We start from the raw sequence: 56,145 nt of genomic DNA on the forward strand, positions 1-56,145 counted from the left end.
TCATGCACCGGCGACGCACCGATCGGCTTCTAAACCCGCCACCAGACAAACCCAGAAACCAAAACCAGATGGCCTTCCAATGGCCGCAAATTTAAACCGGACAGTAGTGGGCTTGTCCCGAGGATCTGCGACCTTCAGACTTGATGAGACGTGGTTAGATCCTCGGGACGAGCCCGAGATGACGTTGTGCATTAGGGAAATTATGCAATATATTGAAAAATATTGCTAATGTCGATTTTCACCATGTCTTTCGCAAAGTTACGGAAAACGCCCGGCCGGGATTGTAAAAGTCAGCGCCGAACCCGCCATAAGAGACGTGTTTTTCGTTGAAGATGTTGGAAACGTTGACGTCCAGCGAGGCGGTTTCCTGAATCTTGTAGCTGAACGCTGCATCCACGGTCACGCTGCTTCCGGTTTCGACCTTGTTGGCATTGTCGAAATAATAAGCGCCGGTATAGCGGCCGCCGAGACCGAAGGTCATGTCGCCGAAATGGTCATTGCCCGCAAGCGTGTAGTTGACCCACAGCGAGGCCTGATGCTCGGGCACGAATTGCGGCCGGTTGCCAACATTGCCGCCGGTGCCGTTTTCAGTGATTTCCGCGTCGAGATAGGAATAGGCGGCCGTCAGGCTGAGATTGTCGGTGACTTCCGCCTTGGCTTCGAGATCGAGACCGCGCACACGCACCTCGCCGATGGTCGTCGGCAGGCTGGTGATCGGGCTGGTGACGGTGATGTTGTTCTTCTTCAGATCGTAGATCGACGCGGTGAACAGGGCCGGGAAAGCGTCCGGACGATATTTCACGCCGAGTTCGATCTGTTCGCCGCGTTCGGGCTCTACCGTCAGACCAGATGCCGGCACCACCGACTCGGCGTAACTGATATAAGGCGCGATCTCATTGGTGACCTTGTAGGATACGCCGATACGCTTGGTCAGTTCGCTGATGTCGCCGCTCGCCGTCGTGCCGTTCAGCCGGTTGGTCTGGTCGGTGTCGATCCAGTCGTTGCGCAGGCCGGCGCTGACGATCAGCCTGTCGAAGAAGGTCAGGTCCTGTTGCAGGTAGATCGCTCTAGTCTTCTGGTCGGTCAGCGAGTTGGAGAAGAGCGGCACCGTGGAGGGGGCGCCGGTATAGACCGGGTTCGTCCAGTTTATGCTCGGCGCAGCGCCGAAGTAGTTTTTGCTGCCGGAGGTGTAGTCATTGTAGAAGACGCCGACGAGGCTGCGGCTTTCGACATTTTCAAACCGCGTATCGTATTGCAGGCGCGTGTCGACCAGGAAGTTTTCGGTCTCGGTGTCGTTGCCGAAATAGGACCGGTTGGCGATTGTCGAACCGTTGGTCGGTGTGGACGAGATATAGGCATAACCGAAGTCCGTATTCGCCTTGCTGTAGCGGGCGTTGGAACTCAGCGTCAGGCCGGAGCCGAAATCGTAGTCGAACATCACGCTCAGCGAATTGCGGTTTGTGCCGCGATAATTGTAGTCCGGTTCGCCGAAGAAACGGCTCCGGTCGAAATGCGAGCCGACCGGATGGCCGCCGCCGCCCGGAACGCCATCCTTGTTGAGGTGGTCGTAAACTACGGTAAGGCTGGTGACGTCCGTGGGACGCCATGTCAGGCCGCCCATGAAGAATTTCTCGTCGTCGCGGGAATAGTCATATTCCGCATCGGCATTTCTGAGCTTGCCGGTCAGGCGATAGGACAGCGTGTCGTCGCTGGTGATGTTGTCCCCGAAATCGAAGCCGGTTTCGGCGCGGCCATAGGAGCCGCCGGTGACATAGGCTTCACCGAAACGGGTGCGTTTCGGCACCTTGGTGGAGTAATTCACCGAGCCGCCGGGATCTGAGACGCCAAAGGTGGTGGAATTGCCGCCCTTCAGCACTTCAACACGCTCATAGGCATAGGTTTCCTCGCGCAGCGCGCCGAAGGGACGGCCAAGCGTCAACCCGTCGCGATAGGTATAGGCGTCGAAACCGCGAATCTTGAAATAATCGAACCTGTCGTCGGAGCCGTAAAAATCCGTGGTCACACCGGCGGTATATTGCAGCGCTTCTTCGACGCTCTGTACGCCGCGCTGCTGCATTTCCTTGGCGGTGATGACCGAGACAGAGGCCGGTGTGTCGAGAATATCGGTCGCCATCTTGCTGCCGCTCGTCGTGCGGTTGGCGACGATGGACTTCTGGTCATTGTCACCGCTTTCGATGGTGATCCGTTCCAGAACCGTGCTGCTGTTCGTGGTGGCAGCCTCCTGCGCCAGTAAGGCGCCGGGCAGGGTGGCGACAAGCGCCGTGCAGGCAAGCAGCGCCGTATCCTGATAACGACGTCGCGCGGTTTTGCGGTGTCTGCCTTCGGTTTCGATATTCATTGGTATGTTCCAGAAGTTGATGCCCCGATCGCCGCTTCCACGGCCCACTCTCAAAGCGCCCAATAACTTGAGAAAGTTTGTCCGGTATTGTAACTTTTTGCGGTTTTGTACAAAACCCCGGAAATTTCACCGCTGTTGCGACGGCATTTCTTGCCTGGGCTTGACGGAGGCAATTGAAGCTGAGAGTTCAAGTCCACTTTTGAACTTTTGAGAGCTCGCCAATGCTTCGCCCGTTTCGCTGCGTCCTGCCGGTATTTGTGCTTTTCCTGTCGCTGATTGCGCCGAATATGGCCTCGGCGGAGGAGACGACCAGCTATCCCATCGTCATCAAACATGCTTTCGGCACGACCACGATTGCGAAGAAACCGCAGCGGGTCGCAACTGTCGCCTGGGCCAACCATGAGGTGCCGCTGGCGCTCGGCATCGTGCCCGTCGGTTTTGCCGCGGCCAATTTCGGCGATGATGATGGCGATGGCCTGCTGCCATGGGTGGCAAAGCGGCTCACCGAACTCAGCGCGGCAAAGCCCGTGCTGTTCGACGAGGGCGACGGCATCGATTTCGAGGCCGTGGCGGCGACGCAGCCGGATGTCATCCTTGCCGCCTATTCAGGCCTCAGCCAGTCCGACTACGATACGCTGAGCCAGATCGCCCCTGTCGTTGCCTATCCCGTTTCTCCCTGGGCGACGGACTGGCGCGAAATGATCCGGCTGAACAGCGCCGGCCTTGGCATGGTTGCGGAAGGTGAGGCGCTCATCAAACGCATCGAGGGTGAGATCGCGCAGGTCGTTGCCGGCCACCCGCGGCTGAAGGGCAAATCAGCCATGTTCGTCACCCATCTCGACGCCACGAATCTCAGCGTCGTTAATTTCTATACGGCCAATGACACAAGGGTGAAGTTCTTCGCCGATCTTGGGCTTGCCTCGCCGAAAAGCGTCGTGGAAGCCACGAAGCCGGGGCAATTCGCCGCCGGCGTCAGCGCAGAGCGTGTGGATGCCTTCGACGATGTCGATATCGTTGTGACCTATGGCAGTGAGCCGCTGCTGAACGCCATGCGCGCCGATCCGCTTCTCGCCCGCATGCCGGCCGTTGCCAACAATGCCATCGTCATGCTGGGCCGCGACCCGCTAGGCACCGCCTCCAATCCCACGCCGCTATCGATTTCGTGGGTGTTGAAGGACTATGCCGATCTTCTGGCAAAGGCTGCGGATAAATCCTCCGGGACATCGCAGTGACGATGTCTGGATCCGGCAAAGCGACGGCCGTGCTGCTCGCCAGACGCTCCAACCGTGTGCGAACGGCTTGGCTCGGCGCGGTGCTGGCGCTTCTCTCGCTGCTTTGTGCGCTGTCCGTCGCCATCGGTACGCGTGACGTCTCTTTTGCGGATATTGTTGGCGGGCTCAGCGGCCGCGTCGAGACGGTTGCCGAGGCAGCGGTTGCCGTGCGTTTGCCGCGCACGCTGCTTGCCCTGCTTTCCGGGGCCGCACTCGGGCTGGCCGGGGCCATCATGCAGGGTGTCACGCGCAATCCGCTTGCCGATCCCGGCATTCTCGGTGTGAACATGGGGGCGTCGCTCGCCGTCGTCATCGGCATCGTCTGGTTCGGCATCGCCTCGGCTCAGGCCTTCATCATGGTCGCAATTGCCGGGGCGGGGGTATCAGCGGTTTTCGTTTATGTTGTCGGCTCGCTAGGGCGAGGCGGGGCGACCCCGCTGAAACTCGCACTTGCGGGCGCCGCCACCTCCGTCGCCTTTTCCTCACTCGTCATCGCCGTCGTTATGCCGCGCAGCGATATTGCCGGCGGCATCCGCTCCTGGCAGATCGGCGGCGTCGGCGGGGCGACTTTCGAGCGTATCGAGACCGTGCTGCCCTTTCTGGCCGCCGGCTTCATCATCAGCCTGCTTTCGGCGCGCAAGCTGAATTCTCTGGCGCTCGGAGATGAACTCGCCGCCGGGCTTGGCGAGAATGTTGCCGTGGCCAGAGCCGTGGCCTCCTTCGGCGCCATCCTGCTCTGCGGTGCGGCCACCGCCATTTGCGGGCCGATCGGTTTTGTCGGGCTGGTGGTGCCGCATCTCTGCCGCCTGCTCGTCGGTGTGGACAATCGCTGGCTTTTGCCGTTTTCCGCGCTCGGCGGCGCCTGCCTGCTGCTTGCCGCCGATATTGTCGGGCGCATCGTGGCGCGGCCGTCGGAACTCGATGTCGGCATCGTCACCGCCCTTGTCGGCGCGCCTTTCTTCATCTGGATTGTCAGGCGCCAGAGGGTGCGTGAATTGTGACCATATACGCTCCCGTCATCGAAAATCTCGTCTTCAATCGCCATGCCCGCCAGCGCCGGCGTCGCCTTGTCATAGCCGCCCTGTCGGCGCTTCTGATTGCCGCTTTCGCAACGACGCTGATGCTCGGGCAATCCTTCACGCCGCCCGACGATGTCATTCGCGTTCTGCTGGGGGAGGACATCACCGGCGTAACCTTCACCGTCGGCCAGTTGCGCCTGCCGCGCGCGCTGCTGTCGATTCTGGCAGGCCTGAGCTTCGGGCTTGGCGGCGTCGCCTTCCAGATCATGCTGCGCAACCCGCTCGCCAGCCCCGATATTATCGGCATCAGTTCCGGGGCGAGTGCGGCAGCCGTTTTTGCCATCGTCGTCCTGCAGATGAACGGGCCGCTGGTCTCGGTCTTCGCCGTCGCGGCCGGTCTTGGCGTCGCGCTTCTCGTCTATCTCCTGTCCTTCCGCAACGGCGTGGCCGGAACTCGGCTGATCCTTGTCGGTATCGGCGTTTCAGCCATGCTGGAGAGCTTTATCGCCTATATCCTCTCCGTCGCGCCGGCATGGACGCTGCAGGAGGCGATGCGCTGGCTGACCGGCAGCGTCAACGGCGCGAAAATCCCGCAACTGCTGCCGCTCCTCATCGCGCTGATCCTTTTCGGCGGCCTGCTCCTCAGCCGTGCGCGTGATCTGGAAGCGTTGAGACTGGGGGACGACGCCGCAGCAGCGCTTGGTGTGAGGGTGAGGCGAACGCGCATCATCGTCATCATCGCCGCCGTGGGCATGATCGCCTTTGCAACGGCGGTGTCGGGTCCCATCGCGTTTGTCGCTTTCCTCTCCGGGCCGATTGCGGCGCGCATTGTCGGCAGCAACGGCTCGCTGCTCCTTCCTGCGGCGCTGGTTGGGGCGGCGCTGGTGCTGGTGGGCGATTATTGTGGCCAGTTCCTGTTGCCGGGCCGTTACCCGGTCGGCGTCGTTACCGGCGCGCTCGGTGCGCCCTATCTGATTTACCTTATCGTGCGGGTCAACCGCAGCGGAGGCTCGTTATGACCGGCCACTCCCTTTCCGTGAATGGCCTGTCGGCCGGCTACGGCGAAAACCTCATTATCGACGGGCTGGATCTCACCGTTCCGCGCGGGAAGATCACCGTCATCGTCGGCGCCAATGCCTGCGGCAAGTCCACCCTGCTGCGCAGCATGTCGCGGCTCATTGCGCCGCGCGCCGGTCAGGTTCTGCTCGATGGAAAATCGATCCATCGTCTTCCCTCACGCGACCTCGCACGGCGCATGGGCCTTTTGCCGCAATCGCCGATAGCGCCGGAGGGCATCGTGGTTGCCGATCTCGTCAGCCGTGGCCGGCACCCGCATCACGGCCTGTTCGCCCGCTGGTCGCGGCAGGACGACGAGGCCGTCGCCGCAGCCCTTGTCGCCACCGATACGGTGGAACTGGCCGAGCGGCCGGTGGACGAGCTTTCCGGCGGCCAGCGGCAACGCGTCTGGATCGCCATGGCGCTCGCCCAGCAGACAGACATATTGCTGCTGGATGAACCGACCACCTTCCTCGATATCAGCCACCAGGTCGAGGTGCTGGACCTTCTGACCGACCTCAACCACGCCCGCGAAACCACCATCGTCATGGTGCTGCACGATCTCAATCTCGCAGCCCGTTATGCCGATCATCTCGTCGCCATGAGGGACGGGAAGCTGCATGTCTTCGGCACGCCGGAGGACGTATTGACGGAGGAGAATGTCCGCCACGTCTTCGGCATCGAAAGTCGGGTCATCGAAGATCCGACCTCGGGCAAGCCGATGATGCTGCCGATCGGGCGGCATCGAACGGTGGCGGGGGCGGCAAAAGCCGTATCTCTTTAAGATACGGTTCTGTTGACTTCTGTGCGTATCTGTTTATGATACCAACATCACGAGGCCAGCAATGATCCGTTCTTTCAAAAACAAGCTGACCGCATCGATTGACGACGGATCTGTGAAGAAGGGCTTCCCCGCCGATCTGGTACGCCGCGCCCAGCAGCTGCTCACGATCCTGGATGCGGCGACCACGGTAGAAGACCTTCGCTCACCGCCCGGCAATCGTTTGGAAAAGCTGTCCGGCGATCGTGAGGGCCAATATTCGATCCGGATCAACAAGCAGTGGCGCATCTGCTTCGTCTGGATGGAAGCAGGGCCGGAAAGCGTGGAAATAACCGACTATCACTAGTCTGGAATTCTCGTGGAGAGGCTCATGAAAAATCGGCCAAGGAGGGCCAGAGAGCATGACAATCAGTAAATCGCCTCCGATCCATCCGGGCGAAATCCTGCGGGAACTCTATCTTGAGCCGCTGGGGATGTCGGCTTACGCTCTTGCAAGGCACCTCAATATTCCGCGAACCCGCATAGAACGGATTGCGGGAGAGAAACTGGGTATCACCGCCGACACCGCCTTGCGTCTTGCAAAGTTTTTCAAGACCACACCGGAATATTGGCTGAACTTGCAGAATGCCTTCGACATCAAGGCGGCTGCTGCGAGGCTGGAAGCGGACCTTGCCAATATCAAGGAACTGGAAGCGGCCTAATTCTCAGCCGCCCGTCAGGTCAAGGCCAAGCCGCATAAGACGGCGGCGGCACGTTCTGCATTCGCGTTGCCGTTCTCCTGAACCGGCCGGGAGACGTGCCCTCGTTGCGGGTGAAGAAGCGATTGAAGTAGCCGGGGTCCTGAAATCCTAATCGGAACGCGATTTCAGCGACTTGCAGCGATGAGTTCAGAAGAAGGTCACGCGCTTCGGACAGCAGCTCCCGATGAATATAGGCCTGTGGCGAAAGCCCCGTCGCCTTGCGCACCGCAAATCCCAGCCGTTCGCGGTTGACGCCGAGTTGCCTTGCATAATCTTCCACGCCCCATTGATCGCGTTTGTGCTGGCTGACCAGCAGCACAAAGCGCTCGGTGAGGCTGCCGGGCGTTGAGACGGCTGCGGCAATATCGGCTATGGCGTGCTGGCAGATGCGAATGAGGGTGACGGAGAGCAGGCTGGCGATGATCGTGTCCGAACCGGTTGTCGCGCGGACATTTTCGCGGGCGATGGTCTCGAGATAACCCGCAAGTTCCTGCCGGTCTTTCTCCGCCGGCGCCTGCGTCAGAACACGCTGCAATATATTGCGCACGGCGCTTGCGCTCGTGCCGGTGGGCATCGCATGGGCAAGCCCGATTTCCGTCGTCCTCAGCAGCGATCCACGGCTTCCGGCAGTCAGCCGCAGGCGGCCATTGGGGCCGATGGGCAGCCAGACGAGCCCCGGTGCCGGGACAGGCAGCGTCTTTTCGCCCTGTATGATCTCCGCTTCCCCGGCGGAAAGGAGAAGCAGATGGGCACTATCCGATTCCAGCCGGAACTCGGAGATGCGCAGCGTCGAGGCGAGGGTGCGCGCCGTGATCTCCACGCGATTGCCGGCAATCTGGCTATGCATCGCCATTCGGCCTCCAAGAGTACAATAATGCGCTACATTAGTGCATTTTATATGTGGCTGTCATTGCTAAACTTTGATCAGCGCAGGGGAAAGCCTTGAGGAGAACGGCAACCCCGATAAGGCGCTTTGGGAGGAACATCATGAATAGTCTGAAGCGCAGAACGCTGTTCTGCCTGCTCTCCGGTGCTGCCTTGTCGGCGGTATCTTTCGGTCACGCCATTGCGCAGGACCGTACCTCGGTGAAGATCGGTTATGCCGTTTCGAAAAGCGGTGCAAATGCCACGGGTGCTGGCATAACCACCATTCCGAACTACAAATTATGGGTGAAAGAGGTCAATGACGCAGGCGGCCTCACCCTTCCGGATGGCAAGCGCCTGCCGGTGGAAGTGGTGGAGTATGACGACCGCTCCTCGGCCGAGGATGCCGTGCGGTTCACCGAGCGTCTGGCCAGCCAGGACAAGGTCGATTTCATCCTGCCGCCCTGGGGCACGGGCTTCAATCTGGCCGTCGCACCGCTTTACGACCGTTTCGGTTATCCGCAGCTTGCGGTTACCGGCGTTACCGACAAGGCCCCCGATTTCGCGGCGCGCTGGAAAAAGAGCTTCTGGATGCTGGGCGGTGGTCATGACTATGCCAATGCGCTCGCAGACGTTTTGAAAGCCGCGCGCGATGCCGGCCAGATCAACGACAAGGTCGCGGTGATTTCCGTGGCCGACGGTTTCGGCATCGATCTCATCAAGGCCGCGCGGCCGGCGCTGAAGGAAGCGGGTTTCACACTTGCCTATGACAAGACCTATCCGGTCGGCACTTCCGATTTCGCAGCACTTGTGAACGAGGCGGCGGCGAGCGGTGCGGACAGCTTCATCGCCTTTTCGTATCCGCCCGATAGTTTTGCGGTAACGAAACAGGCGCAAACGGCGAAGTTCAACCCGAAGGTTCTTTATGTCGGCGTCGGCGGTGCTTTCCCGATCTTCCCGAAGGTCTCCGATGGCAAGCAGGAGGGCGTGATCAGCATCGGCGGCGTCGATGGCAGCAGCGACAAGATCGAGGATTATTTCAAACGCCACGAAGCCTTCATCGGCACCAAGCCGGACAGCTGGGCAAGCGCCATCACCTATGCGAGCCTCGAAATGCTGGCCCAGTCCATCCAGCGCGTCGGCCTCGACAAGGCGGCGGTGGCAAATGAACTTTCGACGGGAAGCTTCGAGACTGTCATCGGCCCGGTCAAGCTTGAAGACAACCAGCTTCGCCAGCTCTGGTGGGCCGGGCAATGGCAGGGTGAGCGTTTTGTCGCGATTGCGCCCGCAGACCGCGCAGGCGCGGCCAAGCCGGTCGTTCCGAAGCCGCAATGGTGAACCTTTGCCGGCCGGGGCCGTAAACCCCGGCCGGAAGGCTTCGGCCATTTCCCATACTGGAGACATTCCCTTGTTTTTATCCACCCTCATCTTCGGCTTGATGCTGGGAGGGACCTATGCGCTGATCGCGCTTGGACTTTCGCTGCAATATGGCATCGCCCGCATCATGAACCTTGCCTATGGCGAAGTGCTGATTGCGGCTGCCTTCATCACCTTCGTGCTGTTTTCCAGCTATGGCCTGTCGCCGCTCTGGTCGCTTTTCATCATCGTGCCGCTCGGTTACGCCCTGTCTTTCGTGATCTACCGGGTCATGATGCGGCCGCTGGTGCGCCGTTCGGGCGGCTCCGGCCGCCTGGAAGTCGATTCCATTCTGGCGACCTTCGGGCTGCTCTTCGTTATCCAGGGCATCGTGCTCGTGGCGTTCGGCGGCAACTACCATTCCTACTCCTATCTCTCCGATGGCGTCGACATCTTAGGCACGACCGTGGCGCTCAACCGGCTGCTGTCCTTTGGCCTGTCGGTCGCGATCGGTGGCGGGCTTTATCTGGCGCTCACCCACAGCCGCTGGGGCCTCAACCTTCGGGCGGTGGCGCTGGCGCCCAAATCCGCGCCGTTGGTCGGCATCGATGTGAACCGCGTGGCCTCGATCGGTTTTGCCCTTGGCGGCGCACTCGCCGTGGCTGGCGGAGTGATGATCTCGATGTACCAGACCTTTTCCGCCTCCTATGGCGTGGTTTTCACCATGAAGGCGCTTGTCGTCGTCATCATGGGCGGTGTCGGCAATCTGCTTGGCGCGCTGGTGGCCGGCCTGCTGCTCGGCCTCGTGGAAACTTTTGTGCTTGTTTATGTCGATCCCGGCCTCACGCTTGCCGCCACCTATCTGCTCTTTCTCGTGGTGCTGCTCTGGCGTCCGGAAGGCATCTTCGCAAGGAGGGGCAAATGATCCCGCTTCTCATCGGCCTTGCCGCAGCCGCGCTGCTGGCGCTTTCCCCTTTCTTCTTCGATGCCTATGGCGTCGGCGTCATCATCGGCCTTCTCGGTTATGCGACGCTGGCCTCCGCCTGGGCGATGTTTTCCGGCCCGACGCGTTACATTTCGCTCGCCACCGTCGCCTTCTTCGGTGTCGGGGCCTATACGGTCGCGGTGCTGAGCGAGGTTTTGCCATGGCCGCTAGTGCTGCTGTGCGCGGCCCTTGTCGGCGCGGCGCTGGCGCTTGTTGTCGGACTTTCCACACTGCGCGTCGCGGGCATTTATTTCGTGATCTTTTCCTTCGGTCTTGCCGAACTCATCCGCCAGCTCATCACCTGGTATGAGGTGAATGTGACCGGCACGCTCGGGCGCTATATCTTCCTGCCGCTGGAGCCGCAGGATGTGCTCTGGCAATTGCTGGCGCTGGCTGTCATCACCCTCCTGCTGGCAATCCTGATCGACCGCAGCAAGCTCGGACTGGCGCTGAAGGCAATCGGTGACGACGAGGTCGTGGCCGCCTATGCGGGCATTAATCTCGCCCGCACCAAGCTGACGCTCTTCGTGCTGTCGGCCACGATCATCACGCTGGTCGGCGCCATTCAGGCCCCGCGCTGGGTCTATATCGAGCCGGCCATCGTGTTTAATCCTCAGGTCTCGTTCCTCACCGTCATCATGGCGTTGCTTGGCGGAGCCACACGCCGCTGGGGACCCATTCTCGGTGCGGTGCCGCTGTTCCTGCTGTTCGAGTGGCTGGGCGCGAACTTCCCCAACCATTTTTCCATCATCCTCGGCGCTCTCTTCATCCTCATTGTCTTCGTGCTGCCGGATGGCGTGCTGGCGGCGCTGGAGAAATTGCGCAAAAAGGAGAAAGCCGCATGAGCGCCGTTCTCGAAATCACCGATATCCGCAAGACCTTCGGCGGGTTGAAGGCGGTGGATGGCCTTGGCCTCACCATCGAGGCTGGCGAGGTCGTCGGGCTGCTCGGCCCGAACGGTTCCGGCAAGACGACGCTGATGAACCTTATCTCCGGGGCGCTGAAGCCCACTGAAGGGTCTATCCGACTGAAAGGGCAGGAGATTGCCGGCCGGCGGCCGGATGTGATTGCGCGCGCCGGCGTGGCGCGCACCTTCCAGCTTGTGCGGCTTTTGCCGTCGCTTTCCCTGCTCGAAAACGTCGCCGTATCGGCCATGTTCGGCGCGCAGCGGCTTTCACGCCCCGAGGCGGAGAAGGTCGCGCGCGCCTGCCTCGAAAGAATAGGCCTTGCCGGGCGGGAAACCATGCCGGCCGGCGATCTCACCTATATCGACCAGAAACGCCTTGAACTGGCGCGTGCGCTGGCGGGCGAACCGAAGCTTCTGCTTCTCGATGAATGGCTTGCAGGTCTCAACCCCACGGAACTGCAGGAAGGGATAGCGCTGATCCGGCGGTTGGCATCCGAGGGAACGACGATCCTGCTGGTGGAACATATCATGGCTGCTGTGCGCGCGCTCTGCCCGCGCTCCGTGGTCATGGCGGCGGGTCGCAAGATCGCCGATGGGCCGACGGCAGCGGTGCTTGACGATCCGCAGGTCATTTCCGCCTATCTGGGAGCGCCACATGCTTGAAATAGATGCACTGACAATCCGCTATGGCAAACATCTCGCGGTTGACGGCATATCGCTCAATGTCGCCAAGGGCGAAACGGTGGTGTTGCTCGGCGCCAATGGTGCGGGCAAGTCGTCGCTGCTGAAAGCGGTCGGCGGCATGGTGGCGTCGACCTCGGGCGACGTGCGCGTCAATGGCGCGTCTCTTGCCGCTGTCCCCGTGCATCAGATTGTGGAGCGGGGCGTGGCGCTGGTGCCGGAGGGACGCGGAATTTTCGCGGCGCTGACGGTGGAGGACAATCTCCGTCTCGGGGCCAATCCCCGCCATGCCCGTTCAGCGGAAAAGACGACACGGGAGCATATTTTCTCGCTGTTTCCCCGCCTTGCCGAGCGGCGGCAGCAGCTTGCCGGCACCATGTCCGGCGGCGAACAGCAGATGGTCGCCATTGGGCGGGCGCTGATGTCGGCCCCGGATTATCTGTTGCTGGACGAGCCGAGCCTTGGCCTTGCGCCCATCGTCACGCAGGAGCTTTTTGCCGCTCTGGCGGAGATCAAGAAGAGCGGCCTTTCCATTATGCTCGTGGAGCAGAACGTGCGCGAAAGCCTCTCACTTGCCGATCGCGGATATTTGCTGGAAGCAGGGCGGATTGTCGGGGCAGGCACGGCTGCGGCCCTGTCCGCCGATCCCGCCGTGCAACGGGCGTTTCTTGGCGGCACCACCGCCGCCATTGTCTGAATTCAGGAGGAAGACCATGCAGACAGTCAATCTTTTCATCGGCGGCGACCATTGCCCGGCCACAAGCGGCAAGCGTTTCGAACGCAGCAACCCCATCACCGGCGATGTGGCGACGAGTGCTGCGGCGGCAACGGTGGAGGACGCCACCCGGGCAGCCGATGCCGCGGCGGCCGCTTTCCCGGTCTGGTCGGCAACGCCGCCCGGTGAACGCCGCCGCCTGCTTCTGGCTGCCGCGCAGGCGCTTCTCGCCGCCGGGCCTGACATTACCCAGGCGATGAAGGAAGAAATCGGCGCAACCGATGCCTGGGCCGGTTTCAACGTCAAACTGGCAAGCGACATGCTGGTAGAGGCGGCAAGCCTGACGACCCAGATCAAGGGAGAGGTCATCCCTTCCAACCGTCCCGGAACCATGGCGATGGCGCTGCGCCAGCCCGCCGGTGTCGTGCTGTCCATCGCGCCGTGGAACGCGCCGGTCATTCTCGGCGTGCGCTCCATCGCCACGCCGCTCGCCTGCGGCAATACGGTTGTCATGAAGACCTCGGAACTGTGCCCGCGCACCCATGCGCTGATCATTGAAGCCGTCGCTTCGGCGGGTCTGCCCAAGGGCGTGCTCAACGCCGTCTCCAATGCGCCCGAAGATGCGGCAAAGATCGTCGATACGCTGATCGCGCACCCCGCCGTCAGACGCGTGAATTTCACCGGCTCGACCCGCGTTGGCCGGGTGATTGCCGAAACGGCCGGCCGTTATCTGAAACCCGCTTTGCTGGAGCTTGGCGGCAAGGCGCCGTTCATCGTGCTTGATGATGCCGATATCGATGCGGCTGTCGCGGCTGCCGCTTTCGGCGCCTATATGAACCAGGGCCAGATCTGCATGTCGACGGAGCGCATCATCGTGCTCGACAGCGTCGCCGATGCATTTGTGGAGGCCTTCGCCAAGAAAGCTTCGAGCCTTACTGCTGGCGATCCGCGTGAAGGCAAAACACCGCTCGGCTCACTGGTCAGTGCGGAGGCGACATCCCGCATTCGGTCGTTGGTGGATGACGCTGTCTCCAAGGGCGCTCGGCAGGTTGCCGGTGGCGGCGGCAACGGCACGATGCTCGATGCGATTGCCGTCGATGGCGTCACTCCCGCCATGCGGCTCTATGCGGAGGAAAGTTTCGGTCCTGTCGTCTCCATCATCAGGGCCGGCAGCATCGATGAGGCGGTGAGCATCGCCAACGAAACCGAGTTCGGACTTTCGGCTGCGATTTTCGGCAGGGATCAGGCACGGGCGCTTGCCATTGCCGCCCGCATTGAAAGCGGCATATGCCACATCAACGGCCCGACCGTTCACGATGAAGCGCAGATGCCCTTCGGCGGGGTCAAGGCTTCCGGTTACGGCCGCTTCGGCGGTACGGCGGGCATTGCGGAATTCACTGAGCTACGTTGGGTCACGCTGCAGGACGGGCCGCTGCATTATCCGATCTGAACCAAGAGCGCTGGCGGGCGGCGTCATCGCCGCTCGTCGATCAGCCAGCCGGTGAGTTTTCTTACCGCACTGTCGCTGCTTTTCGGCCGCATCAGCCAGTAGCCGCGTCCCGGCGCATCGAGGCTTGGGCCTGCCGTCACCAGCACGCCGGCCTCAAGCAACGGATCGACCAGTCCCGCCCAGCCGAGCGCGAAACCCTGTTCGCCGATGGTTGCCTGCACCACCATGGTGTAATTGTTGAAGCTGATGTCGCCGCCATCATGCTCGGCACCGCGATGCACGCCAAAATGCTTGAAATAGGAAGGCCAGTCGAACCAATGCGCCTGCGAGGTATTTTCGAGGTGGATGAGCTTCCGCCGCGAAAAATCCGCAACGGTTGCGGGTGCCGGTGTCCCGGCCAGCAGGGCAGGCGAGCAGACCGGCGTGACCTTTTCCGAAAGCAGCAATACCGCCCCGTCGCCCGCCTCCTGCCGCGTTCCGAAAATAATCATCACGTCGCTATCGTGTTTGCCCTGGCCGAGCGGGTCCTGCGTTGCGACGATCTGGATATTGATGTCAGGATTGAGCACGCGAAAACCATGCATTCTCGGGATGAGCCACAGGGACGAGAAGGCATAGTCCGTGTGCAGGCGGATGGTCTGGCGTTCCTCCGTCCGGCGCAACTGCTGCGCAAGAAGGTCGATGGCGTCGACATTGCGCGAGACGATCTCGAACAGCCGCTGGCCTTCCGTCGTCAGTTCGATACCGCGATGTTTACGGCGGATGAGGGTTACACCCAGTTCCTCCTCCAGCCTGCGGATCTGATAGCTGACGGCCGGCTGGGTCAGACGCAGGGATGCCGCCGCCGCCGTCAGGCTGCCGCGGCGGGCAACCTCGGTGAAAATGCGCATCCATCCCAGATCGAGCGGCCTGTCTGACATTAAAATTCCTTATATTAACTATCGAAAAATACCCGCTTCACAGGCAAAAGCAACGTGGTGTTCAATAAACTGGATTGATAAAAGGGGAGCCGCAATGAAAACCATTTCTCATCTGCATCGCATCGCCGCCGGTCTCTTTCTGTCCGTGGCGGCCTTCTCCACCCCGCTTCAGGCGGCCGATGACGCGGCCTGCAAGACGATCCGTCTCAGCGATCCCGGCTGGACCGACATTACTGCCACCAACGGTGTCGCTTCCGTTTTGCTCGATGCGCTGGGTTATGAGGCTGACGTCAAGACGCTGTCGGTGCCGATCGGGTATCAGGCGATGAAGAATGGCGAAATCGACGTTTTCCTCGGCAACTGGATGCCGGCGCAGAAATCCTTCGTGGACGATCTGAACGCCGCCAAGGCAGCCGAGGTGATGACGAAGAATCTTGAAGGCGCAAAGTTTACGCTGGCAGTGCCTTCTTACATGGCGGAAAAGGGCGTCAAGGATTTCGCCGATCTCGCCAAACATGCCGATGAATTTGAAAGCAAGATTTACGGCATCGAGCCCGGTGCGCCAGCCAACCAGAATATCCAGAAGATCATCGACGCCAATGATTTCGGCCTGAAGGGCTGGCAGCTCGTCGAATCCGGCGAGCAGGCCATGCTGGCGCAGGTGGAGCGGGCGGGCAGGGACAAGAAGGCCGTGGTCTTCCTCGCCTGGGCGCCGCATCCGATGAATGAGAAGATCGATATTGCCTATCTCTCCGGCGGTGACGCCTATTTCGGTCCGAATTTCGGCGGCGCGGAAGTCTATACGCTCGCCCGCACCGGCTGGCCGCAGCAATGCCCGAATGCGGCGACGCTGTTCAAGAACCTGAAATTCGATATCGGTATGGAAAACAGCCTGATGGGCTCCATTCTCGGTGGTGAGGATTCGAAGGCGGCGGCAGCTGCATGGCTGAAGGCCAATCCGAAAGCGCTGGACGGCTGGCTGCAGGGCGTTACCACGCTGGATGGCAAGCCGGGTGCGGACGCCGTCAAAGGCAAGCTTGGTCTCTAAGCCGGAAAGTGGAAATGCCGCGTCCCAATATCCTGATCCTGATGGCCGACCAGTTTAACGGGACGTTTTTTCCCGATGGCCCGGCCGATTTTCTTCATGCACCCCATCTTAAAACACTGGCGAAGCGGTCTGTCCGCTTCGCCAACACCTATACGGCAAGCCCGCTCTGCGCACCGGCCCGTGCCTCCTTCATGTCCGGGCAATTGCCGAGCCGCACGCGGGTTTACGATAATGCCGCCGAATTCGCTTCCGATATCCCGACCTATGCGCACCACCTGCGGGCGGCGGGCTATTACACCGGCCTTTCGGGCAAGATGCATTTCGTCGGGCCCGATCAGCTGCACGGCTTCGAAGAGCGACTGACGACGGATATCTATCCCGCGGATTTCGGCTGGACGCCTGATTATACGAAGCCGGGCGAGCGCATCGACTGGTGGTATCACAATCTCGGTTCGGTCACCGGCGCAGGCGTCGCCGAAATCACCAACCAGATGGAATATGACGACGAGGTGGCCTATCACGCCACCCGCAAGCTTTACGACCTGTCGCGCCGCCTCGATGATCGGCCGTGGTGCCTGACGGTCAGCTTCACCCACCCGCACGACCCCTATGTGGCACGGCGCAAATTCTGGGACCTCTACGAGGATTGCCCGGCGCTTGATCCGCAGACAACGGCGATCGCCTTCGAGGAGCAGGACCCACATTCAAAACGGTTGCTGGAAGCCTGCGACCACCGGGCTTTCGATATTTCGCCCGAAGAGATACGCCGGGCACGGCGCGGATATTTCGCCAATATCTCCTATATCGACGAAAAGGTCGGCGAAATCCTCGAGGTTCTGAAGGCGACGCGGATGGAGGAGGACACGATCATCCTCTTCCTGTCCGACCATGGCGACATGCTGGGCGAGCGCGGGCTGTGGTTCAAGATGTGTTTCTTCGAGGGTTCCGCCCGCGTGCCGCTGATGATCACCGTGCCGGGCTGGCAGCCGGCCTTGATCGACACGCCGGTCTCGACGCTCGATGTCACACCGACGCTCTGCGGATTAGCCGGGCTCGATATCACCTCGCTCAAACGCTGGACGGATGGCGAGAATCTGGCGGCGCTGGCAGCGGGAACTGGCGAGCGCGGCCCGGTGCCGATGGAATATGCCGCCGAAGGCTCGATAGCACCGCTCGTCGCCCTTCGCGACGGCCGCTACAAGCTATCGGTCTGCGAGGCCGATCCGCCGTTGCTTTATGATATCGAGGCGGACCCCGAGGAGCGCACGAACCTTGCTGGCGATCCTGCTTTCAGTGCTGTGCTCTCATCGCTTTCTGCTGAAATCGACCGGCGATGGCAGCTCCCGGTTTTCGACGCGGCGGTGCGGGAAAGCCAGGCGCGTCGCTGGGTGGTCTACAAGGCGTTGCGCAACGGCGCTTATTACCCGTGGGATTACCAGCCTTTGCAGAAAGCCTCCGAGCGCTATATGCGCAACCACATGGACCTTAACGTGCTGGAGGAAAACCAGCGGTATCCGCGCGGGGAATGAAGCGGGTAGGGCGGATCAGGGCGTGCGCACCTTGGGAGCGCCGCCTGCCGCCTGCACGGCAAGGCTTCCCGCTGCAACACCGGCCTCAAGGCAGAGCTTCTCTTCCTCTCGCCGCAGCCATGCATCGATGAAGCCGGCATTGAAGGCATCGCCCGCACCTGTCGTATCGACCACCGGGACTTTTTTCGCCGCCGCGTGATGGAAACCCGCAGGCGAGGAAAGCCAGGCGCCCTGCGCGCCGCCCTTCAGGGCCACGACGGGAAATGCTCCGGACAAAGCGGTGAGAGCGGCTTCTGGGTCCGCATGGCCGGTGATCGCTTCGGCTTCTTCAAGGTTGGGCAAAAACACGTCGACGCCGGCACAGGCCCTGAGCAGGCCTTTGTTGTAGATCAGCGAGGCATACCAGCTCGGATCGAGCGAGACGGACAGTCCATTATCCTTGGCGCGGGAGATGAGGTCGGGGATTTCGTGCAGCGTGGCGAACTCGGCGATATGCAGATGGCCGGCCTTTTCCCAGGCGAAAGCGGCCTCGAGCGTCGATGGTCGGGCGGCGCCGGCACGGCGCGTCAGGAATGCGCGGTCATGACCAACCACCGTCGCAACCGTGACCTGCGGCCCCGCATCTGCCGAATGTTCTAGAAATTGCAGATCCACACCGCTCTGCTGCATTTTTTCGCCGATGGCGCGTGAGAAGGTGTCGGTGCCGAGCCTTGCCAGCAGCGCAACCGGGCGGCCTATGTGGGCGAAATGTGCGGCGGCAATGAAAGCTCCGCCGCCTGCGGCGATTTCCATGTCGCTGGCAAACAGTTCCCGGCCGAGCACCGGCAATTCGTCAAGCCCCGTGAAAATGAGGTCGCAATAGATCCGGCCGATGCTAATGACGGCTGATTTTTCTGTTGTCATCATGCGCGGCCCAGAAGCTTTTCCGTTTTGGCGTCGAAAAGGTAAAGCGCGCCCGTTTCCGCCCGGCATTGCAGCTGGCTGCCGACGGCGCGATGCTGTTCGTCGTTCTGGTGCCGAGCAACAGGTTCATCGAGGGGCTGCCGATGAAACGCGCGGTGAAGACATCCACAGGCGCCTCGTAAAGTTCCGAAGGCGTGCCGACCTGCAGGATATGACCGTCTTTCATCACCACGATACGGTGCGCCATGGTCATGGCTTCTACCTAATCGTGGGTCACGTATACGGTTGTCGTCTTAAGGCGCTGCTGTAAACTTTTGATTTCAATGCGCATCTGCGATCTCAGTTGCGCGTCGCGGGCGCCGTACCAATCTGTCCGGATGCAGGGGAAGAAGGCGAGGGACGCTTTCTCCTTCAGCGCAAACCAGCGCTTCGTCTTTCTGGGCTTTGTATTCTCCTATTCGCAAAAGGTGGTCCATGGCACCACGTAGCGGTTTTCCGGCCGCAGCCACCGGCGCCAATGCGGCAGGTGACATCACGGATGTTGGTCACGCCTGTATCAGGCTTGCCTTGTGTGACGAGCTGAGGCGACGGCGTGCCCATGTCAGCCCGACAAGTTGCCGGCCATTCTCTCCATAGCGAACCACTGGTGCGGGCCCGTCTGGATAAACTTCGACCTCCGGCTCCAGATTAAGCCGCTCCTGCATGATGCCACGATGTCGCGAATCGATTCCTGATTGGTCTTCACGCGGTACAGGTTACACATGCTCACCTCGATTTTTTGACTTGGAAGCATCCCACCATCATTTGTTCTTGTTATGTTCCGGCGTTGCGCTGGAGTCAAACAATAGCTGGCCTTCTGTGCCGAACGGGTGCAAGGGCAACAAAGGCCTGAAATTGAACAGGAATTACCAGTTCATTAAACCCGATATTTAACAAATGGTTTTCATTGGTCCAGCCAAACGTGGTCCATTAATCACATTGTTGCCCTTTTGCTACAATCCAAAATTAAGGCAGCGCGAATATGATTGTATTATGCCGTTCTACATTGCCGACCCCGCATTTCATCTGCCATTTGTGAATCAGCGTTGAGCCAAGAGGCAGGGAAACACGACCTCAGGCTTTGCGTTGGTGGAAAATAAAATTTGACTGGAGGTCAACCATGAACATCAAGAGCCTTCTGATCGGCTCCGCTGCGGCTCTCGCAGCAGTATCCGGCGCACAGGCCGCTGACGCTATCGTCGCTGCTGAGCCTGAGCCCCTGGAATACGTTCGCGTTTGCGACGCTTTCGGCACCGGCTTCTTCTACATCCCCGGCACCGAAACCTGCCTGAAGTTCGACGGTTACATCCGTTTCCAGACCGACTTCGGCCGCAACAAGTCCGGCACGTCTGACTGGGATTCGTTTACCCGCGCTCAGTTCAACATCGACACCCGCACTGACACCGAGCTCGGCGCTCTGCGTGGCTACATCGGTTTCCGTGGCGATGCTGACAACGACAGCAACCGCGGCGTTAACGTTGACCAGGCCTTCATCGAACTCGGCGGCCTGAAGGTCGGTTACTACTACAACTGGTGGGACGATGGTCTCTCCGGCGAAACCGATATCCTGTCTTCGAACAGCACTCGTCTGAACGCCATCCGTTACACCTACGACGCTGGCTCCTTCTACGCTGGTGTCGCAGTTGAAGAACTCGAAGGCGTAGTCGCTGGTAACTCGATCACGACCTCTGGCGGCGTTGTGACCATTCAGCGCAACAACCTCGGCGTCAACCAGCTCAACTGGACGGCTCTGAACGGCGAAGGCGACAACAACGTTGGCGTGAGCGCTATTGTTGGTGCGAAGTTCGGCGCAGTAAACGCCGCCCTGCTTGGCGGTTACGACACCGACGCTGAAAACGGTGCTATCCGTGCAATCGTCACGGCTGAAATCGGCCCGGGCACTCTCGGCCTCGCCGGCGTATGGGCTTCTGGCGCCAACGCTTACTACGAAGAGTCTGAGTGGGCAGTTGCTGCTGAATACGCAATCAAGGCAACCGACAAGCTCGTCATCACCCCCGGCTTCCAGTACTTCGGTACGCTGGACATCGGTACGGACGGCGACTTCACTGGCGACCGCGACGCATGGCGCGCTGGCCTGACGGTGGATTACAAAATCACCCAGGGTCTTTCCACGAAGGTTGCTGTTAACTACCAGGACGTCGATGGCACCGAAGGTGTTAATGGCGGTGGCGACAGCTGGACCGGTTTCGTTCGCCTTCAGCGTTCGTTCTAATCTGATCTGACATTGTCAGTGATGGGAGCCTCGGCAGAAATGTCGGGGCTTTTTTGTTCTTCCCCACCCTCGCGATCTATTTCTTAACGCGCTGTTGTCAAAGCAGAATTTCCCGTTAAGGCTTCTGCACAAATTGCAAGAAAATAAGCAGGCCGAAGCATTTTTTTTGGACAAGGTCCGAAAATTTGTTTAGCATGTGAGTGAGTTAGAAAGCTCAGATCCACCCCGTTTCGACGGGTGAGTCGATAACTCCAGTCGAAGTTCCTGATGATAATCAGGTTGCTCCCCAGCTCTCCAGGCTGGGGAGTTTTGTTTCCAGAGGTGATCAACCTTTGGCATGGAGATCGCGCGCCGCCTATCTCGCGAGAATCGCGTAGGTGCTCCGGAATTGCACCACAGCCAGATCTATCCACGAGGTCGTTTCAACTGCCGTTGTCACCGGCTCATCCTCCCATTTGTCGTCGAAATCCTAAAGGGCCGTGTTCCAACGCCTCCAGAGGATATGCCTTGAGATGGAGTGCGGATCTCGCCCTGAAGGTGTCAGCCCGGAGCTGAGCACGTCTCGAATAAAATACCCGCCAAAGGGCATCTAGAAGGCGGCCCTTGCGAGGATCCAGGTGATCTGTGCGGATTGGGCGTATGCGTTGAGCCTGCCGGCGAGCTTCTCTGTGCACTTCCTCGGGAACCACTTGCGAACGGCGTCAGCTACAGCCTCATCACCAGCGCCGCCGTGGCCCTGCAGGATCTTCCACTCAAGATAGCTCTTCGCGAAATCTCGCCTTATTTGCACTGGCCTCACGGAAATTGAACCGTCGCGCACAGAGGTATGGCGCGCAGCCTGTACGGCGTCTCCAGGAGTTGGGAAATACGCCTTAACAAGCCCTCCTTTCGCCGCCTCTTTAGGTGAGACGAAGCGATAGCCCCGGCCAGCGTGTAGAGGATACGGTCAGTCTGGTCTGACCGGGATCGGGACCGTCAACGAACTCCATTACGTCGAATATCTCGTGGGCCTGCGTCATTTACGCTCTCCTTTCAAAAACGCGAAGCAGCCTTTCTGCCCGGCGGGCAGGAGCACTCAGCTTCTGTCCCCGAGTTCGTGCGGAACAGCGGGAGAGAGGGGGGCAAGATCCGGCGAAGAGCGTGCGAACACGCGGCGCGATGGTGCGCAACGCGGTTGCACCCTTCAGGGTGACGGAATTGCTGCACCGGAGGGACGAGGCGGTTCTTGTTGGGGGAGAGACGGGCAGCACCCTCTTTCCCCGCAACAAGAAATTGTGGCCGAAAGGCCGCCAGATTTCCCAGCCGAGAAGGATCGAGGCCGTAGCGAGCTTGGGGGCGAACGAAGCGGGCGGAGGCATGGGACCGCGCTGACCAAATAGCGCCGTAGGTGTTTTGCCGGAGACCGTGGGAAACCGGCCGGACCGGCTTCATGGTCGTGCGGGTAAACCCGCTCGATCGGCAAGGTGTCGCCTGCGAACCGCAGTCGATCATGCTAAAACGAAGAACATCGGAGAAATCAGCATGGCGCCGGCCGGAGGGCGGGATTGCGGGAATTCTCGACACGCAAAGAGCGGAACAAGGCGAGCCGCAGGAGCCTCAGCGTAGCGACCCGTCAGAGGAGGCGGGGCCGACTGGCCCCGCTTGTGCGTTCCGTATGAAAAAGGCCGCTCTTGGTCGGCCATTTCGGAAAGGGTGGGTGGGGTGTTCGAGGGGTGGGGTTCCGAAGGAGAACCCTCGCGCCCTGTCCTGCCGCTTGATGCGGAAGGGCAAGGAAATATTGTCAGTCGAAAAGCGTCCCAACCAATTCCTCACCGTGCTCCGACAGTAGCACCAGGTCTTTGTGATCCGCCGACGTCAAGAGTTGCTACGAACCATCACCCCAGCGTAGCCCCCGTCGTTCAAATGCCGGCTCGTATTCGTAAGTACCGTAGGCCGGTTTCGGGAGTTTCCATTCTTTTGCGAGCCTTGAGCCTGGCTTTGCCAGAGAAACACACGTTGTGGCTTTTGTCGGTATATTGGCCGTCATTCTCTCTACCTTGTGTTTTGCGATCCGTGGCACCGTGTTGACCACAATCGGCGCGACTGGCGACAATTAATGGTCGTTTTCTACTGCTCGTATGCGGACGAGAAAATTATGCAAAAAGGGCAGCACTTCCCATTGCTCCTCGCCGTATTCGTCCGCGTGTTTCTTTCGCCATTCGATCTCCTCACTGGCGAGAGTTGGGGGGTATTATCGAGAATGTGGAAGAGCCGCCCAAAAGTCCGGCCGCTAGAGCAAGAGTGTTTATGAGGACGGCGGTGGTCCCGCTCCAGATTGGCAACACCGAAACACCGATCAATATCATCATCACCACGCCGGGGATGATGAGGTCAGCTCTGACGGCGGGACTTTTTATATGAATAAAAATATCGGACATCCAAACTTCAATACTCAGACGGTTTCGATATCGGTTTTTGTGAAATCGTCGCCCTTGAACAGAAGGGGCAAACGATACTCTTTTGAGCAAGCGTAAACAAAGCAGTCGCCCATATTCAGACGGGCTGGATGAGCAACAAACTTCCCGTAGTTTCTCGCGGCATCGATGGCCGCGCGATGTGTTCTGCCGCCTATCGGCATTTCACGAGCGGCGATCAACGTCAAAAAGCTTTCGACTTTTTGTTGGGCCGTCTCGATAAATTCCGGCGGGATTGGCAGCTGCTGTCCGACCTTTGCGTTGGCCATCTGGCGGGACAAGCTTAGTACCGCTTCGAAAACCGTCATCGACGAGTAAAAGATGGGTTTTTGGGCTCCCTCCAGTTTCGCAATCAGGTCAGCGGCGTCGCTCTCATTGGTCAAGATCGCAACGATTGCGGATGCATCGATATACATTTATTCTTCCCAAAGCTCGTCTGTGAATTTTTTCATGTCAAAGGGCTGTGGAGTAGGGCCAAGCACGGTTCGGACCTCGTCCTGCAACTTCTTAATGCGCTCACTCAAAGGGATCGCATTTTCCGCCCGGGCAAGCTCGTTTTCCAAAGCGCGTCTTACCGCTTCGGTTTTATTCGGTGCTTTCGTCGCCATCTGGACCTTTCTTGCCAGTTCATCGACGGCACTATCGCGGATATAAAGAGACATATTCAAATCCTTTGGCGTATATGCGCGCTTAGATATTCGTATATTCTATATGGAATATACGCGTTTGCAAGCCCAAAAGAAGCTCAATTGCCCGCGCTTAACTGCCGCGAACAGGAGAGGAAGAACTGTTTCAAATTCTCGCGTGCAACTGCGTCGGCGGTGCTATCACGGTCTCTTTCTTCCGTGCTTCAGCCCTTAGCTTTGTGCCCATCCATCCAGGATATGCGCGCCGGTGGATGTCCACGGCCATCACATGCAGCTGACGCTGATAGTTGAAACCACCGTCCCGCATAGCCTCCGCAAGCGGTGGCGCCGACAGGGTGGGGCTTTGACTTTCGCGCATGGGTCTCGATGTCACCGAACTCGATGCTCAGGCGCTTGCCGGCGACCTGTCTTCCTTCACGACGATCGTTATCGGCATCTTTGCTTTCGGCATCCGCAGGGGTCTGGCCGCGGCAGCAGAAAATCTTCATCGTTTCGTTGAAGATGGCGGCCATCTCGTCACGCTCTATCACCGGCCGACCGATGGATGGAACCCGGAGACGACGCCTTTGAGGCGGCTTGAGATCGGCAAGCCTTCCTTGCGCTGGCGGGTGACCGACCCGCGGGCGGAGGTGACGGTGCTGACGCCTGAACATCCTTGCTTGTCGGCCCCAACAGGATCGATGATGCTGACTGGGCGGGGTGGACAAGGAACGCGGGCTCTATTTCGCCTCGCGCTGGGATGATGTCTACGAGCCGTTGCTTGCGATGCATGATGTCGAGAACCGCCGCTCAAGGGCGCGCTCGTCTCCGGTATCATAGGAAAGGGCCGTCACACCCATACCAGTCTCGTGCTGTATCATCAGATGGACAAGCTTGTGCCGGGGGCCTTCCGCCTCATGGCCAACCTTGTGCAGCCGGCGTGAATGGCGACGGCCAAAACGAAGAACAGGAAAACCCGCGCGAAACGGATACGCGCGCGGGCATAGGCTGGCTGTTGCTGGATATTACCCTTGTTGCGGGCGGAATGACCGCGCTCGTCAAGGCGCAGGGCGTCACCTATCCCGCCTTCCAGCTTGTCTTTATCAGGGCGATGATCGGTCTGCTCTTCATTCTGCCGCTCATCTGGCGGCACCGAATGGAAATGGTGCGCGTCCGATATCCATGGCGCAATATTTTCCGGATTTGCTGCAACGCCATCGCGCTCACCAGCAATTTTATCGGCATCACTCTTCTACTGCTTGCCACCGTCAATGCCGTCGGTTTTTCGCGACCGTTGGTGAGGATGGCGATGGCCGTTACCATTTTAGGGGAAAAAGTGAGCCGATATCGCTGGTCGGGGGCGTGTCTGGCCTTTGTCGGCGTTCTGATCGTCATCGCGCCGGGCGGCGCGGCATTCAATGCGGGGGTGCTGGTTGTCCTCGTCTCCGTGGTGTTCGGCGCTCTTGCAGTCATCCAGACCCGGGCGCTGCGGCAGGAAAACACCACGGTGATGATGGTGTTCTATACGGTCGGCCTTGCCGTCATCACCGCCGTTCCGGCGATCCGGACATGGAAGCCGGTCGCGCCGCTGGACTGGGGGCCGTTGCTCGCCATCGGCCTGCTGGCGCAGCTGGGGCAATATTGCTTCCTGCGGGCCTATCGCATTGCCGATGCCAGCATCCTTGCACCCGTTGGCTATCTATCGATCCTGTTCGTGACCGCTGTTGGATATTTCCTGTTTGACGAGGTGCCGGAGGCCCGTGTGGTGGTCGGTATCGTCATTATTCTCGTTGCCTTGCAGTCGACTGCCCTTGCGGAATATCTCCTGAAGAGGCTGCGCTGCAAACGGTGACGGGGCGCTCTGCCTCTATTGCGCGAGAAGCCGGAGCCTGATCCAGTTCAGTGCCGCAAGTTTGAAGCGATCGTAGAATGAACGCGCGAAACGTACATAGCGCATGATCCATGTGAGCCAGGGATAGGTGAGGAGCTTTTCCCGGCCGGCGTGATAAATACGCTCGACGATGAGGAATGTCGCGAGATGGGCAAGGACCGTCAGAACCAGCCCCGCTTTGACGGCGCCATGGGCAATGAGGACGAGACCGATGATCTTCATGGGTTCGGCGATGGCGAAGGGCACCGCAAGGCAAAGGAGAATGGCAAGACGCGGCAATCGCGCGATCCGGCTTTCCAGTCGCTTGATGAATGTCAGCCCGGATATGGCCCTGATGACGGGCCGGTAAAGCGGGCGGAAAATGCCGTCGAGGATCAGGGCGAAAACGATGATCGCCCGAAGCGGAAAGACGAGGATCGTCCGGATTATGCTCTTCACCTCGGCGGGTCTCCAAAAAGGGCGTAAGGCCCATCCTTAATCGCCTGAAACATGTCAAAACGAAGTCGTGTTGTCGTTCAGCCCTGCCGCACGCTCGCATACATGCCGGTGGTGCGGAATTCGCTCGGATTGGTGCCGTAGAGCCTGCGAAAGACCTTGGAAAAATAGTTCGGATCCTCGAAACCGCACAGCACCGACACCTCCTTGATGGGAAGGTTGGCCGCCGAGGTGAGAAGCTTGGCCGCCCGGCGCAGGCGTCGCTGCAGCACGAATTCCGCTGGCGAAAGGCCCTCGCTTGCCGCGAAGATGCGGGAAAAATGCGCGCGGCTAAGGCCTGCCACCGCCGCAAGGTCGCTGACCGAAAGTCGTTCGCCGAGATGGCTGTCTATGTAGCTCAGCACCTGTTGCATGGTGCGATATTCACCGCCGAAAGAAGGATGAGAACCGAAGACATCGTCATAAAGCGTCATTGCCGCTTCATAAGCCACGGCGGAGGCGGCGCCTGGCGTTTCCGCGCCATTGACGAGGCGCGAGCAGCATTCGGCAAGATGATCCACGGTCTCGGGCTGGAGCTTGAGGATCGGGCCGGTGACGGAGAGGATATTGCGGTGAATGCGCAGGGCTTCCTCGCCATTCATGGAAATCCAGAAGAATTCCCACTCCTTGCCTTCTTCCAGCCAGTAGCGGTGATTGTGCGGTATGAGCAGCAGCAGGGTTTCGCCCGGCCTCACCACATAATGGCGGTTCTCATAACGCAGGTTGCCCTGTCCGGCGATGCAATATTGCAGCACGGTAAAAGGCGTCTGGCCGCGTTTGCGCCCGTCCCAGTCGTAATTGCCACTGCGGCGGATTTCATAACCGCTGCTGGTCGGCATGGTGTGCAGCGTCTGGCGGCCGCGCGGCAGCGAGACGGTTCGCATGCCGGGTCCCTGATCGATCAAATCTCGCAGCACAAAATTACCCATGAAAGCATAATCCTTCTCTGGTCCTCACCGATATTATACGCATAATCCCGATCCGAGGAGACAGCCAGCGGGATATTGCTGCTGAAAAATTGGGAGTAAGGCCGGTTTTCCGGGATTCTTACGGGTATTTTTCTGCAATGCCATTTTACGATCCTGCGGCCCGTTTCACCCGTTCGATTTGCAACAGAGGTGGCGTTATGAGTTTCAAAATCGCTATTATTGGCGCAGGCAGCGTCGGTTTCACGAAAAAACTGTTCACCGATCTCCTGTGTGTGCCGGAGTTTCGCGATATTGAAGTCGCGCTGACGGATATCAGCCAGCACAATCTGGATATGATCAGGGCGATCCTCGAGAAGATCGTCGAGGCCAATGGTTTTCCCGTCAAGGTGACGGCCGATACCGACCGCAGGCGGGCGCTGGAGGGCGCGAAATATATCATCAGCTGCGTGCGGGTCGGCGGGCTGGAAGCCTATGCGGACGATATCCGCATTCCGCTGAAATACGGCATCGACCAGTGCGTGGGCGATACGATCTGCGCCGGCGGCATTCTCTACGGTCAGCGCAACATTCCCGTCATTCTGGATTTCTGCAAGGATATCCGCGAGGTCGCCGCACCAGGTGCGAAATTCCTGAACTATGCCAACCCTATGGCGATGAACACCTGGGCGGCCATCGAATATGGCAAGGTGGATACGGTCGGTCTCTGCCATGGCGTGCAGCACGGCGCGGAACAGATCGCCGAAATTCTCGGTGCGAAAAGCGTGTCCGAGCTGGATTACATCTGCTCCGGCATCAACCACCAGACATGGTTCGTCGATCTGAGGCTCAACGGTCGCAAGATCGGCAAGGACGAGCTGGTCGCGGCCTTCGAGGCGCATCCGGTCTTCTCGCAGCAGGAGAAGCTGCGCATCGACGTGCTGAAGCGGTTCGGCGTTTATTCAACCGAGAGCAACGGTCATCTCTCCGAATATCTGCCGTGGTATCGCAAGCGGCCGGAAGAGATTGCCCGCTGGATCGATATGTCCGACTGGATTCACGGCGAAACCGGCGGCTACCTGCGCCATTCCACCGAGACGCGCAACTGGTTCGAAACCGAGTTTCCGCAGTTCCTTGCCTCAGCGGCAAAGCCCATCGATCCGGCCAGGCGCTCCAATGAACATGCGAGCCACATTCTGGAAGCGCTGGAAACTGGGCGCGTCTATCGCGGCCATTTCAACGTCAAGAACAATGGCGTCATCAGCAATCTGCCCGCCGATGCCATCATCGAATCCCCCGGTTTCGTCGACCGTTTCGGCATCAACATGGTCTCGGGGATAACGCTGCCGGAAGCCTGTGCGGCCACCTGCATGGCCTCCATCAACGTGCAGCGCATGTCCGTGCATGCGGCGGTCAGCGGCGATATCGATCTTTTGAAGCTTGCCGTGCTGCACGATCCGCTTGTCGGCGCCGTCGCCACGCCGGAGGAGGTCTGGCAGATGGTGGACGAAATGGTCGTCGCGCAGGCCCGCTGGCTGCCGCAATATGCCCATGCCGTGCCGGCAGCGAAGGAGCGGCTTGCGAAATCCAGCGTCAAGACCCGCGACTGGGCCGGTGCCGCACGCCGCAATGTGCGCTCCATCGAAGAATTGCGGGCCGAAAGATCGGCGCTGAAAAAGGCTGTTTGAAGGAAAAGGCATGGGAACAGGCCGGGCGGCGGAAGGGAGTTCGCCGCCACGGCCAGAACGATCACAGAGGGTGGGCGGTCGAAGAGCTGCCATTTGGGAGGAATGACGATGTTACTTCAACGCAGGATCGGTATCATCTCGGCACTGGGTCTCGGTGTTTCGATGATCGCACTCAATGCGAATGCCTTCGAGACCACCACGCCGCCGGAGCCGCCGCAATTTCCGGCCGAAGGCAAGATCAACTACGTGGCGCGCGATTCGATCCTCGAATTCAAGGCGCTGCCGAGCTACAGCGAGCCTGACTGGGTCAGCGAGAAATTCGAAAAGACCGGCAAGCTGCCGCCGCTGAAGGAGCGCCTGCCGGAAGAACCGCTGGTCTACAAGACCGGCAATATGCCCGACGGTATGGGCGTTTACGGCGATACGATGCGCCATGTGGTCGGCGGCAGGCCCGAGGGCTGGAACTATATTGCCGGCCAGAGCCAGGGCTGGGGCGGCATCGATATCGCCCTTTCCGAATGCCTGACGCGCACCGCACCGCTCTTCCAGGTGGATGCCAAGGACACCGAACCGCTGCCCAATCTGGCGAAAAGCTGGGAATGGTCCGAGGATGGCCACAAGCTGACGATGCATCTCGTCAAGGGCGCCAAGTGGTCGGACGGCGAGCCCTTCAATGCCGATGACGTGATGTTCTACTGGGAAGATGCGGTCGTCGACCCCAATGTTTCACCGCTTGGCGGCGGCGCATCGCCCGAGGCTTTCGGTGAGGGAACGACCCTTAAAAAGATCGATGATTACACCGTCGAATGGACCTTCAAGGCAGCTTTTCCCAAGCAATATCTCTATACCATGGCCTATCCGAGCTTCTGCCCCGGGCCGTCGCATATTCTGAAACCGCAGCATCCGAAATATTCCAAGAATACCTATAACCAGTTCAAGAACGCTTTCCCGCCGGAATATATGAACATGCCGGTCATGGGGGCATGGGTGCCGGTCGCTTATCGGCCTGATGATATCATCGTGCTCCGGCGGAACCCCTATTACTGGAAGGTGGATGAGAAGGGCCAGCAGCTGCCTTATCTCAACGAAGTCCATTACAAGCTTTCCACCTGGGCCGACCGTGATGTGCAGGCCGTGGCGGGATCGGGCGATTTCTCCAACCTCGAACAGCCGGAGAATTTCGTCGCCTCGCTGAAACGCGCCGCCGACCCCAATGCGCCGGCCCGTCTTGCCTTTGGGCCGCGGCTTATCGGCTATAATCTGCAGATGAATTTTTCCGCCAATGGCTGGGGCAATCCGGATGAGCGTGGGCAGGCCATTCGTGAACTGAACCGCAACGAGGTGTTCCGTCAGGCCGTCACATCGGCCATCGATCGCAAGGCAGTCGGCGACTCGCTGGTGAAGGGGCCGTTCACGGCGATCTATCCGGGCGGCATTTCATCGGGCACCAGCTTCTATGACCGCGCCTCAACGGTTTATTACCCCTTCAACCTCGAGGCCGCCAAGGCCGCACTCGCCTCGATAGGCCTGAAGGATACGGACGGCGATGGTTTCCTGAATTTCCCGAAGGAAACGCTGGGTGGCCGCAATGTCGAGATTACCCTTCTCGTCAATAACGGTTACGCGACGGACAAGAGCCTCGCGGAAGGTCTTGTTGGCCAGATGGCGAAACTCGGCCTGCGCGTCGTCATCAACAGCCTCGATTCCAACCAGCGCGATGCCGCCCATTATGGCGGGCAGTTCGACTGGCTGGTGCGCCGCAACTCCACCGAGCTTTCATCCGTGGTGCAGAATACCGAGCAGCTTGCCCCTGTCGGCCCGCGCACCAGCTGGAACCACCGCTCGCCCGAAGGCAAGGAACTCGATCTGATGCCGTTCGAGAAGGAGATGGCCGATCTCGTTCGCAAGTTCATCTCCTCGCAGGACAATGCCGAGCGGGCCGAACTGATGAAGCAATATCAGAGGGTCTATACGCAGAACCTCTATACGATCGGCCTCACCGAATATCCCGGCGCGCTGATCGTCAACAAGCGGTTCTCGAATGTGCCGCAGGGCACGCCGATCTTCATGTTCAACTGGGCTGAAGACTCCATCATCCGCGAACGCCTTTGGGTCGCGGCCGACAAGCAGGGCAAATACGAACTCTTCCCGCAGCAGCTTCCCGGCAAGCCGGGCGAGGGCGGGCCGATTAACTAGAACTCCTCCCGGAGAAAACCCGGTACCGGTCGCGCGTGAAGCGCGGCCGGAGATACACGGCCCATCCAAACCGAGGAAGACCGTTCGATGCTGAGATTTCTGACGATACGCGTTGCATCCGCCATTCCGGTGTTGTTGATCCTGAGCGTGGTGACCTTCGCCATCATTCAGGCACCGCCCGGCGATTATGCCGACTACATCCGCTCGCAGCTGATGAACCAGGGCGGCGCGTCCTTCGAACAGGCGGAAGCGCAGGCTCAGGCTTATCGCATCGAGCACGGCCTCGATAAGCCGCTCGTCATTCAATATTTCAACTGGATCGGCGGCATCGTCACCCGCGGCGATTTCGGCTACAGCTTCTATTACAACAAGCCGGTCGCCGATGTGGTTGGCGAACGCCTGCCGCGCACCATTGCGCTGGCGCTGGTCTGCCACATCTTTGCATCGGTTCTCGGTATCGCCTTCGGCATCTGGGCGGCCACACGGCAATATTCCTGGGTCGACAATCTTCTGTCGACCGTTGCCTTCCTCGGCATGACGATCCCGCGCTTCCTGATGGCGCTGATCCTCGTCTATCTCATGGTGTTTCATTTCGACGTGTCGGAGATCGGCAGCTTCTTTTCGCCGCAATATGGCGGTGCGCCGTGGTCATGGGGCAAATTCGTCGATCTCGTCAGCCATGTCTGGCCGGTGGTCGCCATCGCCGTCTTCGGTGGGCTCGCCTATAATATGCGGGTGATGCGCGGCAATCTGCTCGATACGCTGAATGCACAATATGTCGAGACGGCGCGCGCCAAGGGTCTTTCGGAAGGCGCTGTCATCATGCGCCATGCGGTTCCGAACGCCGTGCACCCGCTCGTCATGTATCAGGGCGTGGTGCTGCCTTACATGTTGAGCGGCGAGATCGAAACCGCGATCATCTTCGCGTTGCCGACCGTCGGCCCGGCCATTGTCGGCTCCATGGCGGTGGGGGACGTCTATGTCACCGCGACCTTCATGATGGTGCTGGCTGCAACGCTGATCGTCGGCAACATCATCGCCGATATGCTGCTTGCCATGCTTGACCCGCGCGTTCGCGAATTCGGGAGGGCCTGAGATGATGGCGTTTGACGAGATGAAGACCGAAACCGCCACCGCAGCAAAACCCGACCGTTCCGCCCATGGCAACGAGACCTATCTCGCGCTGGTCTGGCGGCGTCTCAGACGCTCCTTCACCGGCATGGTCGGGCTGGTGCTGGTGGCGCTGCTGATCCTGATCGCCATCTTTGCAGATTTCTTCGCGCCGATGAACCCGCTCGAAACCCATGGCAGCTTCTCGCCGCCGCAGGTGGTGCGCTTCACCGACAAGGACGGCAATTTCAGCCTTGCACCGCGCGTCTATGCCATCGCCGAAACGGAAGAGCTTGATCCGGTCACCTTCCAGCCCATCGTCGGGCCGGATTACGACAATCCCGTCCATCTCGGCTTCTTCGTCAAAGGTGCGGAATACAGACTGCTGGGCCTTATCCCCACGAGCCGTCACTTCTTCGGTTCGACCGACGGCCAGCCGGTGCATTTTCTCGGCACCGACAAGTTTGGACGCGACGTGCTGTCGCGCGCCATTTATGGCTCGCGCATCTCGCTTGCCATCGCCTTGAGCGTCGTCGCCATCGTCACCGTCATCGGCACCAGTGTCGGCCTGATATCAGGCTATTTCGGCGGGCCGCTGGATGCCTGGGTGCAGCGTTTCGTTGAAGTGGTTCTGGCGTTTCCGCAATTGCCACTTTATCTCGCGCTGACGTCGCTCATTCCCGTCACCGCGCCGACCACCGTGTTTCTCGTTTTCGTCGTCGGTGTCATGTCGGCGCTTGGCTGGGCGCAGATGTCGCGCGAGGTGCGCGGCAAGACGCTGGCGCTGGCGCGCATCGATTATGTGCGGGCGGCTATTGCCGTCGGGGCAACCGACCGGCGCATCATCTTCCAGCACATCCTGCCGAATGTGATGAGCCATGTGATCGTCGCCGTGACACTGCATATTCCAAGCGTCGTGCTGCTCGAATCCTTCCTCGGTTTCCTCGGTTTTGCGGTGAAACCGCCGCTCATCTCCTGGGGGCTGATGCTGCAGGATACGGCGACCTATTCCGTCATCGGTTCCTATCCCTGGATTCTCGCGCCGGTCGGTTTCGTGCTGGTCACAGTCTTCGCCTTCAACGCGCTGGGCGACGGCCTGCGCGATGCCGTCGATCCCTATTGAGAGGAGCGTAATATGGTTGCTACTGCACAGAACAACACTTATGCGCCCACCATCCGCTTTGACGCCGATGACCGTCAGGACGATGCCATCATCGATGCCCGCAACATTGCCGTGACCTTCAAGGTGGAGCACGGCACGGTGGAGGCGGTGAAGGACATTTCCTTCCAGCTTTATAGCGGCGAGACGATTGCCATCGTCGGCGAATCCGGTTCGGGAAAATCCGTTACGGCCCGCACGATCATGGGGCTTTTGACGAAGCGGGCGACCGTTGCGAAATCCGCGACCGTGCGTTTCAACGGCGACGACATTCTGAAATTTTCCAGCCGTCAGCGGCGTGCGCTGCGCGGCAACCGCATCTCGATGATCTTTCAAGAGCCGATGAGTTCGCTGAACCCGATCTATACGATCGGCAGCCAGATCGTCGAGGCGATCCGCGTTCATTCGAAACTCAGCCGGAAAGAGGCCGAGGCGAGGGCGCTCGATCTTCTGCGGCAGGTGCAGATACCCGAACCGGAAGCGCGGCTCAAACAATATCCGCACCAGCTTTCAGGCGGCCAGCGGCAGCGTGTGATGATCGCCATGGCGCTCTCCAACGATCCCGACGTGCTGATCGCCGATGAGCCAACCACCGCGCTTGATGTGACGGTGCAGGCGCAAATCCTCAACCTCATCCGCGATCTCCAGAAGAAGCGCGGCATGGCCGTGGTTCTCATCACCCATGACCTGACGATCGTGAAGCAGTTTTCCGATTATGTCTATGTCATGCAGCACGGCGAGATGCGCGAGCACAATACCACGGAGCGGCTGTTTGCAGCGCCGCAGCACCCCTATACGAAAAGGCTGCTTGCCTCCGAACCGCATGGCACGGCAAAGCCGCTGCCGGAAAATTCCGGCGTGCTGCTGACGGCAAGCGGCGTGCGGGTCTCTTTCATGATGCGTTACGGCGGGCTGTTTAAACCCGAACTGAAGGAACTGATCGCCGTCGACAGTCTGGGGCTTACCCTCAATCGGCACGAGACGCTGGGGCTTGTCGGTGAATCCGGTTCCGGCAAGACGACCTTCGGCCAATCCCTGCTGCGGCTGAACGAGCCGGTTGCCGGGGAGGTGATCTTTGACGGGGAGAGGGTGGATGGCCGCTCCCGCGCTGAAATGCGGCCCCTGCGTTCGCGTATGCAGATCGTCTTTCAGGATCCCTTCGCCTCGCTCAATCCGCGCATGACCATCGGCCAGATCATCGAGGAAGGCCTCATCATCAACGACCTTGGGAAAACCAAGGCCGAGAGGCTAGACCGGGTGCGTGATGCACTGGAAGCGGCGGGCATGCCGGGCAATATCCTCTCGCGTTTTCCGCATGAATTCTCCGGCGGCCAACGGCAGCGCATCGCCATTGCCCGTGCCGTGGCGCTGGAGCCGGAATTCATCCTGCTCGATGAGCCGACCTCGGCGCTCGATCTTTCCGTGCAGGCGCAGATCATCGATCTCCTGCGCAAGCTGCAGGATGAGCGGGGCCTGAGCTACCTGTTCATCTCGCACGACCTGAAAGTGGTCCGCGCGCTCTGCCACCGCGTCATCGTCATGCAGCGCGGGCAGATCGTCGAGCAAGGGCCTGTCGAGGATGTGCTGACCAATCCGAAAACCGAATATACTCAGCGGCTTGTACGGGCCGCCTTCGAAATCGCTTGAATTCAAATGCTGGAGGTAGACATGGCAAGAGATCCCAAGATCACATTCATCGGCGCAGGCTCCACGGTGTTCATGAAGAACATCATCGGCGACGTGCTGCAGCGTCCGGCCCTTTCGGGCGCCACCATCGCACTGATGGATATCAACCGCGAGAGGTTGGAAGAAAGCGCCATCGTCGTCAACAAGCTGATTTCGACGCTTGGCGCAAAGGCGAAGGCCGAGAGCTACACGGACCAGAAAAAGGCGCTTGCCGGTGCCGATTTCGTCGTCGTCGCCTTCCAGATCGGCGGCTATGAGCCCTGCACGGTCACCGATTTCGAGGTGCCGCGTAAATATGGCCTGCGCCAGACCATCGCCGATACGCTCGGTGTCGGCGGCATCATGCGCGGCCTGCGCACCGTGCCGCATCTGTGGAAGATCTGCGAGGACATGCTGGCCGTCTGCCCCAACGCCATCATGCTGCAATATGTGAATCCCATGGCGATCAATACCTGGGCGATTGCCGAGAAATACCCGACGATCCGGCAGGTCGGCCTTTGCCATTCCGTGCAGGGCACGGCCATGGAACTCGCCCATGATCTCGATATCCCATACGAGGAAATCCGTTACCGTTCCGCCGGCATCAACCACATGGCGTTCTTCCTGGAGTTCGAGCACCGCCAGCCGGATGGAAGCTACAAGAACCTCTATCCCGATCTCGTGCGCGGTTACCGCGAAGGCCGTGCGCCAAAACCCGGATGGAACCCGCGCTGCCCCAACAAGGTGCGTTATGAGATGCTGACGCGGCTCGGTTATTTCGTCACCGAAAGCTCCGAGCATTTCGCCGAATATACGCCCTATTTCATCAAGGAAGGACGAGAGGACCTGATCGAGAAATTCGGTATCCCGCTCGATGAATACCCGAAGCGCTGCATCGAGCAGATCGAACGCTGGAAGGGGCAGGCGGCGGCCTATCGTTCGGCCGAGAAGATCGAGGTAAAGCAGTCAAAGGAATATGCCTCCTCCATCATCAACTCGGTCTGGACCGGCGAACCCTCGGTGATATACGGCAACCAGCGCAACAATGGCTGCATCACCTCGTTGCCATCGGATTGCGCGGCGGAAGTGCCCTGCCTTGTCGATCATAACGGCGTGCAGCCCACCTTTATCGGCGAATTGCCGCCGCAGCTCACCGCCCTCATGCGCACCAACATCAATGTGCAGGAACTGACGGTGCGGGCGCTGATGAGCGAAAACCGCGAGCACATCTTCCACGCGGCGATGATGGACCCGCATACGGCGGCGGAACTGGATCTCGACCAGATATGGTCGCTGGTGGACGATCTGCTGCTGGCCCATCGCGACTGGCTGCCGGAATGGACGCAGGTGGAGGTGAAGCGGGCGCGGGCGGTGTAAGGCGCCGGTCGCTGCGACAAAATACGAAGGTGCAGGCCCTCTCCTCCGTCATGCCGGACTAGATCCGGCATCCAGCCACGGCGCGTCTGCGTCGTGAGAAGACTCTTCCGCGATCAAGCACTTGATCGCGCTGGACCCCGGATCAAGCCCCGGGGTGACGGGGTGCGGATGATGCGGCTTTGCCGAACGCGGCCGTTTCATAGGGCTTTGCAACCCCTGAGGCCTGCCATCATCAGCCGGTTTAGGCGCCTGTCCGAAACCCTCAAAGCATTTGACTTGTGTCAAGGCCACAAGACACCTTGACGTCTAGACATCACCTGAACCCGATCTATCTCCCTCTTAAACATGAGAAGTGTCGGGTGCGAATACTAAACGCAAAGGTGGCTGGCTTCTTCGGTTTCATCGTATTAGGGTTGAAATTCGAAGGGTTCATGGGGAAAACGGATGTCTAAAAAAGGCTTGCTCGTTGGTCTGGTGATTCTGGTTCTTGCCGGTGTCGCCTATTTCTCCTGGTCAAAGCTGAAGGGTGAGGGACTTCCCGCCGGTTTCGTAGCCAGTAACGGCCGTATCGAGGCCGTTGAGATCGACATTTCCACCAAGACCGCCGGTCGCCTTCAGGACATCATGGTGCGTGAAGGCGATTTCGTGAAGGCCGGGCAGGTGCTTGCCCAGATGGATACGGCTCAACTGGAGGCGAGGAAACGTCAGGCGGAAGCACAGTTTCGCCGCGCGAAAATAGCAATCGATACGGCCCACAGCCTTGTCGCCCAGCGGGAGGCGGAAAAGACCTCGGCGCTGGCGGTGGTGGAACAGCGCAAGGCCCAGCTCGATTCCGCCTCCAAGACCTATGCGCGCTCGAAACAGCTGCTGACCGGCAACGCCGTCTCGCAGCAGATCGTCGATGACAGTGAAGCCGCCGAGCAGTCCGCCCGCGCCACGCTCGCTTCCGCCGAGGCCTCGCTTGCCGCCTCCGATGCCGCAATCAACGCCGCCAAGGCGCAGATCGTCGATGCCGAGGCGGCGGTGGATGCCGCGCAGGCCGATATTGAAAGCATCGAGACTGATATCGCCGATGCGACGCTGAAATCGCCTCGCGATGGCCGCGTGCAATATCGGATCGCCCAGCCCGGTGAGGTGCTGTCCGCCGGTGGACGGGTTCTGAACCTCGTCGATCTCGGCGATGTCTATATGACGTTCTTCCTGCCGACGGCCGAGGCCGGCCGCACGTCCATGGGCTCGGATGTGCGCCTGATGTTGGATGCCGCCCCGCAATATACCATCCCCGCCAAGGTTTCCTTCGTCGCCGATGTCGCGCAGTTCACACCGAAAACGGTCGAAACCGAAGAAGAACGCCAGAAGCTGACCTTCCGGGTGCGGGCGCAAATCCCGCAGGAGCTGCTGCAGAAATATATCCAATATGTCAAAACCGGGCTGCCCGGCATGGCCTATGTCCGGCTTGATCCGCAGGCCGCCTGGCCGGAAAACCTCGAACGCAATCTCGTCAAGTGACGGTGGCCACCATGGTCGCGCCTCCCGCAACGAATGACAGGCATGCACCGGTCGCGCGATTGGCCGATGTGCGGTTGACCTTCGGAAGCACCATTGCGCTGGCCGACATATCGGTCGAGATCCCCGCCGGGCGGATGATCGGGCTTATCGGGCCTGACGGTGTGGGCAAATCGAGCCTGTTGTCGCTCGTCTCCGGCGCGCGCGCCATCCAGAAAGGCAAGGTGGAGGTTCTGGGCGGCGATATGTCCGATCCGCGCCACCGCGAGGATACCTGCCCGCGTATCGCCTATATGCCGCAGGGTCTCGGCAAGAACCTTTATCCCACCCTGTCCGTCTTCGAGAATATCGATTTCTTCGGCAGGCTGTTCGGACAGGGCGGCAGGGAGCGGCAGGCGCGCATTGCCGAGCTGCTGAAAAGTACCGGCCTCGAGCCCTTCGCCGACCGCCCCGCGATGAAGCTTTCCGGCGGCATGAAGCAGAAGCTGGGGCTCTGCTGCGCGCTGATCCACGATCCCGACCTGCTCATTCTCGATGAGCCGACCACGGGCGTCGACCCACTGTCGCGGCGGCAATTCTGGGAGCTGATCGATTCCATCCGGGCCGGGCGTCCCGGCATGAGCGTCATCGTCGCCACGGCCTATATGGAAGAGGCCGCCGGTTTCGACTGGCTGGTCGCCATGGATGGCGGCAAGATATTAGCCACCGGCTCGCCTGCCGAACTTCTCGAGCGCACCTCCGCACCCAATCTCGATGCCGCCTTCATCGCGCTCCTTCCCGAAGAAAAGCGCAAGGGTTACCATGAAGTCCATATCGCGCCGCGCAAGGTGGCGGGTGAGGGCGACTATGCCATCGAGGCGTCGCATCTCAGCATGCGCTTCGGCGACTTTACCGCCGTCAACAATGTCAGCTTCAAGATTCCGCGCGGCGAGATTTTCGGCTTTCTCGGCTCGAACGGCTGCGGAAAATCCACCACCATGAAGATGTTGACGGGGCTTCTGGCGGCCAGCGAAGGCGAGGCCAAGCTTTTCGGGCACAAGGTGGATGCCAGCGACATGGCGATCCGTCACCGCGTCGGCTATATGAGCCAGGCCTTCTCGCTCTATTCCGAGCTGACGGTGCGGCAGAACCTCGATTTGCACGCCCGTCTGTTCAAGCTGCCGGAAGAGACCATTCAGCCGCGTATCGCCGAAATGGCCGAGCGTTTCGATCTCGGTGCGGTCATGGAAACCCTGCCGGACGACCTGCCGCTCGGCATCCGGCAGAGGCTGTCGCTGGCGGTGGCGATGATCCATTCGCCTGATATTCTCATCCTCGATGAACCGACCTCCGGCGTCGACCCGGTGGCACGGGACGGGTTCTGGCAAATCCTTGCCGATCTCTCGCGCAACGACAATGTCACCATTTTCATCTCCACCCATTTCATGAACGAGGCGGAGCGCTGCGACCGGATTTCGCTGATGCATGCCGGCAAGGTGCTGATCAGCGATACGCCCAATGCGATTACCAAAAGCCGCAATGCGGCAACGCTGGAAGAGGCTTTCGTCGCCTATCTCGAAGATGCTTCCGGCGTCAAAAAGGCGGAGCCTGCAGCAGCGCCCGTCGCGACAGCGGAGGTGCCAGCGACGCAACATGCTGCACCCAATCGTAAGAGGTTTTTCGATTTCAGGCGCATGTTCAGCTATACGCGCCGCGAGGCGCTGGAACTGCAGCGGGATCCCATTCGCGGCACGCTGGCGGTGCTCGGCAGCGTCATCCTGATGTTCGTCATCGGATACGGTATCAATCTCGATGTCGAGGACCTGACCTTCGCGGTGCTGGACCGTGACGATTCCACCATCAGCCGCGATTACGTGCTCGACATTGCCGGCTCCCGTTATTTCATCGAGAAGGAACCGATCCGCGATTATGCCGATATGGACCGACGGATGCGTGACGGGGAACTCAGCCTTGCCATCGAAATCCCCCCCGGTTTCGGCCGCGACGTGTTGCGCGGCAAGACGGTGGAGGTGGGCGCCTGGATCGACGGCGCCATGCCGCAGCGGGCGGAAACCGTTCGCGGATACGTGCAGGGCATGCACCAGACATGGCTGGCGCGCAAGGCGGCCGAGATTTACGGCAGCGGGGCGACGCAAAGCACTTTCAGCATCGAAACGCGCTATCGATACAATCCGGACGTCAAAAGCCTCGTCGCCATGGTGCCGGCGGTCATTCCGCTGCTGCTCATGCTCATTCCCGCCATGCTGGCGGCGCTCAGCGTCGTCAGGGAAAAGGAACTCGGCTCCATCGTCAATCTTTACGTGACGCCGACCACCCGGCTGGAATTCCTGATCGGCAAGCAGCTTCCTTATGTCGCCCTCGGCATGCTCAATTTCCTGCTTCTGACGGCCTTCGCCATCTTCATCTTCCAGGTGCCCTTCACCGGAAGTTATCTCGCCTATGCGACGGGAGCGCTGCTCTATGTCGTCATCGCCACCTCCATCGGCCTTCTCATGTCGTCCTTCATGAAGAGCCAGATCGCGGCGATCTTCGGCACGGCCCTGCTGACGCTCATTCCGGCAACGCAATATTCGGGAATGATCGATCCCGTTTCGTCGCTACAGGGGGCGGGCGCCTTTATCGGCAATATCTATCCCGCCACCTATTTCATGACCATTTCGCGCGGCACCTTCTCCAAGGGGCTGGATTTCGCCGGGCTTTCCGGCTCGTTCCTGCCGCTTCTCATTGCCATTCCGCTGCTTCTCATTGCCGGCGCCGCACTTTTGAGGAAACAGGCGTCATGAGGCTGTTTTCGTCCAACATCTTCCAGCTCGGCATCAAGGAACTGCGCGGCCTTGCGCGTGACGGCATGTTGCTGCTGCTCATCGTCTACGCCTTCACGCTGCAGATCTACACCGGCTCCAGCGCGCTGCCGGAGACGCTGAACAATGCCGCCATCGCCATCGTCGACGAGGATCAGTCACCGCTTTCAGGGCGCATCAGCACGGCTTTTTATCCGCCCTATTTCTCCCCGCCGAAGCAGATTTCCATTGCGGAAATGGACAAGCGCATGGATGCGGGCCTCGATACCTTCGCGCTCAATATCCCGCCGGATTTCCAGCGCCGGCTGATGGCCGGGCAGCAACCCGCTATCCAGCTCAATATCGACGCCACCCGCATGAGCCAGGCTTTCAGTGGCGGCGGTTACGTGCAGAGCATCGTAACGAGTGAAGTTCAGGAATATATCAACCGTTATCGCGGTGCGACGTCGGTGCCGGTGGACCTGACGCTACGCTCCCGTTTCAACCCGGAGCTGGACAAGTCGTGGTTCGGGTCGATCAACAACATCATCACCGCTATCACCATGCTGTCGATCGTGCTGACGGGGGCCGCGCTCATTCGCGAGCGCGAGCATGGCACGGTCGAGCATCTGCTGGTCATGCCGGTCACGCCGCTGGAAATCATGCTCAGCAAGGTCTGGTCCATGGGCCTTGTCGTGCTGGTGGCCTCCGCATTTTCCCTGTTCGTAGTCGTCAGGGGCCTGCTCGCCATTCCAATCGAAGGCTCGCTCTTGCTCTTCCTGCTCGGAACGGCGTTGCAGCTCTTCGCCATGACGTCGATGGGCATCTTCCTTGCGACCGTTGCAGGCTCCATGCCGCAATTCGGCATGCTGCTGATCCTGTTCCTGCTGCCGTTGCAGGTGCTCTCCGGCGCCATGACGCCGCGTGAAAGCATGCCTGATATCATCCAGTACATCATGCTTCTCGCACCCAACACCCATTTCGTCATACTGGCGCAATCGGTGCTTTTCAGGGGGGCGGGGCTGGATGTGGTCTGGCCGCAATTGCTGGCGCTGCTGGCCATCGGCTCCGCGCTTTTCGTTTTCGCGCTTCGCCGTTTCAGGCGTTTCCTGCGCTGATTCCGCCTATTTCCGCGCAAGTTGAATTAATTGTGTTCGGTAACGGTATGTTCGCCTTCCGTGAATATGCCTATGAGGACGGCTGGGTAAGCGGGCTTTGTTCAGGAGTAGCAAAATGAATATTGCAGCACGTCTGTCACTGGCAGCCATGATCGCACTGGCGGCAACGCCATCTCTTGCGTCAGAAGATATGACGTCGGAGACGAGCGAAGCGATATTCGGTTTCGGCGGCGTCCTGACGAAAGAGGACATGCTGAAAAGTGCAGCCCTCATTCCGGTGGAATATGAGCGCAATGCCATTCTGGGCGGCGGCTATCAGTTCTACCCCTACCACATCGGTAACGTGAAACTCGGCGGCGAAATCGGCGTCGCCGCCAGATTTGGCAAGGGCTTTACCGGTGAAGTCTGGGCGGGTCCGGTTGCACGTTACGAGCAGATCAGGCTCGGAGAGCGGCTGTTCATCACGCCGAGCTTTACCGCCGGCCTCAGCCTCGTCACGGATGCGCAGCGTGGCCGCGAGCGGGAACAGGAAATCAAGGACAACGGCAACGCGAATGTCCTGTTTTATCTGGGACCGGAAATCAACGTGTCCTTCAGCGAGGATTCTTCGACGGAATTCTTCTGGCGTCTTCACCACCGTTCCGGCGGTGGCAAAACACTGGGCAATATGAAAGGCGCCACAAACGCCAACGTATTCGGCGTCCGCTACAAGTTCTGAGCGGCGGGGGGCGGTTCTAGGCCCGGCGAACCGTCTGAATTTTAGTCACGTTTCTTTTTCGTCGCAAAGTGTCATGGGGAACCCTTGCGTCTGGCGCATGGGTGGATTGCCTTATTCTGCCTGTTAATTCGTCATCGAAAAGCGCATATAGGGGGCATCAAAGGACGCCGGAACGAAAACGTTACTGACGTCACCTAAACCTCAGAAAGGGTAATGTCATGAACGTAGCACGCAGCTTCAATAACTGGCGCAAATATCGTCAGACCATCAACGAACTCGGCCGTATGAGCACCCGTGAACTGCACGATCTCGGTATCGATCGTAGCCAGATCACCAGCGTCGCCCGCGCCGCCGTTGGCAGGTAATCAAGGCGATATCGCCTCTTTTGAATGCACAAACGCCCGCTCAGCGGGCGTTTTTGTTTTGGGGATATGGGATGCTTCTGCCGCGAATATCCGCCAGATAATCCGGCGATGTCGAAGTGCCAGCCGAAGGGCGGGGTTTTCTCGACGTCAGGCGATGAATATCGCCATGCATTGAATGCATATCTGTACTGCAAGCTTATGCCTGTCAAATACGCAGAAAAATGCTATCTTCCAATCATCGAAAGGGATGTACCTCCTCCCACATCCTTTTGGTAAAGCGGGTGATCCTACTCCTCCTCCCAAAGGATTGCCCCGGGGACAGCGGTTTTCCTCCTCCCATATCGCTGTTCATCTTTTCAAAAAGCCTGCCGCACCTCCTCCCGCGGCAGGCTTTTTTGTTTTCAGAAACTTGCCTTTGTCTTCAGGAAATATCTCAGTCGAAAGCCATCATGCCGATGGGCGTCACGGCGTGGGCGCCTGCACGTTTGGCAAGGGCATAGGCGAGGCACTGCTCCACGGCATCCTGCGGCACGGGTTTGGCGATTACGCCGGCGCCGATGCCGAGATTGACGACGACTTCGGGGTTTGCCGTCATGAAGATCACCACCACGCCATGATCTTGTGAAAGCCGCCGTCCGATTTCCGGGCCGGTCTGTCCGTCTGCAAGGTTGACGTCGACAAAGGCGATATCGGCGCGGCTGCCAAGCGCCACGGCGTCTTCCAGCCGGTTGGCGATACCGATGACATCTGCCTCTTCTTCCGCCTGCAAAATGGAATCCTCTATATCCATGGCGATGAGGAATTCGTCTTCCACGATCAGCACACGCGGCTGTTCCGTGCGGAAACCCGGTTCGTTTTGCAAGACGTCTGCCAACATATGCCTGCCTCCATTCTGTGTTTCAGAGCAACGGATTGAAAACTGAATCGCGGTTGCGGATCATCCGAGGCTTCAACTAAACCCGGAGCGGCGGGACCGGTTCCGTTTTATTTCCCGCCGCTCCAGCGCGGTCGGCATGCAAACACTTCTCGGCGCAACTCGTTCCAAAGTGAGATAAACATAGTGAATGGAGTGTAAACGGTGTGCCTTTTCGGCTATCACCTTACAAGAGCGAAGCAGTTGATTCGGTTCGGTTTTCATCCGGGGAAGGGGTCGGAGAACGTCGCCGTGGAGCATCTTTCGCCCCCTGGAACACCGTTCTTTCGCCATTATGGGGTGAAAGGCCGGCATGAAAATTCAAAGCGTTACAGCCTCTTTTCCCCATCGGGGAGGAAGCGCTGTAACCTTGCCGATCATTCGCGTGCCGCAGTCAAAGAACGGCGCGGGACCCTATGAGTTTAGAAAGAGAATAAGACGATGACCCAGTCTCCGCGCGCCACCATTGCCCGCAACACGCCCAATATCGCCGTCGTCGGCGTCGGTGGCGGTGGCGGCAACGCGATCAACAACATGATTGCCGAGGGCATCGGTGGCGTCGATTTCATCGCCGCCAATACGGATGCGCAGGCGCTGAAGAAGACCAACGCGCCGCGGCTCGTGCAGCTCAGCTCCGAACTGACCGGCGGGCTCGGCGCAGGCGCCGATCCCGAGGTTGGCCGGCAGGCAGCGATCGATTCACTTGACGAGATCATGGATCACCTGAGCGGCTACGACATGTGTTTCATCACCGCCGGCATGGGCGGCGGCACCGGCACGGGCGCTGCCCCCGTCATCGCCGAAGCCTGCCGGGCGAAGAACATCCTCACCGTCGGTGTCGTGACGCTTCCCTTCAGTTTCGAAGGCGCGCGCCGCATGCGGGCTGCCGAATATGGATTCGCCAACCTGCTCAACACGGCAGATACCGTCATCGTCATCCCCAACCAGAACCTGCTGCGCATTGCCGATGCCGGCACGACCTTCGAAAATGCGCTGAAGACGGCCGACAAGGTTCTGTCGCTTGGCGTGCGCTGCATCACAGATCTCATCCTGCGCGAAGGCCTGGTCAATCTCGATTTCGCCGATGTGCGCTATGTCATGAAGAATGGCGGCCGGGCGCTGATGGGCACGGCGCAGGCCAAGGGTGAAAAGCGCGCCTCGGAAGCGGCTGCCGCAGCCATTGCCAACCCGCTGCTCGGCGAACCGTCGCTGAAGGAAGCGCGGGGCGCTCTTGTTTCCATTTCCGGTGGCAACGATCTGACGCTCTATGAGATCGATGAGGCAATGACGCTGGTACGCGAGGCGGTGAGCGAAGAAACCGATGTGGTGATGGGCGCTTCCTTCGACCCGACGCTGGACGGCGCTTTCAAGATTTCGGTCGTCGCCACCGGCCTGCGCAATTGATGCTGGCTTGAGGAGCGCGGTCCTGATTAAATCGCCTTCTTGAGTTGGCGATACCCTAAAAACAGCGTCCACGCCACAAACTGAACGATCAAAAGCCGTCGCGGGCAATTTTCGCGACGGCTTTTTGTTGTTTTTGAACAATTATTCCGCCATTCGAAGATGCTGCGGCGCTGCGCGGCGTTGATCGCGAAAAAATATAATAGTACTCTTTATGTCGACAAGAGGGATGTGATAATGACGGATATAATTGCTTCTGCCGAGCGAAAGCGCGGCTCCGGCGTGAAGATGGTCTATGATCTGCTGCGCGACGAGATTCTCGATCTGGTTCTGCCGCCGGGCAGCCCCATCGATGAGGTGCAACTCGCCGAAAGGTTCAAGATGTCGCGCACGCCGATCCGCGAGGCGCTGGTGCGGCTTTCGGGCGAGGGGCTCATCGATACGTTGCCGAACCGTTCGACCATGGTGTCGAACATCGATTTCCTCAACATGCACACCTATTTCGATGCGCTGGTGTTGATGTATCGGGTAACGACGCAGCTTGCCGCGCAATATCACCGCCCGGAGGATCTGGCCGGCATCCGCGCCCATAATGCGGAATTCGCCATTGCGGTGGAGGAGCAGGATGCGCTGGCGATGATTTCCACCAATGCCGCCCTGCATCTTTCCATCGCCGAGGCCGGGCGCAATCCCTATTTTACCAGCCTGTTCAAGCGGCTGCTGGACGAGGGACGACGCATCCTCCGGCTTTATTACCAGTCCTATGACGATCGTTTGCCGAAGCGTTTCGTCGACGATCATGATGAGATCATCGCGGCTATCGCTGCGCGTGATACCGTTCTTTCCGAGAAACTGGCCCGTGAGCACGCCGAGCAGATCGTGCGGCAGGTGCAGAAACTGCTGGTGCGAAACGAGCGTCTGGAAATAAATCTGTAGCTTGTCGATTTCTTGTCGACAAATAAAATACAAGATTGTAATGTCCTTGTCGAAAGGGTGGCGCGGAGGTGCGTCCATTCCCGAAAAACATGTCCCTTAGGAGCTTGAAATGACGGCCAGCATTTTTTCCGGCGTGATTCCCGCCTTGATGACCCCCTGCAAGGATGATCGCACCCCTGATTTCGATGCGCTTGTTCGCAAGGGCAAGGAACTGATTGCCGATGGCATGTCGGCCGTCGTTTATTGCGGCTCCATGGGCGACTGGCCGCTCCTGACGGACGAGCAGCGCATGGAAGGCGTGGAGCGCCTGGTGAAAGCCGGCATTCCGGTCATCGTCGGCACCGGCGCGGTCAACACGGCATCTGCCGTTGCCCATGCCGCTCACGCCCAGAAGGTTGGCGCCAAGGGCCTGATGGTCATTCCGCGCGTCCTGTCGCGCGGTTCGGTCATCGCTGCCCAGAAGGCGCACTTCAAGGCCATCCTCTCGGCCGCACCGGAAATCCCGGCCGTCATCTACAACAGCCCCTATTACGGCTTCGCTACCCGCGCCGATCTCTTTTTCGCGCTGCGCGCCGAGCACAAGAACCTCGTCGGCTTCAAGGAATTCGGCGGCCCGGCCGATATGCGTTACGCTGCCGAAAACATCACCAGCCGCGATGACGAGGTGACCCTGATGATCGGCGTCGATACGGCTGTTTTCCATGGCTTCGTCAATTGCGGCGCCACCGGTGCCATCACCGGCATCGGCAATGTTCTGCCGAAGGAAGTCATTCACCTCTGCAAGCTGTCGCAGGCCGCCGCCAAGGGCGATGCAGATGCCCGCGCCCGCGCGCTGGAGCTGGAACAGGCGCTCGCCGTTCTCTCGTCCTTCGACGAAGGCCCGGATCTGGTTCTCTATTTCAAGCACATGATGGTGCTGAAGGGCGACAAGGAATACACGCTGCACTTCAATGAAACTGACGCCCTGACGGACAGCCAGCGCGGTTATGTCGAGGCGCAGTTCAAGCTGTTCAACAGCTGGTATGCCGACTGGAGCAAGCTTCCGGGCGCCGTGCAGGCCTGCAAGGCGGCCTGAGCATTCGCTGACGTGAAAACAAAAGGCCCGCAACTGCGGGCCTTTTTTGTATGTGATGAGATTTGATGTCTCTTTTCCGTCATGCCGGACTAGATCCGGCATCCAGCCACGGCGCGTCTGCGCCGTGAAAGGACTCTTCCGCGATCAAGGACTTGATCGCGCTGGACCCCGGATCTAGTCCGGGGTGACGGAGCGGGGATGCTATGCAGTCGCAAAGAAAGCTGAGTGACGCTGTCGTTATGAGAAAGCCCGCGATTGCGGGCTTTTTTTATTTCCACATCCACACGCGGTCAGGAAACCGCGTCCAGCCCCTTTTCCAACAGCCGGTCGAGCCCGGCCATTTCGGCGGCGGTGAGGGTAATGCCTTCGCTTTCGGACTTCGCGCGTGCAGTGAAGCGGCGGCCCGAGGGCAGGCGGGCGCCCTGGCCGATGATGGCGTCGAACAGCACTTCCGCGCGCTGGAAAGGATCGCCGGGGCGCCCCTTGGCGAAGGCCTCAGGCGAAAAAGCGACGATCAACTCGCCATGGGTCGGGGCAAGCGTGGTGGTGCCGAGAAATTCGAGCGCTTCGGGGCTGGTGAGATCGCCGATCATGATGCCGGCGAGAAGCTCGATCATGGTGCCGATGGCCGATCCCTTGTGGCCGCCAAAGGGCAGCATGGAGCCGGCAAGGGCCGCTTCCGGGTCGGTCGTCGGCTTGCCGTCGGCATCCAGAGCCCAGCCTTCCGGCAGGGGCTTTCCGGCCCGCCGGTGCAGTTCTATTTCACCGCGGGCCGCAACCGAGGTCGCGAAATCGAAGACATAAGGGGAGGTGTCCTTGCGCGGCCAGCCGAAGGCGAAGGGGTTGGTGCCAAGCAGCGGCTTGCTGCCGCCGGTGGGCGCAACGGTGGAATAGCTCGGGCACATGACCAGCCCGGCGAGACCGTTTTCGGTCAGTCCCTCGACTTCCGGCCAGAGCGCCGAGAAATGCGTGCAGTCATTGATGACGAGTGCAGCGATGCCCGCGCGTTTCGCCCGCTCCACCAGAACCGGCAGACCAAGTTCGAAGGCGGGGTTGGCGAAGCCGCCATGGGCATTGACTTTCACGATGGCCGTGCCGTCGTCTTCTGCCACTTCAGGTATCGCATCGGGCTTCACCTTGCCGGCCTTGACGGTGCGGAGCGCGCCTTCGATACGGTAGATGCCGTGGGACTTGCAGGCATCCCGCTCACCGGCAGTAATGACGCGCGCCAGCGCTCCCGACTGTACATCATTCAGCCCGGCCCTCAAAAAAATCGACTCGACCCGCTGGAAAAGTGCCTCAATGGTCAAGGTGGTCGTGTCGCTCATCATAGTCCTCCGATAGGGCTCGCACATTTTGAATACATAAAGTATACAAAGGTGTGGTTATTGCAACGTGTCTTTTCGATGAAGCTCAGTCAGAGCAGAAGGTGACCCTCTCAAAACGCGAAGACACCTTAAGCCGTCATTCCTGTGCTTGTCACAGAAATCCGGGTCGGCGCGTCTGTGCGTCGGAAAGCCTCTTTCAGCCCGAAGATTTGGGCTGGCCAGATTCCTGTGACAACCACGGAATGAGGATGCCGGACGTTTAGCCAACCTTGTCCGCTCCCCCCGCGCTGGCTTGCGTAATCATTCGCGATACCTCATCAGTTCGCAGGTGCAAAAATTCTTTTTGTATACTCGTTGTATTTTTATGTTGATTTATCGCCGCCATGGGGAAATAGTGACCGCGCCTTCAAGGGCAGACCAATTGTGGGAGCAAATAAAGAATGAAAAAATCGGTCATCGTCGCCGGCCTCCTGGCCGCCACTTTCGCTATTACGCCGGCCAAGGCCGACAAACTTGACGACATCATTTCATCTGGCACGTTGCGTTGCGCCGTCGTGCTCGATTTCCCGCCCATGGGCGCGCGTGATGACGCCAACAACCCAATCGGCTTCGATGTCGATTATTGCAACGATCTTGCCAAGGCGCTCGGCGTCACGGCTGAAATCGTCGAAACGCCGTTCCCCGAGCGCATTCCGGCGCTGATGTCCGGCCGCGTCGATGTGGGCGTTGCGTCCACCTCCGATACGCTGGAGCGCGCCAAGACGGTCGGCATGACCGTGCCTTACTTCGCTTTCGAAATGGCCGTTACCGCCAACGACAAGTCGGGCATCAAGTCCTTCGAGGACATGAAGGGCAAGACGGTCGGCGCGACTGCCGGCACGTTCGAGGCAATCGCGCTCGAAAAGACGGTCAAGGAATGGGGCACCGGCGAATTCCGTCCGTACCAGACGCAGGCCGATGTGTTCCTCGCGCTCAGCCAGGGCCAGATCGACGCCACCGTCTCCACCTCAACGGTTGCGCAGTCCAACGTCAAGGGCGGCAAGTTCGCGGGCATCTCCGTGGTCGGCAAGGCGCCCTATGACATCGATTATGTCGCGCTCTTCACCAACCGTGACGAATATGGCTTCATCAACTACCTGAACCTCTTCATCAACCAGCAGGTTCGCACCGGCCGTTACGCCGAACTCTATGAAAAATGGGTTGGCGGCGAAGTTCCTTCGCTCACCGTCAACGGCGTTTATCGCTGATCAGGACTTTTCGTAAACGGCGCGGTCAAGATTATCGCGCCGTTGATCGTTTCTGAAAAGGCGGGACGCTTAATGTTCAATTATACATTCCACTGGAATCAGGCGCTGAAGGCTCTGCCGCAGCTTCTGGACGGTGCGGTGGTGACGCTGCAGATCGCCATTCTGTCGATGGTGATCGGTCTTTCCTGCGCCATCGTGCTGACGCTGTTCCGGCTTTCCGGTAACCGCATTCTCGGCGCTTTCGCCGCCGTCTGGGTGGAAATCGCCCGCAACACGCCGGCGCTGTTCCAGATTTACATGGCCCATTTCGGCCTTGGCAATTTCGGCATTCATTTGAGCCCCTATACGGCGCTTCTGGTCGGTATCGCCTTCAACAATGCCGGTTATCTGGCGGAAAATTTCCGTGGCGCGCTAAAGGCCATTCCCGATACGCAGACGCGCTCCGGCCGTTCGCTCGGCATGACCTCGATGCAGACCTTCCGGCTGATCATCCTGCCACAGATGCTGCGCGTTGCGTTCCTGCCCGCCACCAACCAGATGGTCTGGGCAATCCTCATGACCTCGCTCGGTGTCACGGTCGGCATGAATACGGATCTCGCCGGTGTGACGCAGGCGCTCAATGCGCGCTCGTTCCGCACCTTCGAATTTTTCGCGCTCGCCGCGGTCATCTATTACGTGATCGCCAAGATCGTCACGCTCGCCGCCAGATTGCTGGCCGCGCGTCTGTTCCGTTATTGAGAGAGGTGAGCCATGTTTGAAACCGCTCTCACCTGGAGTGATCTCGCCTTCCTGGCCAAGGGTGCCGGTATGACGCTTGCCGTCACCGCCGTCGCCGTCACGGCGGGCACCATCATGGGGATCATCTTCGGTATCATCCGTTTCCAGTTCGGCCCCTATTGGTCGCTGCCGCTGACCTTCGTGCTGGATATTTTCCGTTCCGTGCCGCTGCTCATCCAGCTCGTGCTCGGCAACGCCTTCCAGTCGATCGCCAAGCTCGGCTGGCCGCCATTCACCACCTCCTGCGTGGTGCTGTCGCTTTATACGGCGGCCTATTGCACCGAGATCGTGCGCGGCGGCATCGATGCCGTGCCGTCGAATACGCGCCGCGCCTGCCGTTCGCTGGGCATGACCTGGTCGCAGGATATGCGCTACATCGTGCTGCCGCTCGCCACCCGCGTGTCGCTGCCCGCATGGATCGGGCTCACGCTCGGTGTCATGAAGGATTCGGCGCTGGTGCTCTGGCTCGGCCTCATCGAGCTTCTGCGCGCCTCGCAGATTCTCGTCACCCGCCTGCAGGAACCGCTGACGATCCTGATGATCTGCGGCGCCATCTACTTCCTTATCAGCTTCCCCATCGCCCGTTTCGGCGGGTATCTCGAAAGACGGTGGTCCCCCAATGATTGAGATCGAAAACGTCCGCAAATCCTTCGGCCCGCTGGAGGTTCTGAAAGGGATCAACCTCACCGTCAACAAGGGCGAGGTGGTCACCATTATCGGCGGCTCCGGTTCCGGCAAGTCGACGTTGCTGACCTGCATCAACGGCCTCGAGCCGATCGATAGCGGCAAGATCGTCATCGACGGCACGGAAGTGCATGCCAAATCGACCGACCTCAACAAGCTGCGCCGCAAGGTCGGCATCGTTTTCCAACAATGGAACGCCTTTCCGCATCTGACCGTGCTTGAGAACGTCATGCTGGCGCCGCGCAAGGTTCTTGGCATCTCCAAGGAGCAGGCCGAGGAAATCGCCGTCAAACAATTGACCCATGTCGGTCTTGCCGAAAAGCTGAAGGTCTACCCGAACCGCATGTCCGGCGGCCAGCAGCAGCGTATGGCGATTGCCCGCGCGCTCGCCATGTCGCCCGAATATATGCTGTTCGACGAAGTGACCTCCGCGCTCGATCCGATGCTGGTCGGCGAAGTGCTCGACACGCTGAAGATGCTGGCGGATGAGGGCATGACGATGATCTGCGTCACGCACGAAATGGCCTTCGCCCGCGATGTCTCGAACCGCGTAGCCTTCTTCCATCAGGGCGTGATGGCGGAAATCGGTACGCCGGACCAGCTGTTCGGCGCGCCGCAGCACGCTGAAACGCAGAAATTCCTGGCGAGCGTGCGGTAATGCCAGCCAATGATGTCATCGTCATCGGGGCCGGCGTCGTCGGCCTCTCGGCGGCAATTGCGGCGCAGGGCCGTGGCCTGTCGGTCACGGTCATCGACCGCGAGGGACCGGCGGCGGGCGCGTCCGCCGGCAATGCCGGCGCCTTCGCCTTCACCGATATCCTGCCGCTGGCATCGCCCGGCATTCTCTGGAAAGCGCCGAAGTGGCTTCTCGATCCGCTCGGTCCGCTCAGCGTGCCGCCGGCCTATGCGTTGAAAATTGCGCCGTGGATGTTCCGCTTCTGGCGGGCCTGCACCGCTTCGAAGGTGGAGCATTCCACCGCCGCCCAGACGGCGCTGATGGATCTCGCCAAGGCCGAACTGGAGCCGTTCCTGAAAAAGACCGACACCATCGCCATGCTGCGCAAGGAGGGCAACCTCCAGGTCTATGAAAGCGAGGCGGAATTCGAAGCCTCGCTTCCCGGCTGGAAGGCGCGCGAGCGGCACGGCATTGAGTTCCGGCATCTCAATGCCGAACAGATGGCCGAGATACAGCCCGGCATCGCGCCGCGTTTCACCTGCGGCACGTTCACGCCCGGCTGGTATTCCATCGCCGACCCCAAGCTTTATACGCTGGCGCTGGCTGAGCATTTCCGCACCATTGGCGGCCGTATCGAATGCCTCGATATCGCTTCGCTCAGGCCGCTGGAAGACGGTGTGGAGGCGGTGAGCCATGATGGGCGCACCCGCAAGGCCGCCAGGGTAGTGCTGGCGGCCGGCGCCTTTTCGCATCGCATCGCCCGTTCGCTCGGGGAAAAAATTCCGCTGGAAACCGAACGGGGGTATAATACGACCCTGCCGTCTGGCGCCTTTGATCTGCGCACGCAGGTGACTTTCGGCGGCCATGGTTTCGTCGTCACGCGGCTTTCCTCCGGCATCCGCGTCGGTGGCGCGGTGGAACTGGGCGGACTGGAGCTTCCGGCCAATTTCGCCCGTTCCGAAGCGCTGCTGACCAAGGCGAAAGCCTTCCTGCCGGGCCTGAAGACCGAAGGCGGCAAGCAGTGGATGGGCTTTCGCCCCTCGCTACCGGACAGCCTGCCGGCCATCGGCCAAGCACGGCACACGGCGCGGGTGGTTTATGCTTTCGGCCACGGGCATCTGGGGTTGACGCAATCGGCGGGCACGGCCCGCATCGTCGCCGATCTTCTGACGGGGCAAAAACCCGCCATCGATACAAGGGCATTTTCGCCGCAACGCTTCTGACGGGGATTTCCGATGTCTTCTTCCCTCTCGACAACAGCCGTTCCTGAAGCCCGCAGCATTTTGGCCGGTTCGGCCGAAGGTCCCGTGATTGCGACGACCGAAGCGCTGAGTTTCTGGGGCGGGGTCGATCCCGCCACCGGCCGGGTCATCGACGTGCACCACCCGTTGCATGGCATCTGTCTCACCGGCGGTGTGCTGTTCATGCCCACCAGCCGTGGCTCCTGTACCGGTTCGGGCGTCTTGCTCGATCTAATCCTGACGGGCCGTGCGCCCTCGGCGCTGGTCTTCTGCGAGGCCGAAGACGTGCTGACGCTGGGCGCGCTGATCGCCGCCGAAATGTTCGGCAAGCCTTTGCCGGTGCTGCGCCTGGACGCGGAAAATTTCGCCCGGTTCTCCGAAGCCGTTCATGTCCGTATCGATGAGACGGCCATCGAAGCCGATGGCGTTTCCCTTGCCATCACCCCGCCGGCGACGGCGCATCTCGATCTTGGGGATGACGACCGGGCCAAGCTCGAAGGACGCGATGGCATCGCCGTGCAGCAGGCCATGCGCATCACCGTCGCCATGGCCGCCCAGCAGGGGGCATCGGCGCTTGTCGATGTGACGCAGGGCCACATTGATGGCTGCATCTATGCCAGCCCCGCCAATCTCACCTTCGCGGAAAAAATGGCGGCGATGGGCGCGAAGGTACGGGTGCCGACGACCATGAACGCCATTTCTGTGGACAAGGCGCATTGGCGTTCGCAGGGCATGCCGGAGGATTTCGGCGATCCGGCCGCAAGGCTGGCGGATGCCTATGTGCGCATGGGCTGTCGCCCGACTTTCACCTGTTCGCCTTACCTGCTCGACAGCGCGCCGCAGGCCGGCGACATGATCGCCTGGGCCGAATCGAACGCTGTGATCTTCGCCAATACGGTTCTTGGCGCGCGCACGGCGAAACATCCGGATTTTCTCGATCTCTGCATCGCGCTTACGGGCAGGGCGCCGCTTGCCGGCGTCTATCTGGAGGAAAATCGCCGTCCTCAGCGCATCGTCAATGTGGCGTTGCCGCAGGGTGTGGATGATGCCTTCTGGCCGCTCGTCGGTTATCTGGCGGGCAAGGCCGCGCCGGATTGCATTCCGCTGCTGCGCGGCCTTGATCCTGCAAAGCCATCACGGGATGATCTAAAGGCGCTTTGCGCCGCTTTCGGCACCACATCCGCTGCGCCCATGCTTCATATAGAGGGCGTAACACCGGAAGCTGCTCTTCCGCCTCTCGAAACGGCCGATATCGTCACCGTCTCACTCTCCGATATGGCCGCCGGCTGGTCGCTTCTAAATGAGGGACCGGAAGAGGTGCAACTTGTCGCCATCGGCAGCCCGCATGCCTCGCTGGAGGAGTGCCACGCGCTTGCGGCTGAATTTGCCGGCCGCCGGCGTCACGCGGATGTCGCCGTCATCGTCACAGCCGGCCAGCAGGTCATCGATGCGGCCGGGCTGGATGGCACTTTGCAAAGCCTGCGCGACAGCGGCGTGCAGGTGCTGCCTGATCTTTGCTGGTGCTCCATTTCCGAGCCGGTCTTCCCGACGAAGACCCGTGCCCTGATGACCAATTCCGGCAAATACGCCCATTACGGACCCGGCCTCAGCGGTCGCGCAGTGCGCTTCGGCAGCCTTGCCGATTGCGTGGAAAGCGCGCTGACCGGCCGTGCTCCGTCCCTTCTTCCTTCATGGCTTTCCTAAGGAGTTTTGAATGCGCAGTATCAAGACCGTTCATGTGATTTCCGCCCATGCGGAAGGGGAAGTCGGGGACGTGATCGTCGGTGGAGTGAAGCCGCCGCCGGGCGAGACGATCTGGGAGCAGAGCCGCTTCATCGCGCGCGATGAGACCCTGCGCAATTTCGTGCTCAACGAGCCGCGTGGCGGCGTGTTCCGGCACGTCAACCTGCTGGTGCCGCCGAAACATCCCGATGCGGATGCCGCCTTCATCATCATGGAGCCGGAAGACACGCCGCCCATGTCCGGCTCCAACTCCATCTGCGTTTCCACCGTACTTCTGGATGGCGGCATCGTACCGATGCAGGAGCCGGAAACCCATATGCTGCTGGAAGCGCCAGGCGGGCTGGTGAAAGTGCGCGCCGAATGCCGCAACGGCAAGGCCGAGCGCATTTTCGTGCAGAACCTGCCCAGCTTTGCCGCAAAGCTCGATGTCGAACTCGAGGTTGAAGGCCTCGGTACGCTGAAAGTGGACACGGCCTATGGCGGCGACAGCTTCGTCATCGTCGATGCCGAAGCTATGGGCTTCAGCCTGAAGCCGGAAGAGGCGCATGAGATTGCCCGCCTCGGCGTGCGCATCACCAATGCCGCCAACAAGGCTCTGGGCTTCGATCATCCCGAAAACCCGGATTGGCGGCATTTTTCTTTCTGCCTCTTCGCCGGCAAGGTGGAACGTACGGCCGAAGGTCTGCGGGCAGGGGCCGCCGTTGCCATCCAGCCGGGCAAGGTGGACCGCTCCCCCACCGGCACGGCGCTTTCGGCCCGTATGGCCGTGCTGCATGCACGCGGCGAAATGAAAGAAGGGGAAACGTTGACGGCGGTGTCGCTGATTGGCTCGACCTTCACCGGCGGTATCCTCGGGACCACAACAGTCGGCGACCGCCCGGCCATCCTGCCGGAAATCTCCGGCCGAGGCTGGATCACCGGTATCCACCAGCACATGCTCGACCCGTCCGATCCGTGGCCGGAAGGGTATCGTCTGACGGATACGTGGGGTGCGCGGTAAGGAGGGCCTTTAAAGGTCTATACCCCAATCGGGCTGCATCGGTTCGGCGTCTTTCTTCTCCCCGCCGGGGAGAAGATGGCCCGAAGGGTCAGATGAGGGGGCAACGTTGCCGGATTTCGGAGAGCGTGCCCCCTTGTAACTTGATTTCGCCGCGCTGTGCTATTGTCGCTTGTGCGGTGGCGGATGGAAGACCGATCCCCCCTGGGGACATTGATCCCGTGGATGAGCCCGGGTCTC

The 56,145-nt window shown here is 60.1% G+C and carries 47 protein-coding genes and 2 pseudogenes; 38 read left to right on the forward strand and 11 right to left on the reverse strand.

The genetic code is table 11. From position 1 onward, the window contains the following. Positions 1–238: 238 nt before the first annotated feature. Positions 239–2,359, reverse strand: a complete 2,121-nt coding sequence (locus PH605_RS21870; RefSeq protein WP_142846100.1) for a TonB-dependent siderophore receptor — start codon at positions 2,357–2,359, stop codon at positions 239–241. 221 nt (positions 2,360–2,580) lie between these two features. Here PH605_RS21870 and PH605_RS21875 point away from each other — a divergent pair, with 221 nt between their 5' ends. The 6 genes from PH605_RS21875 (at position 2,581) to PH605_RS21900 (ending at position 7,187) form a co-directional block, all read left to right on the forward strand. Further along, the gene (locus PH605_RS21875; RefSeq protein ID WP_142846098.1) at positions 2,581–3,591 is read left to right on the forward strand and encodes an iron-siderophore ABC transporter substrate-binding protein; all 1,011 of its coding nucleotides are present in this window, start codon (positions 2,581–2,583) and stop codon (positions 3,589–3,591) included. Positions 3,592–3,593: 2 nt separating this feature from the next. Then, entirely contained in the window at positions 3,594–4,631 is a 1,038-nt protein-coding gene (locus PH605_RS21880) for a FecCD family ABC transporter permease (protein WP_425292608.1), read from the forward strand. Beyond that, positions 4,628–5,668 carry a FecCD family ABC transporter permease gene (locus PH605_RS21885; RefSeq protein ID WP_142846094.1) on the forward strand — a complete coding sequence of 347 codons (1,041 nt, stop codon included), beginning with the start codon at positions 4,628–4,630 and terminating at the stop codon, positions 5,666–5,668. The genes PH605_RS21880 and PH605_RS21885 overlap by 4 nt, the downstream gene beginning before the upstream one ends. After that, the gene (locus PH605_RS21890) at positions 5,665–6,489 is read left to right on the forward strand and encodes an ABC transporter ATP-binding protein (protein ID WP_020809321.1); all 825 of its coding nucleotides are present in this window, start codon (positions 5,665–5,667) and stop codon (positions 6,487–6,489) included. The genes PH605_RS21885 and PH605_RS21890 overlap by 4 nt, the downstream gene beginning before the upstream one ends. Positions 6,490–6,550: 61 nt before the next feature. Next, entirely contained in the window at positions 6,551–6,832 is a 282-nt protein-coding gene (locus PH605_RS21895; RefSeq protein ID WP_125146192.1) for a type II toxin-antitoxin system RelE/ParE family toxin, read from the forward strand. A 55-nt stretch (positions 6,833–6,887) separates the two neighbouring features. Continuing rightward, a complete protein-coding gene (locus PH605_RS21900) occupies positions 6,888–7,187 on the forward strand; it encodes a HigA family addiction module antitoxin (protein WP_035264270.1) in 300 nt (99 codons plus the stop codon). Positions 7,188–7,206: 19 nt separating this feature from the next. Here PH605_RS21900 and PH605_RS21905 read toward each other — a convergent pair whose 3' ends face one another. Then, positions 7,207–8,079 carry a helix-turn-helix transcriptional regulator gene (locus tag PH605_RS21905; RefSeq protein ID WP_142846092.1) on the reverse strand — a complete coding sequence of 291 codons (873 nt, stop codon included), beginning with the start codon at positions 8,077–8,079 and terminating at the stop codon, positions 7,207–7,209. A 134-nt stretch (positions 8,080–8,213) separates the two neighbouring features. On the opposite strand from PH605_RS21905, the gene PH605_RS21910 reads away from it, so the two are divergent. The 6 genes from PH605_RS21910 to PH605_RS21935 all read left to right on the forward strand — a co-directional run bounded on the left by PH605_RS21910 (position 8,214) and on the right by PH605_RS21935 (position 14,184). Beyond that, positions 8,214–9,428 (forward strand): amino acid ABC transporter substrate-binding protein, encoded by a 1,215-nt coding sequence (locus tag PH605_RS21910; protein WP_142846090.1) that lies wholly within the window; start codon positions 8,214–8,216, stop codon positions 9,426–9,428. A 70-nt stretch (positions 9,429–9,498) separates the two neighbouring features. Beyond that, on the forward strand, positions 9,499–10,371 hold the full coding sequence (locus tag PH605_RS21915; protein ID WP_142846089.1) for a branched-chain amino acid ABC transporter permease: 873 nt from the start codon (positions 9,499–9,501) through the stop codon (positions 10,369–10,371). After that, positions 10,368–11,276, forward strand: a complete 909-nt coding sequence (locus tag PH605_RS21920) for a branched-chain amino acid ABC transporter permease (RefSeq protein ID WP_142846088.1) — start codon at positions 10,368–10,370, stop codon at positions 11,274–11,276. The genes PH605_RS21915 and PH605_RS21920 overlap by 4 nt, the downstream gene beginning before the upstream one ends. Continuing rightward, positions 11,273–12,001 carry an ABC transporter ATP-binding protein gene (locus PH605_RS21925; RefSeq protein ID WP_142846087.1) on the forward strand — a complete coding sequence of 243 codons (729 nt, stop codon included), beginning with the start codon at positions 11,273–11,275 and terminating at the stop codon, positions 11,999–12,001. Before PH605_RS21920 ends, PH605_RS21925 begins: the two co-directional genes overlap by 4 nt. Beyond that, a complete protein-coding gene (locus PH605_RS21930) occupies positions 11,994–12,716 on the forward strand; it encodes an ABC transporter ATP-binding protein (RefSeq protein ID WP_142846086.1) in 723 nt (240 codons plus the stop codon). The genes PH605_RS21925 and PH605_RS21930 overlap by 8 nt, the downstream gene beginning before the upstream one ends. A gap of 16 nt (positions 12,717–12,732) precedes the next feature. Continuing rightward, the gene (locus PH605_RS21935; RefSeq protein ID WP_035264280.1) at positions 12,733–14,184 is read left to right on the forward strand and encodes an aldehyde dehydrogenase; all 1,452 of its coding nucleotides are present in this window, start codon (positions 12,733–12,735) and stop codon (positions 14,182–14,184) included. 23 nt (positions 14,185–14,207) lie between these two features. On the opposite strand, the gene PH605_RS21940 is transcribed toward PH605_RS21935, so the two are convergent. Further along, on the reverse strand, positions 14,208–15,104 hold the full coding sequence (locus PH605_RS21940; RefSeq protein ID WP_142846084.1) for a choline sulfate utilization transcriptional regulator: 897 nt from the start codon (positions 15,102–15,104) through the stop codon (positions 14,208–14,210). Between the two features lie 94 nt (positions 15,105–15,198). Here PH605_RS21940 and choX point away from each other — a divergent pair, with 94 nt between their 5' ends. Further along, complete coding sequence (choX, locus tag PH605_RS21945; protein WP_142846082.1) at positions 15,199–16,152, forward strand: choline ABC transporter substrate-binding protein; 954 nt, start codon at positions 15,199–15,201, stop codon at positions 16,150–16,152. Between the two features lie 14 nt (positions 16,153–16,166). Beyond that, complete coding sequence (betC, locus tag PH605_RS21950; protein ID WP_142846080.1) at positions 16,167–17,681, forward strand: choline-sulfatase; 1,515 nt, start codon at positions 16,167–16,169, stop codon at positions 17,679–17,681. 15 nt (positions 17,682–17,696) lie between these two features. Here betC and PH605_RS21955 read toward each other — a convergent pair whose 3' ends face one another. After that, positions 17,697–18,587, reverse strand: a complete 891-nt coding sequence (locus tag PH605_RS21955; protein WP_142846078.1) for a carbohydrate kinase family protein — start codon at positions 18,585–18,587, stop codon at positions 17,697–17,699. Then, positions 18,584–18,936 (reverse strand): annotated as a pseudogene (locus PH605_RS21960) (hypothetical protein); the annotation flags it as partial. The gene PH605_RS21955 and the pseudogene PH605_RS21960, both read right to left, overlap by 4 nt. Positions 18,937–19,743: 807 nt before the next feature. On the opposite strand from PH605_RS21960, the gene PH605_RS21965 reads away from it, so the two are divergent. Beyond that, positions 19,744–20,856 carry a porin gene (locus PH605_RS21965; protein ID WP_142846076.1) on the forward strand — a complete coding sequence of 371 codons (1,113 nt, stop codon included), beginning with the start codon at positions 19,744–19,746 and terminating at the stop codon, positions 20,854–20,856. A 2,431-nt stretch (positions 20,857–23,287) separates the two neighbouring features. Here PH605_RS21965 and PH605_RS21970 read toward each other — a convergent pair. Both PH605_RS21970 and PH605_RS21975 read right to left on the reverse strand, forming a co-directional pair. Continuing rightward, positions 23,288–23,725: a type II toxin-antitoxin system VapC family toxin gene (locus PH605_RS21970; protein WP_142846072.1), complete on the reverse strand. Its 438-nt coding sequence runs from the start codon at positions 23,723–23,725 to the stop codon at positions 23,288–23,290. Beyond that, the gene (locus tag PH605_RS21975) at positions 23,726–23,971 is read right to left on the reverse strand and encodes a type II toxin-antitoxin system VapB family antitoxin (RefSeq protein WP_104680004.1); all 246 of its coding nucleotides are present in this window, start codon (positions 23,969–23,971) and stop codon (positions 23,726–23,728) included. 302 nt (positions 23,972–24,273) lie between these two features. Here PH605_RS21975 and PH605_RS21980 point away from each other — a divergent pair. Together PH605_RS21980 and PH605_RS21985 are read left to right on the forward strand one after the other, a co-directional pair. Next, a pseudogene (locus tag PH605_RS21980) lies at positions 24,274–24,879 on the forward strand (PIG-L family deacetylase); the annotation flags it as partial. Then, positions 24,876–25,787, forward strand: coding sequence for a DMT family transporter (locus PH605_RS21985; RefSeq protein ID WP_142846070.1), 912 nt, complete (start codon positions 24,876–24,878; stop codon positions 25,785–25,787). The pseudogene PH605_RS21980 and the gene PH605_RS21985, both read left to right, overlap by 4 nt. Before the next feature lie 15 nt (positions 25,788–25,802). Here the strand turns inward: PH605_RS21985 and PH605_RS21990 are convergent, their stop codons facing one another. Both PH605_RS21990 and PH605_RS21995 read right to left on the reverse strand, forming a co-directional pair. Then, a complete protein-coding gene (locus PH605_RS21990; RefSeq protein WP_142846069.1) occupies positions 25,803–26,264 on the reverse strand; it encodes a hypothetical protein in 462 nt (153 codons plus the stop codon). Between the two features lie 77 nt (positions 26,265–26,341). Next, on the reverse strand, positions 26,342–27,229 hold the full coding sequence (locus tag PH605_RS21995) for an AraC family transcriptional regulator (RefSeq protein ID WP_125146201.1): 888 nt from the start codon (positions 27,227–27,229) through the stop codon (positions 26,342–26,344). 197 nt (positions 27,230–27,426) lie between these two features. On the opposite strand from PH605_RS21995, the gene PH605_RS22000 reads away from it, so the two are divergent. From PH605_RS22000 to PH605_RS22050, 11 genes are all read left to right on the forward strand, one after another. Then, complete coding sequence (locus PH605_RS22000; RefSeq protein WP_142846067.1) at positions 27,427–28,893, forward strand: alpha-glucosidase/alpha-galactosidase; 1,467 nt, start codon at positions 27,427–27,429, stop codon at positions 28,891–28,893. A gap of 108 nt (positions 28,894–29,001) precedes the next feature. Next, positions 29,002–31,089 (forward strand): ABC transporter substrate-binding protein, encoded by a 2,088-nt coding sequence (locus tag PH605_RS22005; RefSeq protein ID WP_142846065.1) that lies wholly within the window; start codon positions 29,002–29,004, stop codon positions 31,087–31,089. A gap of 87 nt (positions 31,090–31,176) precedes the next feature. After that, complete coding sequence (locus tag PH605_RS22010) at positions 31,177–32,184, forward strand: ABC transporter permease (RefSeq protein WP_137005706.1); 1,008 nt, start codon at positions 31,177–31,179, stop codon at positions 32,182–32,184. 1 nt (position 32,185) lies between these two features. Continuing rightward, positions 32,186–33,322 (forward strand): ABC transporter permease, encoded by a 1,137-nt coding sequence (locus PH605_RS22015; RefSeq protein WP_142846063.1) that lies wholly within the window; start codon positions 32,186–32,188, stop codon positions 33,320–33,322. Positions 33,323–33,334: 12 nt separating this feature from the next. Then, positions 33,335–35,005, forward strand: a complete 1,671-nt coding sequence (locus PH605_RS22020) for an ABC transporter ATP-binding protein (RefSeq protein ID WP_142846061.1) — start codon at positions 33,335–33,337, stop codon at positions 35,003–35,005. 21 nt (positions 35,006–35,026) lie between these two features. Beyond that, complete coding sequence (locus PH605_RS22025) at positions 35,027–36,400, forward strand: alpha-glucosidase/alpha-galactosidase (protein WP_142846059.1); 1,374 nt, start codon at positions 35,027–35,029, stop codon at positions 36,398–36,400. Positions 36,401–36,844: 444 nt separating this feature from the next. Further along, positions 36,845–37,909 (forward strand): HlyD family secretion protein, encoded by a 1,065-nt coding sequence (locus PH605_RS22030; protein WP_142846057.1) that lies wholly within the window; start codon positions 36,845–36,847, stop codon positions 37,907–37,909. Positions 37,910–37,920: 11 nt separating this feature from the next. After that, the gene (gene rbbA, locus PH605_RS22035; protein ID WP_142846055.1) at positions 37,921–40,689 is read left to right on the forward strand and encodes a ribosome-associated ATPase/putative transporter RbbA; all 2,769 of its coding nucleotides are present in this window, start codon (positions 37,921–37,923) and stop codon (positions 40,687–40,689) included. Continuing rightward, on the forward strand, positions 40,686–41,804 hold the full coding sequence (locus PH605_RS22040; protein WP_078053905.1) for an ABC transporter permease: 1,119 nt from the start codon (positions 40,686–40,688) through the stop codon (positions 41,802–41,804). Before rbbA ends, PH605_RS22040 begins: the two co-directional genes overlap by 4 nt. Before the next feature lie 115 nt (positions 41,805–41,919). Beyond that, positions 41,920–42,522 carry a hypothetical protein gene (locus PH605_RS22045; protein ID WP_020811652.1) on the forward strand — a complete coding sequence of 201 codons (603 nt, stop codon included), beginning with the start codon at positions 41,920–41,922 and terminating at the stop codon, positions 42,520–42,522. A gap of 218 nt (positions 42,523–42,740) precedes the next feature. Further along, positions 42,741–42,887, forward strand: coding sequence for a DUF1127 domain-containing protein (locus PH605_RS22050; RefSeq protein WP_003521716.1), 147 nt, complete (start codon positions 42,741–42,743; stop codon positions 42,885–42,887). Between the two features lie 433 nt (positions 42,888–43,320). On the opposite strand, the gene PH605_RS22055 is transcribed toward PH605_RS22050, so the two are convergent. Beyond that, positions 43,321–43,764, reverse strand: a complete 444-nt coding sequence (locus tag PH605_RS22055) for a response regulator (RefSeq protein ID WP_065657684.1) — start codon at positions 43,762–43,764, stop codon at positions 43,321–43,323. Positions 43,765–44,241: 477 nt separating this feature from the next. On the opposite strand from PH605_RS22055, the gene ftsZ reads away from it, so the two are divergent. The 3 genes from ftsZ (at position 44,242) to PH605_RS22070 (ending at position 47,212) form a co-directional block, all read left to right on the forward strand. Then, the gene (ftsZ, locus tag PH605_RS22060; RefSeq protein ID WP_003521714.1) at positions 44,242–45,204 is read left to right on the forward strand and encodes a cell division protein FtsZ; all 963 of its coding nucleotides are present in this window, start codon (positions 44,242–44,244) and stop codon (positions 45,202–45,204) included. A gap of 234 nt (positions 45,205–45,438) precedes the next feature. Next, positions 45,439–46,137: a GntR family transcriptional regulator gene (locus PH605_RS22065; RefSeq protein WP_031234148.1), complete on the forward strand. Its 699-nt coding sequence runs from the start codon at positions 45,439–45,441 to the stop codon at positions 46,135–46,137. Positions 46,138–46,246: 109 nt separating this feature from the next. Then, positions 46,247–47,212, forward strand: coding sequence for a dihydrodipicolinate synthase family protein (locus PH605_RS22070; protein WP_142846053.1), 966 nt, complete (start codon positions 46,247–46,249; stop codon positions 47,210–47,212). A 290-nt stretch (positions 47,213–47,502) separates the two neighbouring features. On the opposite strand, the gene PH605_RS22075 is transcribed toward PH605_RS22070, so the two are convergent. Continuing rightward, the gene (locus PH605_RS22075) at positions 47,503–48,540 is read right to left on the reverse strand and encodes an Ldh family oxidoreductase (RefSeq protein ID WP_142846051.1); all 1,038 of its coding nucleotides are present in this window, start codon (positions 48,538–48,540) and stop codon (positions 47,503–47,505) included. A 440-nt stretch (positions 48,541–48,980) separates the two neighbouring features. Between PH605_RS22075 and PH605_RS22080 the strand changes: the two genes are divergently transcribed. The 7 genes from PH605_RS22080 to PH605_RS22110 all read left to right on the forward strand — a co-directional run bounded on the left by PH605_RS22080 (position 48,981) and on the right by PH605_RS22110 (position 55,908). After that, entirely contained in the window at positions 48,981–49,787 is an 807-nt protein-coding gene (locus PH605_RS22080; RefSeq protein WP_003521709.1) for an ABC transporter substrate-binding protein, read from the forward strand. A gap of 72 nt (positions 49,788–49,859) precedes the next feature. Beyond that, a complete protein-coding gene (locus PH605_RS22085; RefSeq protein WP_003521708.1) occupies positions 49,860–50,525 on the forward strand; it encodes an amino acid ABC transporter permease in 666 nt (221 codons plus the stop codon). A gap of 12 nt (positions 50,526–50,537) precedes the next feature. Beyond that, the gene (locus PH605_RS22090) at positions 50,538–51,191 is read left to right on the forward strand and encodes an amino acid ABC transporter permease (protein ID WP_065657686.1); all 654 of its coding nucleotides are present in this window, start codon (positions 50,538–50,540) and stop codon (positions 51,189–51,191) included. Next, positions 51,184–51,906 carry an amino acid ABC transporter ATP-binding protein gene (locus tag PH605_RS22095; RefSeq protein WP_020811659.1) on the forward strand — a complete coding sequence of 241 codons (723 nt, stop codon included), beginning with the start codon at positions 51,184–51,186 and terminating at the stop codon, positions 51,904–51,906. Before PH605_RS22090 ends, PH605_RS22095 begins: the two co-directional genes overlap by 8 nt. Beyond that, a complete protein-coding gene (locus PH605_RS22100; protein ID WP_142846049.1) occupies positions 51,906–53,147 on the forward strand; it encodes an NAD(P)/FAD-dependent oxidoreductase in 1,242 nt (413 codons plus the stop codon). The genes PH605_RS22095 and PH605_RS22100 overlap by 1 nt, the downstream gene beginning before the upstream one ends. A 12-nt stretch (positions 53,148–53,159) precedes the next feature. After that, positions 53,160–54,869: a cis-3-hydroxy-L-proline dehydratase gene (lhpI, locus tag PH605_RS22105; protein ID WP_142846047.1), complete on the forward strand. Its 1,710-nt coding sequence runs from the start codon at positions 53,160–53,162 to the stop codon at positions 54,867–54,869. 10 nt (positions 54,870–54,879) lie between these two features. Continuing rightward, positions 54,880–55,908 (forward strand): trans-3-hydroxy-L-proline dehydratase, encoded by a 1,029-nt coding sequence (locus tag PH605_RS22110; protein ID WP_142846045.1) that lies wholly within the window; start codon positions 54,880–54,882, stop codon positions 55,906–55,908. Positions 55,909–56,145 lie beyond the last annotated feature (237 nt).

The sequence above is a fragment of the Agrobacterium sp. CFBP 3001 genome (assembly GCF_027871605.1).
Classification (GTDB): domain Bacteria; phylum Pseudomonadota; class Alphaproteobacteria; order Rhizobiales; family Rhizobiaceae; genus Agrobacterium; species Agrobacterium leguminum.

Coding starts and splice junctions, on each gene's coding strand:
- PH605_RS21925 (WP_142846087.1), top strand. CDS start 11,273: ATGAGCGCCGTTCTCGAAATCACCGATATCCGCAAGACCTTCGGCGGG.
- PH605_RS22095 (WP_020811659.1), top strand. CDS start 51,184: ATGATTGAGATCGAAAACGTCCGCAAATCCTTCGGCCCGCTGGAGGTT.
- PH605_RS22000 (WP_142846067.1), top strand. CDS start 27,427: ATGAGTTTCAAAATCGCTATTATTGGCGCAGGCAGCGTCGGTTTCACG.
- PH605_RS21890 (WP_020809321.1), top strand. CDS start 5,665: ATGACCGGCCACTCCCTTTCCGTGAATGGCCTGTCGGCCGGCTACGGC.
- PH605_RS21970 (WP_142846072.1), bottom strand. CDS start 23,725: ATGTATATCGATGCATCCGCAATCGTTGCGATCTTGACCAATGAGAGC.
- PH605_RS22070 (WP_142846053.1), top strand. CDS start 46,247: ATGACGGCCAGCATTTTTTCCGGCGTGATTCCCGCCTTGATGACCCCC.
- PH605_RS22040 (WP_078053905.1), top strand. CDS start 40,686: ATGAGGCTGTTTTCGTCCAACATCTTCCAGCTCGGCATCAAGGAACTG.
- PH605_RS22110 (WP_142846045.1), top strand. CDS start 54,880: ATGCGCAGTATCAAGACCGTTCATGTGATTTCCGCCCATGCGGAAGGG.
- PH605_RS21905 (WP_142846092.1), bottom strand. CDS start 8,079: ATGGCGATGCATAGCCAGATTGCCGGCAATCGCGTGGAGATCACGGCG.
- PH605_RS21995 (WP_125146201.1), bottom strand. CDS start 27,229: ATGGGTAATTTTGTGCTGCGAGATTTGATCGATCAGGGACCCGGCATG.
- PH605_RS21930 (WP_142846086.1), top strand. CDS start 11,994: ATGCTTGAAATAGATGCACTGACAATCCGCTATGGCAAACATCTCGCG.
- PH605_RS22100 (WP_142846049.1), top strand. CDS start 51,906: ATGCCAGCCAATGATGTCATCGTCATCGGGGCCGGCGTCGTCGGCCTC.
- PH605_RS21940 (WP_142846084.1), bottom strand. CDS start 15,104: ATGTCAGACAGGCCGCTCGATCTGGGATGGATGCGCATTTTCACCGAG.
- lhpI (WP_142846047.1), top strand. CDS start 53,160: ATGTCTTCTTCCCTCTCGACAACAGCCGTTCCTGAAGCCCGCAGCATT.
- PH605_RS21955 (WP_142846078.1), bottom strand. CDS start 18,587: ATGATGACAACAGAAAAATCAGCCGTCATTAGCATCGGCCGGATCTAT.
- choX (WP_142846082.1), top strand. CDS start 15,199: ATGAAAACCATTTCTCATCTGCATCGCATCGCCGCCGGTCTCTTTCTG.
- PH605_RS21910 (WP_142846090.1), top strand. CDS start 8,214: ATGAATAGTCTGAAGCGCAGAACGCTGTTCTGCCTGCTCTCCGGTGCT.
- PH605_RS22005 (WP_142846065.1), top strand. CDS start 29,002: ATGTTACTTCAACGCAGGATCGGTATCATCTCGGCACTGGGTCTCGGT.
- PH605_RS21965 (WP_142846076.1), top strand. CDS start 19,744: ATGAACATCAAGAGCCTTCTGATCGGCTCCGCTGCGGCTCTCGCAGCA.
- PH605_RS22030 (WP_142846057.1), top strand. CDS start 36,845: ATGTCTAAAAAAGGCTTGCTCGTTGGTCTGGTGATTCTGGTTCTTGCC.
- rbbA (WP_142846055.1), top strand. CDS start 37,921: ATGGTCGCGCCTCCCGCAACGAATGACAGGCATGCACCGGTCGCGCGA.
- PH605_RS21895 (WP_125146192.1), top strand. CDS start 6,551: ATGATCCGTTCTTTCAAAAACAAGCTGACCGCATCGATTGACGACGGA.
- PH605_RS22020 (WP_142846061.1), top strand. CDS start 33,335: ATGGTTGCTACTGCACAGAACAACACTTATGCGCCCACCATCCGCTTT.
- PH605_RS21975 (WP_104680004.1), bottom strand. CDS start 23,971: ATGTCTCTTTATATCCGCGATAGTGCCGTCGATGAACTGGCAAGAAAG.
- PH605_RS21920 (WP_142846088.1), top strand. CDS start 10,368: ATGATCCCGCTTCTCATCGGCCTTGCCGCAGCCGCGCTGCTGGCGCTT.
- PH605_RS22075 (WP_142846051.1), bottom strand. CDS start 48,540: ATGAGCGACACGACCACCTTGACCATTGAGGCACTTTTCCAGCGGGTC.
- PH605_RS22080 (WP_003521709.1), top strand. CDS start 48,981: ATGAAAAAATCGGTCATCGTCGCCGGCCTCCTGGCCGCCACTTTCGCT.
- PH605_RS21900 (WP_035264270.1), top strand. CDS start 6,888: ATGACAATCAGTAAATCGCCTCCGATCCATCCGGGCGAAATCCTGCGG.
- PH605_RS22045 (WP_020811652.1), top strand. CDS start 41,920: ATGAATATTGCAGCACGTCTGTCACTGGCAGCCATGATCGCACTGGCG.
- PH605_RS22025 (WP_142846059.1), top strand. CDS start 35,027: ATGGCAAGAGATCCCAAGATCACATTCATCGGCGCAGGCTCCACGGTG.
- PH605_RS22015 (WP_142846063.1), top strand. CDS start 32,186: ATGATGGCGTTTGACGAGATGAAGACCGAAACCGCCACCGCAGCAAAA.
- betC (WP_142846080.1), top strand. CDS start 16,167: ATGCCGCGTCCCAATATCCTGATCCTGATGGCCGACCAGTTTAACGGG.
- PH605_RS22050 (WP_003521716.1), top strand. CDS start 42,741: ATGAACGTAGCACGCAGCTTCAATAACTGGCGCAAATATCGTCAGACC.
- PH605_RS21870 (WP_142846100.1), bottom strand. CDS start 2,359: ATGAATATCGAAACCGAAGGCAGACACCGCAAAACCGCGCGACGTCGT.
- PH605_RS22010 (WP_137005706.1), top strand. CDS start 31,177: ATGCTGAGATTTCTGACGATACGCGTTGCATCCGCCATTCCGGTGTTG.
- PH605_RS21935 (WP_035264280.1), top strand. CDS start 12,733: ATGCAGACAGTCAATCTTTTCATCGGCGGCGACCATTGCCCGGCCACA.
- PH605_RS22055 (WP_065657684.1), bottom strand. CDS start 43,764: ATGTTGGCAGACGTCTTGCAAAACGAACCGGGTTTCCGCACGGAACAG.
- PH605_RS21880 (WP_425292608.1), top strand. CDS start 3,594: ATGTCTGGATCCGGCAAAGCGACGGCCGTGCTGCTCGCCAGACGCTCC.
- PH605_RS22090 (WP_065657686.1), top strand. CDS start 50,538: ATGTTTGAAACCGCTCTCACCTGGAGTGATCTCGCCTTCCTGGCCAAG.
- PH605_RS21875 (WP_142846098.1), top strand. CDS start 2,581: ATGCTTCGCCCGTTTCGCTGCGTCCTGCCGGTATTTGTGCTTTTCCTG.
- PH605_RS22085 (WP_003521708.1), top strand. CDS start 49,860: ATGTTCAATTATACATTCCACTGGAATCAGGCGCTGAAGGCTCTGCCG.
- ftsZ (WP_003521714.1), top strand. CDS start 44,242: ATGACCCAGTCTCCGCGCGCCACCATTGCCCGCAACACGCCCAATATC.
- PH605_RS22065 (WP_031234148.1), top strand. CDS start 45,439: ATGACGGATATAATTGCTTCTGCCGAGCGAAAGCGCGGCTCCGGCGTG.